Source organism: Calothrix sp. FACHB-168 (genome assembly GCF_963889195.1).
Classification (GTDB): Bacteria; Cyanobacteriota; Cyanobacteriia; order Cyanobacteriales; family Nostocaceae; genus Aulosira; species Aulosira anomala_A.
Genome location: NZ_CAWPNJ010000033.1, coordinates 57,672 through 101,811, shown reverse-complemented (window position 1 = coordinate 101,811; position 44,140 = coordinate 57,672). Strand labels below are relative to the sequence as shown.

28 protein-coding genes (1 of these 28 running past the window's edge) are annotated in these 44,140 nt (G+C 40.4%); 19 read left to right on the top strand and 9 right to left on the bottom strand.

Annotated elements, in window-relative coordinates; all coding sequences use genetic code 11:
* Positions 1 to 16: 16 nt before the first annotated feature.
* The 7 genes from AACW45_RS20855 (at position 17) to AACW45_RS20825 (ending at position 13,766) form a co-directional block, all read left to right on the top strand.
* Positions 17 to 4,339, top strand: coding sequence for a hybrid sensor histidine kinase/response regulator (locus AACW45_RS20855; protein WP_242045725.1), 4,323 nt, complete (start codon positions 17 to 19; stop codon positions 4,337 to 4,339).
* A gap of 558 nt (positions 4,340 to 4,897) precedes the next feature.
* Entirely contained in the window at positions 4,898 to 6,967 is a 2,070-nt protein-coding gene (locus AACW45_RS20850) for a prolyl oligopeptidase family serine peptidase (RefSeq protein WP_190634419.1), read from the top strand.
* A gap of 204 nt (positions 6,968 to 7,171) precedes the next feature.
* Positions 7,172 to 9,385, top strand: a complete 2,214-nt coding sequence (locus AACW45_RS20845) for a phosphoketolase (protein ID WP_190634406.1) — start codon at positions 7,172 to 7,174, stop codon at positions 9,383 to 9,385.
* Positions 9,386 to 9,807: 422 nt separating this feature from the next.
* A complete protein-coding gene (locus AACW45_RS20840) occupies positions 9,808 to 12,042 on the top strand; it encodes a bifunctional serine/threonine protein kinase/MFS transporter (RefSeq protein WP_190634404.1) in 2,235 nt (744 codons plus the stop codon).
* 52 nt (positions 12,043 to 12,094) lie between these two features.
* Positions 12,095 to 12,529 (top strand): type II toxin-antitoxin system VapC family toxin, encoded by a 435-nt coding sequence (locus AACW45_RS20835; RefSeq protein WP_313933792.1) that lies wholly within the window; start codon positions 12,095 to 12,097, stop codon positions 12,527 to 12,529.
* A gap of 94 nt (positions 12,530 to 12,623) precedes the next feature.
* The gene (locus AACW45_RS20830; protein ID WP_190634402.1) at positions 12,624 to 13,016 is read left to right on the top strand and encodes a hypothetical protein; all 393 of its coding nucleotides are present in this window, start codon (positions 12,624 to 12,626) and stop codon (positions 13,014 to 13,016) included.
* A gap of 156 nt (positions 13,017 to 13,172) precedes the next feature.
* Positions 13,173 to 13,766 (top strand): Uma2 family endonuclease, encoded by a 594-nt coding sequence (locus tag AACW45_RS20825; RefSeq protein ID WP_190634400.1) that lies wholly within the window; start codon positions 13,173 to 13,175, stop codon positions 13,764 to 13,766.
* A 1-nt stretch (position 13,767) separates the two neighbouring features.
* Here the strand turns inward: AACW45_RS20825 and AACW45_RS20820 are convergent, their stop codons facing one another.
* Positions 13,768 to 13,908, bottom strand: coding sequence for a hypothetical protein (locus AACW45_RS20820; protein ID WP_190634399.1), 141 nt, complete (start codon positions 13,906 to 13,908; stop codon positions 13,768 to 13,770).
* A 200-nt stretch (positions 13,909 to 14,108) separates the two neighbouring features.
* Here AACW45_RS20820 and AACW45_RS20815 point away from each other — a divergent pair, with 200 nt between their 5' ends.
* The 4 genes from AACW45_RS20815 (at position 14,109) to mltA (ending at position 18,528) form a co-directional block, all read left to right on the top strand.
* Positions 14,109 to 14,699, top strand: coding sequence for a LemA family protein (locus AACW45_RS20815; RefSeq protein WP_199331186.1), 591 nt, complete (start codon positions 14,109 to 14,111; stop codon positions 14,697 to 14,699).
* A gap of 6 nt (positions 14,700 to 14,705) precedes the next feature.
* A complete protein-coding gene (locus AACW45_RS20810) occupies positions 14,706 to 16,613 on the top strand; it encodes a M48 family metallopeptidase (RefSeq protein ID WP_190634397.1) in 1,908 nt (635 codons plus the stop codon).
* A gap of 403 nt (positions 16,614 to 17,016) precedes the next feature.
* Positions 17,017 to 17,271, top strand: a complete 255-nt coding sequence (locus AACW45_RS20805) for a hypothetical protein (protein ID WP_190634395.1) — start codon at positions 17,017 to 17,019, stop codon at positions 17,269 to 17,271.
* A 3-nt stretch (positions 17,272 to 17,274) separates the two neighbouring features.
* Positions 17,275 to 18,528, top strand: coding sequence for a murein transglycosylase A (gene mltA / locus AACW45_RS20800; RefSeq protein ID WP_190634393.1), 1,254 nt, complete (start codon positions 17,275 to 17,277; stop codon positions 18,526 to 18,528).
* Between the two features lie 135 nt (positions 18,529 to 18,663).
* Here mltA and AACW45_RS20795 read toward each other — a convergent pair whose 3' ends face one another.
* The gene (locus AACW45_RS20795) at positions 18,664 to 19,533 is read right to left on the bottom strand and encodes a DUF5895 domain-containing protein (RefSeq protein WP_190634391.1); all 870 of its coding nucleotides are present in this window, start codon (positions 19,531 to 19,533) and stop codon (positions 18,664 to 18,666) included.
* Between the two features lie 354 nt (positions 19,534 to 19,887).
* Here AACW45_RS20795 and AACW45_RS20790 point away from each other — a divergent pair, with 354 nt between their 5' ends.
* The 5 genes from AACW45_RS20790 to AACW45_RS20770 all read left to right on the top strand — a co-directional run bounded on the left by AACW45_RS20790 (position 19,888) and on the right by AACW45_RS20770 (position 26,185).
* Complete coding sequence (locus AACW45_RS20790) at positions 19,888 to 20,370, top strand: nucleotide exchange factor GrpE (protein WP_190634389.1); 483 nt, start codon at positions 19,888 to 19,890, stop codon at positions 20,368 to 20,370.
* 34 nt (positions 20,371 to 20,404) lie between these two features.
* Positions 20,405 to 21,178, top strand: a complete 774-nt coding sequence (locus AACW45_RS20785; RefSeq protein ID WP_190634387.1) for an ABC transporter permease — start codon at positions 20,405 to 20,407, stop codon at positions 21,176 to 21,178.
* A gap of 262 nt (positions 21,179 to 21,440) precedes the next feature.
* Positions 21,441 to 22,334 carry an ABC transporter ATP-binding protein gene (locus AACW45_RS20780; RefSeq protein WP_190634385.1) on the top strand — a complete coding sequence of 298 codons (894 nt, stop codon included), beginning with the start codon at positions 21,441 to 21,443 and terminating at the stop codon, positions 22,332 to 22,334.
* Positions 22,335 to 23,133: 799 nt separating this feature from the next.
* Positions 23,134 to 25,089, top strand: coding sequence for a right-handed parallel beta-helix repeat-containing protein (locus AACW45_RS20775; RefSeq protein WP_190634383.1), 1,956 nt, complete (start codon positions 23,134 to 23,136; stop codon positions 25,087 to 25,089).
* Between the two features lie 412 nt (positions 25,090 to 25,501).
* Positions 25,502 to 26,185: a phosphoribosyltransferase gene (locus AACW45_RS20770; protein WP_190634381.1), complete on the top strand. Its 684-nt coding sequence runs from the start codon at positions 25,502 to 25,504 to the stop codon at positions 26,183 to 26,185.
* A gap of 25 nt (positions 26,186 to 26,210) precedes the next feature.
* Here the strand turns inward: AACW45_RS20770 and msrB are convergent, their stop codons facing one another.
* Complete coding sequence (gene msrB / locus AACW45_RS20765; RefSeq protein ID WP_190634379.1) at positions 26,211 to 26,708, bottom strand: peptide-methionine (R)-S-oxide reductase MsrB; 498 nt, start codon at positions 26,706 to 26,708, stop codon at positions 26,211 to 26,213.
* A 315-nt stretch (positions 26,709 to 27,023) separates the two neighbouring features.
* On the opposite strand from msrB, the gene AACW45_RS20760 reads away from it, so the two are divergent.
* Positions 27,024 to 28,247 carry a serine hydrolase gene (locus AACW45_RS20760; protein WP_190634377.1) on the top strand — a complete coding sequence of 408 codons (1,224 nt, stop codon included), beginning with the start codon at positions 27,024 to 27,026 and terminating at the stop codon, positions 28,245 to 28,247.
* 3 nt (positions 28,248 to 28,250) lie between these two features.
* On the opposite strand, the gene AACW45_RS20755 is transcribed toward AACW45_RS20760, so the two are convergent.
* The 6 genes from AACW45_RS20755 to AACW45_RS20730 all read right to left on the bottom strand — a co-directional run bounded on the left by AACW45_RS20755 (position 28,251) and on the right by AACW45_RS20730 (position 40,193).
* Positions 28,251 to 29,168 (bottom strand): hypothetical protein, encoded by a 918-nt coding sequence (locus tag AACW45_RS20755; protein WP_190634375.1) that lies wholly within the window; start codon positions 29,166 to 29,168, stop codon positions 28,251 to 28,253.
* 31 nt (positions 29,169 to 29,199) lie between these two features.
* Complete coding sequence (locus tag AACW45_RS20750) at positions 29,200 to 30,138, bottom strand: nuclease A inhibitor family protein (RefSeq protein ID WP_190634374.1); 939 nt, start codon at positions 30,136 to 30,138, stop codon at positions 29,200 to 29,202.
* 71 nt (positions 30,139 to 30,209) lie between these two features.
* Positions 30,210 to 30,830, bottom strand: coding sequence for a hypothetical protein (locus tag AACW45_RS20745; protein WP_190634372.1), 621 nt, complete (start codon positions 30,828 to 30,830; stop codon positions 30,210 to 30,212).
* 194 nt (positions 30,831 to 31,024) lie between these two features.
* Positions 31,025 to 35,029 (bottom strand): hypothetical protein, encoded by a 4,005-nt coding sequence (locus AACW45_RS20740; RefSeq protein ID WP_190634370.1) that lies wholly within the window; start codon positions 35,027 to 35,029, stop codon positions 31,025 to 31,027.
* A 141-nt stretch (positions 35,030 to 35,170) separates the two neighbouring features.
* The gene (locus AACW45_RS20735; RefSeq protein WP_190634368.1) at positions 35,171 to 36,115 is read right to left on the bottom strand and encodes a nuclease A inhibitor family protein; all 945 of its coding nucleotides are present in this window, start codon (positions 36,113 to 36,115) and stop codon (positions 35,171 to 35,173) included.
* 13 nt (positions 36,116 to 36,128) lie between these two features.
* Complete coding sequence (locus AACW45_RS20730; RefSeq protein WP_190634366.1) at positions 36,129 to 40,193, bottom strand: hypothetical protein; 4,065 nt, start codon at positions 40,191 to 40,193, stop codon at positions 36,129 to 36,131.
* A gap of 235 nt (positions 40,194 to 40,428) precedes the next feature.
* On the opposite strand from AACW45_RS20730, the gene ptsP reads away from it, so the two are divergent.
* Entirely contained in the window at positions 40,429 to 42,909 is a 2,481-nt protein-coding gene (ptsP, locus tag AACW45_RS20725; protein WP_190634364.1) for a phosphoenolpyruvate--protein phosphotransferase, read from the top strand.
* A gap of 411 nt (positions 42,910 to 43,320) precedes the next feature.
* Positions 43,321 to 44,140, top strand: partial view of a transglycosylase domain-containing protein gene (locus AACW45_RS20720; RefSeq protein ID WP_190634362.1) — the beginning only. The gene runs 1,106 nt beyond the window's last position; the window shows 820 of its 1,926 coding nt (coding positions 1-820); the start codon lies at positions 43,321 to 43,323; its stop codon lies off the right edge, out of view.

The window sequence follows — 44,140 nt, the reverse complement described above, 5'->3', positions numbered from 1 at the left end:
TGCTGAAACTCCAGGATTGAATTTAAATAATCAGGAATCAGTTGCTGATAGTGAACTAGATTTTGGTGGATTAGATGCATTTGATAACCCAGAATTAACTGTTGGCGAACCTCCAGTATTAAATTTGGATAATCAGGAATCAGCAGTTGATAGCGCATTGGATTTTGGTGGATTAGATGCATTTGATAACCCAGAATTAACTATTGCTGAAACTCCAGCTTTAAATTTAGATAATCAGGAATCAGTCGCTGATAGCGAACTAGATTTTGGTGGATTAGATGCATTCGATACCCCAGAATTAACGGTTGGCGAACCTCCAGTATTAAATTTGGATAATCAGGAATCAGCAGTTGATAGCACACTGGATTTTGGTGGATTAGATGCATTTGATACGCCAGAATTAGCTGTTGGGGAAACGCCAGTATTAAATTTAGATAACCAGGAATCAGTTACTGATAGCGAACTTGATTTTGCTGGATTAGATGTATTTGATACTCCAGCAACAACTGCTGAAACTCCAGGATTGAATTTAGATAATCGGGAATCAGCAGTTGATAGCGCACTTGATTTTGGAGAATTAGATGCATTTGATACGCCAGAATTAACTGTTGGTGAACCTCCGGTATTAAATTTAGATAATCAGGAATCAGTCGCTGATAGCGCACTGGATTTTGGAGAATTAGATGCGTTTTCTACTCCAGAATTAGCTGTTGGTGAACCTCCAGTATTAAATTTAGATAACCAGGAATCAGTCACTGATAGCGAACTTGATTTTGGTGTATTAGATGCATTTGATACTCCAGAATTAGCTGTTGGCGAACCTCCAGTATTAAATTTAGATAATCAGGAATCAGTCGCTGATAGCGAACTGGATTTTGGTGGATTAGATGTATTTGATACGCCAGAATTAGCTGTTGGGGAAACCCCAGTATTAAATTTAGATAATCAGGAATCAGTCGCTGATAGCGAACTGGATTTTAGCAGATTAGATGTATTTGATACGCCAGAATTAACTGTTGGCGAACCTCCAGTATTAAATTTAGATAACCAGGAATCAGTCACTGATAGCGAACTAGATTTTGGTGGATTAGATGCATTTGATACGCCAGAATTAACTGTTGGCGAACCTCCAGTATTAAATTTAGATAACCAGGAATCAGCAGTTGATAGCGCAATGGATTTTGGCGAATTAGATTCGTTCGATACTCCAGCAACAACTGCTGAAACTCCAGTATTAAATTTAGATAATCAGGAATCAGTTGCTGATGGCGCACTAGATTTTGGTGGATTAGATGCATTCGATACCCCAGAATTAACTGTTGGCGAACCTCCAGTATTAAATTTAGATAACCAGGAATCAGCAGTTGATAGCGCAATGGATTTTGGCGGATTAGATGCATTTGATACTCCAGAATTAACTGTTGCTGAACCTCCTGCATTGAATTTAAATAATCAGGAATTAGCAGTTGATAGCGCACTGGATTTTGGCGGATTAGATGTATTTGATACTCCAGCAATAACTGCTGAACCTCCAGTATTGAATTTAGATAATCAAGAATCAGCAGTTGATAGCGCACTGGATTTTGGCGGATTAGATGCATTCGATACTCCAGAATTAACTGTTATCGAACCTCCAGTATTGAATTTAGATAATCAAGAATCAGCAGTTGATAGCGCACTGGATTTTGGCGGATTAGATGCATTCGATACTCCAGAATTAACTGTTGACGAAACTTCAGGATTAAATTTAGAGGCTGAATTAGCAGAACATAATCTAGATGTAAATTATGCCGAAATTTCTGATTTACAACAGTTTCCAGCTAACTTAGAGTTAGAGGAAAGTTTGGAGACGGTTGCTGATAATACAGAACTAAGTTTAATTGATGAATTATCAGAAACCGAAAATACTCTACAAGAATTCGCTGGACTAGAAGATTTATTACAAGAAAATACAGCGACTCCAGAAAATTCGATTGAATTAAATTTAGAGGAACAACCTGAAGCGGAAAAAATAGGTGAACAAGATAATCTTGTTGTTGCTAATAATAATTTAGAAGTGGCATCAGAAGTTGGGGCGGTAGATGAATTTGCAGACTTAGAAACATTATTAAAAGAGGAATTTACATCCCCCATACCTGATGAAGATTTTGCAGCGCTAGAAGCATTATTAGATACACCGAAAGATGACAATAATTTGCTGATACCTGCGCCTGTCTATCCACACAAACAGCAACCAGTTACACCAGCTAATTCTAGTAACTCTGTCAGCGTACCAGAAATAGAAGATGAATTTGGTGATTTAGAGAAGTTGTTAGCGGAAGCCGATCAAACAATATCGCACTCACCATCTATCAAACCAAATGCGAACAAAACACCACGCCCATCTACTCGTCGTCCAGCTAGATTTGAAGAAACGATGAAGGTTCCAGTTAAACAACTGGATGATATGAGTAATTTAGTTGGGGAATTGGTAGTAAATCGTAATACTTTAGAGCAGGATCAAGAACGCTTGCGACAATCATTAGATAATTTGCTGATTCAGGTGCAGCAGCTATCTGATGTTGGGGCGAGGATGCAAGAATTGTATGAGCGATCGCTTTTAGAAGCCTCACTGTTAGCTACCCGGAAAAATAAAGAAACTGATGTATCTGCTGGGGATTCCAATTCTGAGAGGGGTTTTAGCGAACTGGAAATGGATCGGTTTACGCCTTTCCATACTTTGTCTCAAGAAATGATTGAAATGATTGTCAGGGTACGTGAGTCAGCGAGTGACATCGACTTTGTGACGGAAGAAACTGAACGAGTAGCAAGACAATTCCGACAAGTCACTACCCAACTCCAAGAGGGATTAACTAGAGCGCGAATGGTGCCATTTTCCCAAGCTATTGACCGCTTGCGGCGTGGTGTGCGGGATAATGCGATTAAATATGGCAAGCAGGTAGAGTTAGTCATTGAAGGTGGAGACACCTTGATTGACAAGATGATTTTGGATCACCTGACAGATCCATTAACTCACATGTTGAATAATGCGATCGCTCACGGGATTGAAACGCCAGAAGTACGACAAGCTGCTGGTAAAAAACCTGTAGGTGAAATTACTATTCGCGCCTTCCACCAAGGTAACCAAACTGTCATTTCTGTGGGTGATGACGGTGCAGGTATCGATACAGAACGCATTAAAGCTAAGGCGCTGAGGTTGGGTATGCTCACGCCTGAAGAAGCAAAAGCCATAACACGCATAGAAATCTACGATTTACTCTTCCAGTCTGGCTTTAGTATTAAAGACAAAGCCGATGAAATTTCTGGGCGCGGTGTGGGTATGGATGTGGTGCGCTCGGAAATTAGCGAAATTCGCGGTGCAGTTAACACCGATTCTACCTTGGGTAAAGGCACAACCTTTACAATTCGGTTACCACTCACCCTGAGTATTTGTAAAGCGCTGTGCTGCGTTTCTGATAGAGCCAGAATTGCTTTCCCGATGGATGGTGTTGAAGATACCTTAGATATCCCCGTTAAAAACATCCAAGAAACTGCTGATGGACAATCATTTATTGCTTGGCGGGATACAATCTTACCATTCCGTCCCCTCAAGGAAATTTTAGCTTTCAACCGTCAACTTAGTCGCGGTAACGTTTACGGCGGTAATCGTGATGATGACATGGTTTCTGTAGTTGTAGTGCGATCGGGAAATAATATGATTGCCCTACAAATCGATCAAGTACTGAGCGAGCAAGAAATTGTAATTAAGCAATTTGAAGGGCCTGCTCCTAAACCCTTGGGTGTAGCTGGTGCTACAGTCTTAGGTGATGGGCGGATTATGCCGATTGCTGACGTACTGGAAATCATCGATATCTTCCAAGGACGGATGTTGAAACAAACTGGTGGTAGTATTTGGCAACAGAAGACTACCCCACCTGTACCAGAAGTCCAAGTGGTGAAAATTGATCCAACTGTGCTGATTGTTGATGACTCAATTACAGTCAGAGAGTTACTTTCCCTCACCTTTAACAAGGCTGGTTACCGAGTAGAACAAGCCCGCGATGGACAAGAAGCTTGGGATAAACTCCGCTCTGGATTACCTTGTGATATCGTCTTCTGTGATATTGAAATGCCACGCTGTGACGGACTGGAGTTACTTTCTCGCATTCAGAAAGATAGCCACCTCAACCAATTACCAATTGCTATGCTGACTTCACGGGGTGCAGATAAACACAGACAAATGGCAATCCAACTCGGTGCTAGCGGTTACTTTACCAAACCTTACCTCGAAGAAGCTCTATTAGAAGCCGCAGTAAGAATGCTTAAGGGAGAAAAGCTAATTCATGGTACTGGTGCGTAAAAGCTAGGGGTTAGGGGCTAGGGGCTAGGGCGTGTTTTCAAACCCCAAACGCCTTCAGGCTGAAGCCTGAGGCTAGACAAACAAAGCCCACCTGCGTGGGCTAAAAACCTTAATTTTTCGTAGTCCGCGCAGGCGGTGAGTCCAGCGCTGCGGGAGGGTTTCCCTCCGCAGGCGACTGGCGAACCCGAAGGGACTTGGTAGAGGTAGCCGCACCCTTGTAGGGTGACGGCGACTTTGAAAACACGCACTAGGAGCTAGGAAAGGGGGATTAATCAGAAATGCCCAATGCCCTATGCCCTATGCCCCATGCCCATTACACAAACCACAATGAATAATTTCATGGTCAAAGTTTCATGGACTCGACTGTTAGCTATATTTTTGGCAACAGTCATCATCTGCCGTTGGGTGCTGCCTGCGGGTGTTGCTAATGCTACAATTTCCAAACAGTTACCTTCACAGGTAGTAGTTGAGAAATTCACAAATGCGGAAAATATAAATAGCTTAAATAGCAGCCAGTTCCGCAAACACTACGCCCAGCAAAGAGTCCCATCAAAAACTATGCTGACTTACCCCCCCAGCCACAAGAGCGATCGCGTCGATAACTACCACGGTACTATAGTGGCAGATCCTTACCGTTGGTTAGAAAATCCTGATTCGCCAGAAACAAAAGCTTGGATTGAGGCGCAAAATCAACTTACTTTTGCTTACCTCAATCAAATTCCGGCTCAGGAAAAAATCAGACAGCGCCTGACTAAGTTGTGGAATTATGAAAGATATAGTATTCCTTTTAAAGAAGGGGAATCTTTGGGTAATAACTCCCAGGAACGCTATTTTTATTTCAAAAATGATGGGCTACAAAATCAAAGCGTTCTCTATACTTTAAAAACTCTGGATGACCAACCTAAAGTTTTACTTGACCCCAATAAATTATCAGAAGATGGTACAGTTGCTCTTTCTGGGTTATCTATTAGTAATAATAGTCAATTTTTAGCTTACAGTTTATCTACTGGTGGTTCTGATTGGCAAGAGTGGAAAGTCCGGGATATTGAAACAGGTGAAGATTTACCAGACCAATTAAAATGGATTAAATTTTCTAGTGCTTCCTGGACAAACGATCATCAAGGCTTTTTCTACAGTCGCTATGATGAACCAAATGAAAAAAGCCAATTAGAAGATGTTAATTATTATCAAAAACTTTATTATCATCGGTTAGGGACGCCACAATCGGCAGATATACTAATTTATCAGCGTCCTGACCAGAAAGAATGGGGTTTCAATGGTTATGTTACGGAAGATGGCAAATATTTAATTATCTCAGTTTGGTTGGGAACTGATTCTAAAAACTTAGTTTTTTATAAAGACTTAACTAATCCTGATGCTGAAGTTGTTGAACTAATTAATCAATTTGAAGCTGATTATAGTTTTATTGATCGTGACGATCATATATTCTATTTCCGCACAGATTTAAAAGCACCGCGTGGTAGATTAATTGCTATTGATATCAACAAACCAGCACCAGAATATTGGCAGGAAATTATCCCCCAAGCAACAGAAACTTTAGAAGATGTGAGCATACTTAATAATCAGTTTGTTGCTGATTATTTAAAAGACGCTCATAGCCAAATTAAAATTTTTGATATCAAAGGTAAATTTGTCCGTGAAGTAGAATTGCCGGGACTGGGTTCAGTCAATGGCTTTGATGGTAAGCGCTATGATACGGAAACTTTTTATAGTTTTACGAGCTTCACGACACCAGGTACTATATATCGCTATGATATGGTAACGGGAAAAAGTGAAGTTTTTCGCCAACCACAGGTAGATTTTAAGCCGGAAGATTACGAGACAAAACAAGTCTTTTACCAAAGTAAAGATGGCACAAAAGTGCCCATGTTTATTACTCACAAAAAAGGTATTAAATTAGATGGGAATAACCCTACCTATCTTTATGCTTATGGTGGTTTTAATGCTTCAATGACACCGAGTTTTTCTGTGAGTCTTTTGGTGTGGATGGAGATGGGTGGTGTTTATGCGATGCCAAATATTCGCGGTGGTGGCGAGTATGGTGAAGAATGGCATCAAGCAGGAATGAAGTTGAAAAAGCAAAATGTGTTTGATGATTTTATTGCGGCAGCTGAATGGTTAATTGCTAATAAATATACTAAATCGGCAAAATTAGCGATCGCAGGTGGTAGTAACGGTGGTTTATTGGTGGGTGCTTGTATGACTCAGCGCCCTGATTTGTTTGGCGCAGCTTTACCAGCAGTCGGCGTGATGGATATGTTGCGCTTCCACAAATTTACCATTGGTTGGGCTTGGACTTCCGAATATGGTTCGCCCGATAACCCAGAGGAATTTAAAGCTTTATATGCTTATTCACCGTTACACAACATTAAACCAGGTACAGCTTACCCCGCAACCTTGATTACTACAGCCGATCATGACGATCGCGTTGTACCTGCTCATAGTTTCAAATTTGCGGCGGCTTTGCAAGCAGCTCAGGCTGGTGATGCGCCAGTACTCATTAGAATTGAGACGAAAGCCGGACATGGCGCAGGGAAACCGACAACAAAGACAATTGAGGAACTAACCGATAAATGGGCGTTTTTGGTGCGAGTTTTAGGGATCTAATTGTACAGACGCGATTAATCGCGTCTCCAATGACTAATAACAGCCCTTGCCAAGGATATTTCCTGACGCCAAACTGCTGAATATTGAACCTGCTTATGTTGAAGTTGCAAAATTGCAATAAACTGTTACAGCTTGAAGTTGTAAAATTTTTGTTAATTTGGACGAGCATCCACAGTTTCTCCTCATCCTTTTAAGGTATTCAGCATGACAGCAACCACGCCTAAGGCATCTTCTTCGCTTCCGAATTTTTGTGAAGGTATTCAATATTTTGGGGAAACCTTACCGGGTTTTGAAACTTATGGTGCCACCCCAGCGATAGAATCGGGCAAAGTAGCGATCGCAGATCCTACCGATGCAGCAGCCGTCTATCAAACTATACTTGCTGCCGATGCTTTGCGTTACCTGACACTACAAGTCACAGGTAGTAAAGCTTCTGGACACCCTGGTGGATTTGCTAGCCAAGCGGAAGCTTATGCGGCTCTGGTCATGTTAGGGTACAAAAACATTATTACGGAAGTCGGTCACCACGCTCCCGGATTTTATAGTGCCATGTTCCTCGATCGCTCTTTAGAGGATATGGGGATTTTTACAGTCCAAGAATTGCGCGATCGCTTCCGGGAAAAGCACGGACTTTTAGGTCATCTTTCCGGTTATATCCCTGGTATTCTCGCACCTGCGGGGCCTTTAGGACAAGGGCAACACTTCGCTATGTCCGCCGCACTGCTGCATAAAGACAAGCTTTTCCCCTTCACCGTTGGCGATGGTGGACTAGGCGAACCATATATCATGAGTTCAATGGCGCACTTCCACACCGCTTATCCCCAAACAACCAACTTCTTACCCGTGCTGGTATGGAACGGTTACAGCCAAGAACATCACAGTATGGTTTCCCTGAAAACCAACGCAGAAATGACAGCATATTGGCAAGGTAACGGTTTTGAGGAAGTAGTTCTAGTTGATGCTAAGGAATTTGACGACCAAAACCAAGCTGGCGATTATGTTGATAGTACCGCCTTTTCTTTAGAGCAGCGTCTAGCCTTCACCAAAGCCGTACTTTTGGGAGTCGATAAAGCCGCCCGTTCCGCTTTAGGTGGTAAACTTACCGTTTTTATCATTAAACAACTCAAAGGTGCCGGAGTTCACGCCAGAGGCGCAAAATCCCATAACCTTTATCCCAAAGATACGTTAGATGCTCCCCATATTGTCAGTGCCTTAAAAGAACGTGCGTTACCTGCTTCAGCTTGGGAATTAGTCAGAACCAACGCCGAACGCGCTGGTGGTGGCCCGGCTGCGAAAACAGTTGTCACAGAATTTGAATTACCATTACCAGATTTAGGTGAATTACCTTTAGAAGAATATGCAGTTAGTGGCGAACCGAAAGTTTCCACAACAGCGATGGGAAGATTAGTAGGAATTGTCGGCAAAAAAGATCCCAATTTCTTAGTAACTAATGCTGATGGAAACGAAGCATCAGGAATTGCCAATATTAACCAAGCATTGAAGATTATTCACCCCACAACCGACGATTTATATAATCAAGCACCAAACGGACAAGTTTACGAACCATTGAGTGAAGATGCTTGTGCAGGTTTAGCTGCTGGATTGTCATTAATGGGTGCAAGAACATTGTGGTGTTCTTACGAATCTTTTGCCATCAACGGATTACCAATTTGGCAAACTGTTACTCAAGCAATGGCAGAATTACGCCGCCAAACTCCCTCAACAATTACATTATTTACTGCCGGTGCATTAGAGCAAGGACGCAACGGTTGGACACACCAACGTCCAGAAATTGAAGCTTATTTTGCATCAATGATGCGCAGTGGTAATGTGTTTCCATTATTCCCACCCGATGCTAACAGTATTCAAGTTTGTTATGACTGGGCATTGCAAACAAAAAATAAGGGAATTGTCATTACTGCAAGTAAATCACCCTTACCAATTCGCACCACATTAGAACAAACTCATCAAGGTTTACGCGATGGTGCAGTACTATTGCATGAAGTTCCTGGAGATAAAAAAGTTGTCTTTGCTGTTATTGGTGATATGACATTAATGCCAGTATTTGAAGCAGCAGCTTTTCTAGAAACTGAAGGTATTGGTGCGAAGATTGTTTCTGTAATTAATCCTCGCCGTTTGTATCGTTCTCATGATACCGCTTGGGATACTTGTTCTGAAGCAGATGGTGGTTTCTTAGATGATGCCAAATTTGCCGAATTATTTGATGGTGATGCGTTAATTGCTGTTACTGGTGGCGCGCCGGCGATGTTAGAACCAGTGCTTTTAAGGAGTAATTCTAGACGCGATACTTTTGCATGGAAGCGTGGGGAAACTACAGCTAGTGCGGGTGAGTTGATGGCGTTTAATGGATTAACTGCGGAAGCGTTGACTAAAAGAGCGATCGCGTTAGTGCATTAAGCTGTTCTATATTAAAGTTATATAGCTGGGATGGGCTGTCCAGCCCACCCCACAACAGTTTTATCTCATCAATACAAGTGGAAGCATCGCCCTCACAACACCATCATTCCACCTCAGAACAGGAACGTTCTCGTTTGCAACAGCAACATTTTCACTGGAAATAGGAACGTTCTCGTTTGCAACAGGAAACTTGGAGTTCAGAACACGGAACTTGGAGATAAAAGCTGAATTAGTAAGGTTAGAAATTTGAATTTTACTGTTCTGATTTCAGAGAACCGTGCAAATCTGCTAAATTGTTACCCACAGTCACAGTATAAGGATGATTTATTCCTAACCTGCGCTCAAAAATATCGAAATTTTTAATATACAAGAGTTCGGCTACACTGATAGACTAACAGATAAAATTTTTCCTTGTAGAAGCCATGAGCCTCTGTGTAAACCCTCAATGCTCAAAACCGCAAAATAATGATAATGAGCTATTTTGTTTGACTTGTGGCTCAGAACTGCTATTGAAAGGACGTTATCGGGTAATGCGTCAGTTAGGCGGTGGTGGCTTTGGCTTGACTTTTGAAGTCAATGAGGTGCGTAGTAATACCGCCAAAGTTCTCAAAGTCCTAATTAACAATCAGCAAAAAGCAGTTGAATTATTTCAGCAAGAAGCAGAAGTTTTAAGTCAACTGGATAATCCTGGTATTCCCCACGTTGAGCGTGATGGGTACTTTGTCTATTTTCCCAGAAACAGCCAAACCCCAGTTCATTGTCTGGTGATGGAAAAAATTGTTGGGATAGACTTAGAAAAGTACATGGCAAATTGTGGTTTACGTCCCATTGATCAAGATTTGGCTCTGCAATGGCTGAAGGAATTAGTCACAATTCTAGATGACGTACACAGTCAAAACTTCTTCCATCGGGATATCAAGCCACCTAATATTATGCTGAGAGCGACTGGTGAATTAACACTGATTGACTTTGGGACAGCACGACAAGTTACAGCAACCATTGTCAATCAGCAAGGTGGTGTCACAATGATATCTTCAGCAGGTTACACACCAGTCGAACAGATGAATAGTCAAGCTGTACCCCAATCTGATTTTTTTGCTCTGGGGCGCACATTTGTATTTTTATTGACAGGGAAATATCCGTTAGATGCAGAGATTTATGATGCTCACAATGATGAGCTAGTTTGGCGTAATCATGCAACCCATATATCGCCACTGTTGGCAGATTTGTTAGATGAGATGATGGCGCATAAACCTAAGCAACGTCCAGCTAATACTCAAATGATTTTGCAAAGGTTGGCGGAGATTGAACAGATTTTGCATCCGCCCAAGGTTAGGAGAACAAATCCACCCGGAGTTGCACCAACTCAACAAGTAAATACACCCCAGCCAGAAGTAAAAACTCCAGCACCAACTCAGCCAGAAGCAAAAACTCCAGCACCAACCCAATCTCAACTCGTTGGATGGGGCTTGTGGTTGCAATGGGTATTAGCAAGTACTGTGGCATTGGTTGTAGGGTTGAGTATGTTTGATGTGTATAAAAATTCTGGTAATTTTTTGACTGGTTTCACGTTTATTTGTTTATCACTCTTGTTTGGCGGTGTGCAATGGTTAATACTGAGGCGGCTATTTTCCTGCAAGTGGTGGGTATTGGTAACAGCTTTAGGTATTATCTTGGGGATTTTTGGTTATTTTGTGGTGAATAATGCATTGTCTCTATGGAATCCTTTTGGATTCACTGTTGGCGGAGGTACTGTGTTTGGTGCTTCACTCGGTATAATGCAATGGTTAGTGCTGAGACAGAGAGTTTCCCGTGCTGGCTGGTGGATTGCGGCAAATACAGTGGGTGGTGCGGTTGTATATTGTAACTACTATCATTACTACAACCGGAATCTATATATTCTTGATTTGATTTTCGCATTCGCAGTTTTTGCCATGATTACTGGGGGTGTGCTGGTTTGGCTGATGAGAGAATCTGCAGTGAATACATCGCAGCCACAGGTGATGATTCCGCCACCAAGTCAACCTGAACTCGTTGGATGGGGCTTTTGGCGACAATGGGTGTTGTTAAATTCTCTAGGGGGGTCTTTGGGATTTACTATAGGTATTCCCATCGCAGCACTCATCTTATATGTAACTACTGGTTATTCAGATGGCGAATATTATTCTCAAAGGGATTTTGTCCAGTTGGGTGTGTTGATTACTTTAGAGTCAGCTTTATTAGGCATTACACAATGGCGATTATTACGGCGTTGGCATTTCTCTCAGGATGCTAGGTGGCTTTTGCTAACTGCTGTAGGAGTGTTTTTTGGGACTCCTCTAGGATTTGCATTTGGATATGGTTTTTACTCTTCTGGACAGGAGTTTGTCTCACCCTTTGCAGGTCTTTTGATGGGTGGAGCTTTTTTAGGTATGCTGCAATGGTTCGTATTGCGGCGTTCATTTTCTCAGACTGGTTGGTGGGTACTAGCCAACGCTCTGGGTATTACTCTTGGAGGTATTGTAAGTGTTTTTGTTGCTGTGGCTCTAAGAACAGATCCAAACGACCATGTAAGCTTAAGTCTTTTTGTAACTACTGCTTTGGGTTTCGCTGTTTTCGGTATGATTACAGGAGGTGCGCTCATTTGGCTGATGAGACAGCCTGCTGCAAAAGCGTAAATTTTTGAAATAGTAATTAAGGCGTAGGTTGGGTTGAGGAACGAAACCCAACATCTCAAAACCTTGTGAATGTTGGTGTCAATGTTGGGTTTCACTTCTTTCAACCCAACCTTGTATTTATTGGATAAAAGATATTAATTCAGTCAGAACTAAGGTTAGCGAAATAGGATGGGAGCAAATTTCTATTTGCAGTATCACCGTTGCTGAGTTGTATTTTGGTGCTTATAATTCTCAACGAGTGGTGGAAAATTTAGCTCGTGTAGAAGAATTTATTCAAAATTTACCCGTTGTACCTTTAAATACTCCTACTCTCAAGAAGTTTGGGGAATTAAAAGCAGAACTCCGCAGATTAGGACAACCAATTACTGAGTTTGATTTATTAATTGCTAGTGTTGCATTAACAGGAAATTATATTTTAGTAACTAATAATACTCGTCATTATAGCCGCATTACCGGATTACAACTTGAAAACTGGACTTTACCCTAACAACATAGAAATGTAGTTGCGACTTCATTTGTTCAGCCTTAAATTCTACTAAAATTTAAGCTGAAATGGTATGAACAAAAATCTTTAACAACTCATGTCGGATAAGAAACTAGAAACTTTAATTAACAAGGCTGTAAAAAAGGCACTTAAAAAAGAAATAGGTAAGCTCACAAAGGAAAATCTACCGATTGTTGCTAATCAAACTAATCCGCCATTAGAGAATTTTGTAGAAACTTTTGATACATGGGAAGAGAAAAGTTCTACAGAAGAAATTATTGATAATATATATCCTGCTCGTTATGTTAGTTTGCCTGCTAAGGAAGATGCAGAACTTGAGCGGAAGTTGCGAGAATTAAAGTTTAAACAAGAACTAAGAAAAGATTGGATATTATTTCTGTTAAAAGATGTAATAGTATATTCTGCTACTGTGATTTTTATATTTACTGCGGCTGGTTTTTATTTAGTCACTTTAATTCAGAGATATTAAATTGCGTATTATATCCTGTACTCTGAGTTATACTTAGGGTAAGTAATCAATCATGAAATATCATTTTCGTAGGGAATGAAAATATCAAGGTTGCCATTTAGGATTATCTTCTTGTTGCAGTAGGGTATGGCTATCTATAGATAAAACCAATAAACTATGACTCCCCAAATTCTAGATAAATTGACTACGCTCCGAGAACAGCGCTTTCTGTTACCTGGCTATTACAGTTGGGAGGAATTTGAGAAGATTGAAGCGTTAACAGCAAATGCGCCAGGTTTACGGATAAATTATCTTGATGGATCTATAGAATTCAGAAATCATAGTGAAAAACATGAGATTATTAAAAGTATTTTAGCTATATTACTAGAATTTTACTTTTTTGAAATAAATATAAATTTTATACCTGTAGGTAGTGCTACCCGTCGAGCAAAGGAAAAGAGTGCTTCTTTTGAACCTGATGAATCTTATTGTATAGGTGAGAAAAAAGAGCATCCTGATTTAGCTATTGAAGTTAATATTACTAGTGGCAGTCTCGATAAACTAGAAAAATATAAGAGATTTAAAATTACTGAAGTCTGGTTTTGGGAAAATAATCAGTTATTTTTGTATGGACTAAATAATGATAACTATGAACAAATTACTCAAAGTAATTTATTACCAGAATTAGATATCAATTTATTAGTACGTTGTGTTTTAATGCCTTCAATTATTGAGGCTAGAACAGAGTTTATTAAAGGAATTCGGCAGTAATTTAGCTATCTTCAAATCTCTGTGTTCTCTGCGCCTCTGTGGTTAGATGAATTATAAACTGCTCCAGAGGCGAGAGGCGCAGAATTATGCGATCGCCTACAGCAACATCAAAAGCGATCGCACTCCAGCCAGTCTTATACACAACATCAATATCAGTAAATATTCGTAACTAATTTTACAGGCGACGAAGCAAACTTGCGGAAAGTAGACTCTTTGATATATCCACAAAAAGTTGACTGGATATGACGGCTACTTTGATGGGTAACTCTGCAAACAACTATTTTTGCTTGCTTGTCAGGGTGTTGGATTTCTTCATTCGCAAGTTTTTTGGAACTTAAAAATATGATGGGGTTTTTAATATTTTTGGTTGTTGTAGTTGCCATTGTGGTTGTAATTATCATCAGTAGCTACAACGATTTAGTCAAGTTTCGCAATCGCTATAAGAATGCTTACGCCCAAATTGATGTGCAATTACAACGGCGCTATGACTTAATTCCCAATTTGGTGGAAACTGCTAAAGGTTACATGAAATATGAGCGCGAAACCCTTGAAGCCGTAATTGCAGCGCGGAATTCTGCGCTTAATGCTAGCAGTCGGGCAATGCAAAATCCAGGCGAGCCGCAAGCGATGCAGCAGTTAGGTAATGCTGAGGCGGCTTTAAGTGGTGCTTTAAGTCGCTTAATGGTACTTTCGGAAGCTTACCCAGAACTCAAAGCCGATCGCGCTATGACTCAGGTTATGGAAGAATTATCTTCGACGGAAAACCGCATTGCTTTTGCGCGTCAGGCTTTTAATGACGCTGTGACACTCTACAACACTAAAAGCGAATCTTTCCCCAGCAATTTAATAGCCAGCAGTTTTAACTTTACTAATGCTGAATTACTCCAAGAAGCGACACCAGAAATGAAAACTGCTCCCCGCGTGTCTTTTTAGGTGTCTATGAATTTCTTTGAACATCAGGATATAGCACGCCAAAACACGCAGAAGTTAATCGGGTTATTTGCTTTATCGATCGCAGTCATGATTGTAGCAATTTATATTGCTATGTTATTTGTGTTGCGCATGGCTCCCAGGATTTGGTGGCATTCTGGCTTATTTTTCTGGGTAGCGACGATTACCATAATTGCGATCGCTCTTGCTAGCACTTATAAAATCTTCTGTCTCCGTGAGGGAGGTAGCATGATTGCGCAGCAGTTGGGGGGAAGACTGCTGATACCAGAAATGGCGGACGAGCAAGGGCGACAATTATTAAATATTGTCGAGGAAATGGCGATCGCATCTGGTATTTCTGTCCCCACAGTATATCTGTTGGAATCAGAATCCGGTATTAACGCCTTTGCTGCCGGGTTTACACCTAACGATGCGGTAATTGGCGTTACCCGTGGCAGTTTGCAACACCTGAACCGAGATGAATTACAAGGAGTCATCGGCCATGAATTCAGCCACATTCTTAACGGAGATATGCGGCTGAATTTGCGCTTAATGGGGCTTTTACACGGGATTTTATTTATTTACTTAGCTGGGGAATTTTTGTGGCGCTGGCGTGTGCGCGGTTCTAGCGAAGAAAAAGGTTTACCCCTGTGGGCGTTTGGTTTAGCATTAATGGCTATTGGCAGTATTGGGTTATTGTGCGGGCGCTTAATTAAAGCTGCTGTCTCCCGTCAGCGAGAATTTTTGGCTGATGCTTCAGCAGTCCAATTTACTCGCAACCCTGTAGGAATTACGGGAGTTTTTGTAAAACTTCAACAGATGGATTCGCGTTTAATTGCTCCCGGAGCCGAAGCCGCCAGCCACATGTTTTTTGGCAATGCCCTCAAGCTGGAATTTTGGGAAGATATGTTTGCTACCCATCCACCCTTAACAGAACGCATCCGCCGAATTGGGAGTTTAAACCCCCAAGATTTAGCCAAAATGCGATCGCCAATGCGTCATCAAAGTCATGGGGATGGGCTAGCAATGGGCTTTGCTGGTGGTGGAAATCATACAGCCATTACACCAGAACAAATAGTTAACCAAGTGGGAAGCGTTGCGCCTGAGCATTTCGCCCACGCACAAGCCTTATTAGCCCAGTTACCAGAAAGCTTACGTATGGGGGTAAAGGAACAGCAAAGCGCAACTGCGATCGCTTTTGCATTAGCTTTAGAACCAGACAACCCCGAAATTCAAGAACGACAAATAACTTGGTTAAAACAAGTCCAACCGCCTGAATTAATCGAGAAAACCCTGGAATTTAGCAGCGAAATCAGCCAATTAGATCCCAGTTTGCGTTTACCTCTGGTCGATTTGATGATACCCACATTCCGGCAAACTTCCGCCAAAGAATGCCAAAGATTGTGTAAATGCGTCCAAGGAATCATTATTGCGAGGGGAAGCTTATCATTATGGAATTTTGTGTTGCAATTAGTCCTGTGGCATCGACTCGAACCTTGTATAAATCCCACAGCACACACAACAGTAGAATTCACATCTATAGACCAAATTTGGTCAGATAGCATACTAGTACTGTCAGCATTAGCCAGAGTCGGACAAACTCAACCCGATGAAATCGCCTATGCTTTCCGTTCTGGGGTTTTTCGCCTTCCCGGAGCCGGACAGCAACAAATACCAGATACACCAGTTAATGGTAGCTTTACTGATATCAAAAAAAGTATCGATCGCCTGCGCCTTGCAACTCCCAAACTCAAGCAAGCCCTCGTCGATGCCTGCGCCCACACCGTTTTACTAGATAATAAAGTGACACCATCAGAAGCAGATTTGCTCAGAGCGATCGCCATGACATTAGACTGTCCCATACCGCCATTTTTAAATTCTCAGCGCGGCTTTAAGGGGGTAGGGGCTAGGGGATGAGGCAAGGGGGACAAGGAATTTTAGATTTTAGATTTGCGATTTTGGATTCCAATCTAAAATCTAAAATCCAAAATCCAAAATTGTTTCCAATGCCCAATTCCCCATGCCCAATGCCCAATTTCTGGGAACCGTATCGGGGTAAGCCACCGTCATAGCCGAAAGTAAACTAATCCGCATCTAAATTGCATAACTACTAATCAGGGCTGTTAACAGTCAACGGTCAACGGTCAACAGTCAACAACCCTCACAATGGATTGTGCAACTTAAAAGCAGAAGTAGAGAGTGTTGAGCGATGAACTCAAAACTCTCCAGAATATCTGTAATGCTACCGTATAGTTCCCCTTCTCATTCTGGGATATGGTGGTTAACAATGGGTTGAATGTGTTTTAAATAATTCAACTTTATGCCGAGAACTCCGAATGAATACTCAGTACACCTCCTACTAGAAAGTGGTCACCGCGAAGAAGTACGTTTTCCGACTATTCAAGAGTTTCAGAAGTGGTATAGTGGCGAATTAGTGCCAAAATCTACTTCTAATGACTTTATTAGCGTGCCGATCAAGAATATTCAAGGGGAGTATATGGTAGTACGCCCAGCTCGGATTATTGCAATCCGAGTAGAACCAATTTTTAGCTCTAGTGTTGAAAGATTCAGCTAAATGATGAAAAAAACCCTTGCCTTGTGTTCCTTAAGTCTAGGACTTGCCTTTGTCAATGCAATTTGGTCAGCTGTAGCTCAGGTTCCTAATTTACCGCCGCCAGTACAACCAACGCCGGTGGTACCTATCCCCGTACCACCCGTACCTGAGGTACAGCCAGCACTTAAACCTGTGGACTTAGGGAGCGGTTGTACCCCAAAGTCTGCTTGTTTGGGTTGGGATGAGCAAATTTGGGGTAGTAGGGGTAAACGCGGCGATCGCCAAGCGCTGTTAAAAGCGATTGATAACAGTCTCAGTTATTTAGAAAGGGATAGGGCGATCGCTATTTATCAACAATATCCAATTCCAGAAATTACATTGGATCGGGTACGTCGCAGCTTATTACGCTTTCGTCAGTTAGTTGTGCAATCTAAGTCGCCGGCACAATTGCAAGCTGCTGTCAAGCGCGAGTTTACTTTTTACCAATCTGTAGGTAATGATGGCAAGGGTACTGTTAAATTTACTGCTTATTATGAGCCTGTTTATACAGCCAGTCGTGTAAGGACTGCTCAATATAAATATCCCCTATATCGCTTACCACCAGATTTCGATAAATGGACTAAACCACATCCAAAACGCATTGAATTAGAAGGAAAAGATGGTTTATTGGGTGATAAAAGCCAGTTACGAGGTTTAGAAATGTTATGGTTTCGCGATCGCCTCGATGCATACATGGTTCACATCCAAGGTTCTGCCCAAATTCAGTTAACTGATGGTAAAAAAACCTCTATTGGTTACGCAGGTGGAACAGATTACCCTTGGACAAGTATCGGTAGAGAACTGGCGAAAGATGGTAAATTACCACTAGATGGATTAACGCTACCAAAATTAGTCAGTTTCTTTAAGCAATCTCCCCAGGAGTTAAGTAATTATTTACCACGCTGGGAACGGTTTATTTTCTTTAAGGAAACTAGCGGTACGCCAGCTACGGGTAGTATTAATGTACCTGTAACACCAGAACGTTCCATTGCTACAGATAAATCTCTCATGCCGCCTGGTGCTTTAGCCTTAGTACATACCTCTCTTCCCTATCCTAATCAGGCGGGTAAGCTAGAGTACCGCCGAGTCAGCCGCTTTGTGTTAGATCAAGACACAGGTAGCGCCATCAAAGGGCCGGGTAGGGTAGATTATTTTATGGGCACCGGTAAACTAGCAGGCGATCGCGCTGGCGTTACAGGCGGCAACGGTTCATTATATTATTTATTACTCAAAGAATAGGGCATTGGGCATTGGGCATGGGGCATTGAAACAATTTTGGATTTTGGATTTTAGATTTTAGATTGGAATCCAAAATCGCAAATCTAAAATCTAAAATTCCTTGTCCCCCTTGTCCTCCTTGTCTTCCTTGTCCCTCTAATAGGGCGGATAACCAAAATCATCCTCATCAGCGTAAATATAGGAACTAGAAACCCCTGCCATTTCGATTTTAGGTGTTTCTATTTTCACGGCTTCCTTACCAAATTCTTTGTAATCTTCAAAAGTCTTACAAATTATCGTAGATTCAGGCGAATCAGAAGCTATGAGATATTGCGTTAATGTGGATACTGTTGGATGTTTAAAATCTACAGTAGAAGCTACTAATACAGTATTAGGTTCAATACCCCTTTCTTCACATTCAATTATTGGTGAAAAAATCCCGTGAGCATGGAATAACTGTCCTTTTGGAGTCACAGGTTGCTTTCTGTATCCTGCATAAGCTCGTTCTAATTCAGACACGAAACCGCTTACAATCTTACCTTGCTGATATTCGCAATAGGTTTTACTAAAACTTGCCCCGGCTGCACCATTTAAAGTTAATTGTAATGGCGTATGATGCAGGAATTTTTTATCTTCTCCAACTATAAAAATTAAATAGCGAGTAAAGGTTTTAAACTTAAGTTTATCGGCTAAAAAAGCATCGTAATTATCTTTAAGCGTACCCAATTTTAACCCAGTTTCTCTATCTTTAACCGATAACGGGCCGCGCCTGACTATTACTAAATTGGGAGTAGGAGTAATATATATAGTTTCTACTCCAGAGCTAAATTCATGCTCTACCTGTTGCCAATTATCATCTGGTTGAAAGCCTACAGCCTGCGCATTATCAAGTTTAATTGCCAAACCGTAAGATTGGATACCATCTGTGCCATACCGAGGATTAATCATCTGACACCAGGGGATGACTTGAGAAGGCGGTGCATTAAATTTTTCGTCTTCAAAGTCGAACTTAGCAGATGCTTTCATCGTTTTGGGCTATCAAAGTGGTTTGCTAAACAAGTGTATCAGTAGTCAACAGTCAGTGGTCAAGAGAGACGAGATTAATCGCGTCTTTCTTGCTCGCGATCTTCTTCAATAGTAATACTTTTGTATCATTATTCGGGAATCTTGGATAGATCTAAATCTAATTTTTACAATGGTTAAGCTTGCAGCGTTGTGTTCTCCTCTAGCTGACTAAGACAGATTTCCCGGAAATGGCGGAAATAATTTAAAATTTTTACAGAAATTCAGTGCATTTACAGACGCGATCGCTCATATCTGAAGCAGAGACCAAATTAATCGCGAATTTAAATTAATCTTAATAAAATTATAACCAAAAACATGATTAAAAAAAAAGAAAGATTGAGATTAAGTGAGGGTGAAAGAAAGCATATTTTACAAGAAATTAGCTCGCTTTTAAAAATACAGTTTAACTTAAAACAAACTATCCAAGAGCAACAACAGCAATTTAATGCAGAAGTTGAAGAATTATTTTTAGAATTAATCGATTTTTTTGATGCGTTAGAATATTTACAAAATTACATGTGCGATAATCTAGCGTATTTAGAGCCAGATGACGATTATTTACTTAAAACAATTGCTGATATTGAAAATCGGCTGCTGCAAATACTAGAAAAGCAAGAAATTCAAATCATAGATTTTCAAGATAATTATCCAGATTTTCGCTATTGTAAAGTTGTTGATATTGAAGTTCGTAATGATTTAGAAAATCAGACAATTACAAGAATTGTTCGCCGGGGGTTTCGTCTAGGTGATAAAATTTTACGCCCTGTGGAGGTAGTTGTCTCCAAAAGAGAAGAATAATGATATTAAATATATTATGTATATAAATATATTTATGAAATATTGCCGGGAAATTATCGCTGTAACTCAGCGTATTTTAATTGAATTATTGCGCCGCAGACGCAGCTTAATTTTTTGGATTATTTTTCCGATTTCGGTGTTAATGCTCAGTGGATTGATTTTAGCAGAACGGGCAGAATTGCCGATAAATACGGCTTTTGAATATGCTGCACCCTCAACTTTGGTAGGGGCAGCAATGTTTTTTAGCTGTTTAGGTGGAACTGTTGCTACGGTAGTTGCAGAAAGAGAACAGCGAACCCTTAAACGCTTATTTCTCTCTCCCTTAAGCGGTATTTCTTATTTTTTAGGAATTTTTCTCGCCCATAGTTGCATTGGGTTAGGACAAGCAGTTTTAATTTATACTATTGCTGCTTTTTGGGGTGCGACTTTTAAGGGATCTATTTTATTAGGATTAATCGTGATTTTCATGACGATTATTGCTTATGTTGGCTTAGGTTTTATTTTAGGTACACAATTAGCAAGGCGGATTGAAGATGTTAATTCACTCATCGCAGCTTTTGGCGTACCTTTGTTAATTCTTGGCGGAGCATTTTTACCTGCTGCGCTTTTTCCGCCAACTTTAATTAATATTGCTAAATATAATCCTATATATCACATGAATGAAGCTATGGTAGCAATTTCTGCTAAGGGCGAAACAATTAGGGATATTAGCTCACACTTTTGGTTTTTACTAATTTTCGCCTTGCTCATGCTCTTCTGTGGATGGCTATCTTATCACCGCATGTTAATTGTAGAAAGGCGATTATAAAAATATATTTTAGAGGATGTTTTAAAAGTCCTATCGTTGGTAGTAAAACGTTTTAGATCCCCCTAAATCCCCCTTTAAAAGGGGAGGCAGTGCGTTGGGCGGGTTTCCCGACTTGAAGCAACTGCCGTGGACTTTGAGAAGTTTCCCCCCTTTTTTAAGGGGGGTAGGGGGGATAAATAAGTGAAAAGGTACAGCCAAAAACTTTTCAAACAACCTCTTAACCAATGCCCAATGCCCCATGCCCCATGCCCATTTATAATCTATGCTGACAATTCAAAACTTAAATAAATCCTATGGTAAAAGACAAGTTCTGAAAAATTTGAACTTGCAAATCAATTCTGGAGAAATTTATGGCTTAATTGGTGCAAATGGCTCTGGTAAAACAACTACGATTAATATTATTTGTAATTTACTGCAAGCTGATGATGGGGAAATTAAAATTAATCAGCAATCGGTTTCCGCAGCGACGAAAAAAATTATCGGTGTAGCACCGCAAGAAAATTTACTTTATAAAAGTCTCTCTTGTGCCGAAAACCTGAAATTTTTTGCGGATATTTATGGATTGAATCGAAAAGAACTTCAGCAACGTATTTTAGATACCTTAGCATCTGTAAATTTATTAGATAGAGCAAAACAACCAGTAGAAACGCTTAGTGGTGGAATGCAAAGACGGTTAAATATTGCAGTAGCTTTAGTACATCAACCACAGTTAGTAATTTTGGATGAACCAACAACCGGGTTAGATATTGAGGCGAGATACGAAATATGGGAGTTAATCCGCCAATTGAAAAATCAAGGAATTACGGTTTTACTGACAACTCACTTATTAGAGGAAGCTGAACGCCTTTGTCAGCGCATTGGCGTTTTAAAACATGGTCAAATATTAGCTGAGGGTAGTTTAGCAGAATTAAGAAAATTAATTCCCGCCGAAGAAATTATATTAGTGCAAACTGAGTCTGAAGAACAAGCGATCGCAAGAGCCAAAGAATATGGTTTTACCCATAGGCGTTATGGTAGTGATTTGGCTTTCTGGTTACCGGAATCTCTGGATTTAAAGGAAATTATCGCCCGGTTTGATGGTATAGCTATTAATTCCATCGCCCGTCAGCCTGTACGTTTAGAGCATATTTACCTGGAATTAATGCAGTACAGCTAACAATATTTATGCCGTAATATCAGATTTTTTGTTGTTTTTGGCTATTTTTATAATTAAACCACATCTATTTTGAGAACCATAGTTTTAAAAGTAGTGGGAGCATCTTGCTCCCTGTTAGTAGTAGCGGGCAAGACTTCGGCGTGAGCGCTCAGTCGAACGCTGCCCGCACTACTCCTGGTTTCAAAATGAACGAGGTTTAATTGTGAATATCAATTCAATTGCAGCAGTATTTTTGATGTGTTAGCATACTTTGAAGCAAAATTAGCAAACACAGCAGTAATTTTTTCGAGAAATATTTCTATAATCCGAGGCTTTCATTAAACAAGAACTTGTTATCAACTTTTGCTTGATTTTGTTTGCAATTACTTATCAATATCAACTTGAGCTAACAAAAAATCAAATATTTTTTTTATAAAGGTTGCATAAAGATGACAAATTGTGTAACATCTGTCTAAAGTAAATTCGTCCGGGCAAAACTACTAGATAAAGTTAAACTTATAACTATAATCTAAGTAAAATTGCTATAGCGAATAAAGTTTGGCTGAAGTTATAACGTTTGCATGAACTGAATGCTGTTGATTTAAATCAATCGAAACAGCGATAAATTGTTGCATCTAAAAAAAAGAGGAATATCCGACTGAATATCGTCACTAATTCCTCAATATCAAATTGAAATCAGAAAAGTCATCACAGCAGGGTGCTCTGAATCCCATCATCTCGACTAGTGGTGAATCACAGAAGTGGTGATTCTAGGCAAAAGTCGGACTGAAAACCTTATTTATTTACGGGAATTCAAAGCATGACAATTATTAACGTAACTACAGCCTCTGATAGCGGTGTCGGTTCTTTGCGCAATGCGATCGCTTCTGCAAAAGCAGGAGATACCATCAAATTTTCCTCTAACCTTGCTAATAAAGTCATTAAACTCACAAGCGGGGAAATTAGCATCACCAAGAATTTGACAATTGATGGTTCGGGAGCAGCAAACTTAAAAATTAGCGGTGACGGTACAAAAAGAGTACTAAATATTGACAGACATGTTGATGCGAAAGTGCAAAACCTGACGATTGCTGACGGTTATACTAATGACGCTGGCGGTGGTATTAAGGTTGGTCAATACGGTTCGCTGATAGTCGAGAACTGTAAATTCAATAATAATCGTGGCGGTAAAGGCGGAGCTATCTTTGTCGGTTACAGCGCTAAAGCTACAGTCATCAACAGCAACTTTGATAAAAATGATGGTACTGTAACCAAATCTGGACATAGCAGTGGCGCAATTTCTACCTTTGGTTCTGGCGATCTGACTGTCAGAGGTTGTGAATTTACTAATAATAAGGGAGTCAATGGCGGTGCAATTTATAGTCTGCTGGGTGGATTGACTGTAGAAAACTCAGTTTTCCGCAATAATAGTTCAGCAGGTGATTTGGGCGGTGGTGCAATCTGTACCGATGGCGCTAATGCAGTAGGATCTGGCTCCTCTGTCGGTGGTGTAATCAGTATCCGTGGTAGTCGATTTGAAAACAATCAAGCCCAAGGAGAAGGCGGCGCACTCTTGCTTTATGGTTACGCAAAAGACCAAATTCTCCTAGAAAATAGCACCGTTGTTGGTAACACAGCTAGCAAGAATGCGAAAGGAATTGCCAGAGGCGGTGGGTTGCGAGGTAATAGCGCACTCACAATTCGCAACGTCACCTTTGCCAATAACACCGCAGAGAAACAAGGAGGTGGTGTGTGGTTAGATGGTGGTTCAGAGAAAAATATTATCAATAGCACCTTTTCCGGCAATAAAACACTCACAGGTGCTGGTGGCGCAATGCTTTTGAATAGCGACAAATCCACCCCTGTGAATATTATTAATTCCACCATCGTGAATAACTATGCCGGACGAGCTTGTGGAGCCGTTTGGATTAACGATCCAGCTGCGCCTGTAACTTTAACCAACTCGATTGTGGCTAATAATAAAGCTGTAGATTTATCGCAACAACAAGTTGGCTATCAACTCCAAGATGGTGGTGGAAACATTGAATTTCCCGCCCCTTCACGAGGTAGAAGAGTTGTAGCCGGTAGTCGGATTGTCGATCCGCTTCTCGGGCCTTTACAAAAAGTTGGTAATTCTTTATTGCATCCTCTGTTAGCTGGTAGCCCCGCCATTAATTCTGGGAAGACTGGTGGTATTATCCCCACAATTGATGCTACAGGAATGGCGCGAGATAGTAAACCAGATGTTGGTGCTTTTGAGATATCTTCTCAAATGAAATTAACAGCTATGAATATAAGTATGTCTGGCCCGAACCTCTTACGCGGTACTAGAGGTAATGACACGATTAATGGCAGTTCTCGCAGCAATATCATTCAAGGTGGTGATGGTCACGATATCCTTACAGGAGGTTCTAGTAACGATATCATTCAAGGTGGCGAAGGTAACGATGTCTTGAGAGGTGGTAAAGGTGTCGATATCTTAAGTGGTGTAGGCGGTAACGACCGATTTGTCTATAACAGTGTTTCCGAAGGAGGCGATAAAATTCAATATTTTGAAGCTGCAAAAGACACAATCGATCTGCGCAAAATTATGAGTGGTGCCAACTTTAATAGTTCTAATCCTTATCAGGCATATATCAGAAAAGAGCAGGTTGGTTCGCATACAGTTGTGAGGATTGATTCCGATGGTAGTCTCAGCGCCAATCAATTTCAAACATTGCTGACGTTGACTAACTTCAACAGTAGTAATCTGACGGAGAAAAATTTCCTGCTTTAGCTTAGGGGTTAGGGGCTAGAAGAGCCTAGGGACTAGGGGCTAGGGGCTAGTGTTTGCAAAGCTCCAAAGCCTTTAGGCTCAATCTTGAGGCTTGACACCGAATTCCTGAGTAAAATGAAATTGAGAGCATTCATTCACTTTCTTTTTTAAGTCATCAGCAAGGTGTCGTTAATACTCACAAGTTTCTCTGTGTGTCATCGGCAAATAGGTACTGGTAATTCAGGTAGTATAATAACAGCCCACAGCAGGAGATATATTTTCAGAATTTGATAGATAATTACCAGAAACATTAGCAGCTTGATTACTAATGGCTATAGCTAGGCAATCGAGCAAAGAGAGTAGAATCGGCAAGCCTTCTGTATGTTCCACAGAATTAAGCGATGCGTCGCTCTCACCTGATGGAGGTAAAATTATGTCTATCAAGTTCCGTACCCGGACTGAGGCTGGTAAGTTGTTAGCCAGAGAACTAACAGCTTATGCTGACTGTAAAGATTTGTTGGTTTTAGGTTTGCCTCGTGGGGGTGTACCGGTAGCCTATGAAGTGGCAAAGGCGTTAGATGCACCATTAGATATTTGTATAGTCAGAAAAATTGGTGTACCTGGTCATCAAGAATTAGCAATGGGTGCTATTACTTCGGGAGGAATTCGCGTTTTAAATTCCGATGTCATTAATTCTTTGGCTATTACTAGTCAGACAATTAACCAAGTAGCAGCTGATGAATGGCAGGAATTGCAGCGCCGCGATCGCGTTTATCGTGGCGATCGCCCTCCGTTAAATGTTAAAAATCGTACCGTTATTTTAGTTGATGACGGTATTGCTACTGGTTCAACTATGCTGGCTGCTATTACTTTATTAAAACAGCAAGAACCTCACCGGATAGTTGTTGCAGTTCCTGTTGCTCCGCCGGATACCTGCGAAAAAATCAGCGAAAAAGTAGACGAAGTTGTGTGCTTAAAGATGCCAGAGCAGATGTATGCAGTTGGCGTCTGGTATGAAGATTTCTCGCAAACTACCGATGAAGAAGTGCGCTATTTAATGTCTAAGCAGTTACAGTTGATAGCTGCTTTGGGTGAACCATCAGCTGCAAACAGCTGATGGTTTTGGCGATTTAAATTATTGCTCAACTAGCAATAAACTTTAAAGCCGCACCATTCATACAGTAGCGCTTACCAGTAGGTGCAGGCCCGTCATTAAAGACATGGCCTAAGTGTCCGCCACAGCGATGACAATGGACTTCTACTCTGGTCATAAAAAATGACTTATCTACCGATGTGGCGATCGCGTCTTCAATCGGTGCGTAAAAACTAGGCCAGCCTGTACCACTATTAAATTTAGTTTCAGAAGTAAATAGGGGTAAATCACAGCCAGCACATACATAAGTCCCTGCTGCATATTGCTTATCTAAAGGACTAGTACCAGCGCGTTCAGTACCGTGTTTACGTAATACATGAAACTGTTCTGGTGTCAAGGTTTTGCGCCATTCTTCTTCTGTTTTAGTGATTTCAAATTCATTTTTTGCAGCTGTCATAACTTCTGATTTCCTGGTGAAATATTTTGATAAAAATGCTGTACCTACAATTACTGTACTAGCTTCTAAAAAATAGCGCCGATTTTTCATTGGTCAGAGACGCGATGAATCGCGTCTGTACAATTGTCAGTTGTTTTCCTCATCTTCCTTATGGGTGGGGATTTTAACTTGCTTATTTGGTATTATGAGCGATCGCTCTGAATTAACCCTGATAGCAAGATGAAAATCTTCTAAGAATTATAAAACTTACGCAACTGGTACAAGGGATAAAGGTTAGGATTGTCAAGAGTCAATAGTCAATAGTCAATAGTCCACAGTTGAGAATTTTTAACCAATGACCAATGACTGATGACTATTGAGAGGCTCAACTAAAATTTAAATTTATACTTGGCTTTCCTTCAGAATATGTTATTTGCAACTGTATTATTAACAGCCAGTTTGCTTTCATCAAATGGTGTATTAATAAAACCCATAGAGCAAAATTCATTACCAATTGTCCAAGTACAATTACCGAAACAATCTGCTATGAATAAAGCGGCGTTAGAAAGACTATTAACTAGTGAAAAAGTGCAAGCTGATTGGTTTAGTTCTGAGTTTTTAGCGCATGTGCCTATCTCTCAGATTGAGCAAATTATCTCTAGTTTAAAACAAGGATTAGGCGATTATCAAAAAGTAGAAGAACAAGGTAAAAATTACAGAGTTGTGTTTGCGCGTGGTTATGTACCGACGCAAATCGGCCTCGATAGCAATGGTAAAATTGCCATGCTATTTTTTCAACCGCCTGTAGCTAACTCCCAAGATTTAAAAGAAGCGATCGCCGAATTGAAAACTTTACCGGGTAAGGTGGGTTTTCTGGTTCTCGAAGGGAAAACAGAACGCGCGGCGTTAAATGCTGATACTCCTCTGGCTGTGGGTTCGGCGTTTAAGTTAGCAGTTCTGCAAGCGCTAAAATCGCAAATTTCTGCCAAAGAGCGATCGTGGGGGGATGTTGTCGAGTTAAAATCAGAATGGAAGAGTCTGCCATCTGGTATTTTACAAACCTGGCCGGATGGTTCATTGTTAACTTTGCAGACATTATCGGCTTTGATGATTTCTCAAAGTGACAATACTGCCACTGATGCTTTAATTAATATCATCGGCAGACCAACAATAGAAAAGATTACACCGCGCAACGTTCCTTTGCTGACTACTCGTGAATTGTTTATCCTCAAAAGTTCTAAGAACCAAGAGTTACTAAAACGCTATCGTAATAGTAATGTAGAGGAAAAACGCGAAATTTTACAATCCCTAGCTCAACAATCCTTACCAGATGTTAGTGAATTTACGGGAAACCCAGTAGCTTTAGATATTGAGTGGTTTTTTACGGCGCGAGAACTTTGTAGTTTGATAGAGCAAGTTGCTGATTTACCGTTAATGAGTATCAATCCTGGGGTAGCGAATGCGGAAGATTGGGAACGAGTAGCTTTTAAAGGTGGTTCAGAATCCGGGGTGCTAAATTTGACAACTTGGCTCAAAGCGAAGAATGGAAAGCAATATTGTGTTGTGGGAACCTGGAATCATGACGCACCTTTAGAACAAAATCGGTTTATGACAATATATAGTAGTGCGATCGCGGGTTTAAAAGACTAACTGCTAAGGATTATATTCAAATTCACTGGTGGAACGAACGCCAATCCAATCACCGGGTGGGGTTTGTCCAACTTCGTAGGTGTAACCCAGATCCCAAAAACTGATATTGTAGAGAGTGCGATCGCGCAAACACTGGTTCATAAATCGGCTGAGTTTGCGGCTATTGTCAGCATCGCTAGCATACTCAACCGTTGGCTTTTCTATTACTACCATTGCTGCGGCTTGCAATGCAAGTTCAATTGCAGATATTTTAGTTTTGGCGTATGCACCTACAAGGTGATGTTCATAAGTATAGTTATATCCGCCGTGATAGTAGCCGTAAATGGTAATTGGTGTGAGATGATCGAGAAATAATTGAACTTCGGTTATTAAACTTTCATCAGTTAAAGTTGCTGATTTTTCACGGAAAATTTTCGTTGTGGGTGGGTTTATTTTACGGCGATTATAGCTGACTTGATCGGGAACAGTAGGCGCAAGACATAACCAGTTATTATTTTTAGTTTCAGCTACTAGTATTGATACAGAAAAATCAGGGTGTCTCCATTCAAAACTTTGATGGTTTGATTTGAGGATAGATAAACTATAAGCTTGTAAATTTTGACAATTGTTAGTCAGGATATGCTGAATTTTTTGATAATATTCTTGGCGTTCAGCAGCAATAGTTTCATTCCAGTTATTGTTTTTGCGTTCGGAACGAGTTGGAGCATACTCACCATATTCTTTTTGATTTGTAGGCGTTCCCCATTCCTCAATATTTTGCCAATGTTCAAAAGCGAGTTCTATGTCGGTTAGGTTGACAAATCTTTGAGAAATCATCAAATTCCATAGGTTAAATTCTCCTTGGTAGATAGTTTCCCAAATAAAAGCATTAGAACAGAGGATTTCTAATGTACCCAGCAATTTTTCTGTTTCAGCGTGCATAGGTTATTTTAGTTAAATGTTAAATTCAAAATTATGGATTATAGACAAATTCACTCTTGATATATACACCTGTCCAATCGCCACTAGTAGTTTCACCAATAAGGTAGATATTTTCCTGAGTCCAAAAACTAAATCTGTACATCATTACTTTTGCAAAATTAGATTTGAGAAATTGATTTAATTTATTGTGTTTTGCATATTCAGCTTCAGAATCGCTATACCAATCGTATAAATCTTCTTGCTTGGAATAGAAATTGTTAAATTGACTAATTTCTAACATTCCTGAAGCTTGGAGAGATTGTGTAATTGCAGCTTCTTTGGTTTCAGCAGCGCTATAGACAATTTGATAATCGTAACTATAGTAATAACCGCCGCCAAAATCTCCGTTTAAATTAATTGTTCCCAGTTCGGAAGTAATTGCTTGCAGTTGCGAGATTAAATTTAGTGTATTTTCTCCTAATACTTGAGTAGGGATAGAGTAATTCACAGGATTGCGAGAAATTAGTCCTTGGGGAATATTAGTTTCTTTATAAAGAGTCTGGAAAACAGCAACCCAATCTCCATCTGCTGTTTTACCAACAATTAAACCAACTAAATCGTCTGAGGGAAAGTAAGAGGAAGTTTTGACAAAAAAAGATTCTAAATCTTGTAAATTATCCCTTATGATTTGATATAAGCTTTTTATTTTATTAGCCCAATCAGTTTGTTCGTTTTCTTTGAAGTCAAAGCTATTAAAATTAGTCGCATAATCCATTGTCCGCCAACTCTTGATTGGATTCTCAATATCTGTAAGTTTTAACCAATTTTGAGAAAGGCTAAGATTGAGAATATTAAATTCACCTTTTTCGGTTGCATCCCAAACAAATGGGTAAATATATCCGCCATCTTCATGTCCGGGTAAATGAAAGCCAGATTTAGAATCAAGAATTACTTGAATTGTTGCAAGAATTTGTTCTGTTTTTGGTTGCATAATTTCAGAGATTAAATGTTAAGTATATTGAAGGTGTGTTATCAAAGTGAAACACACCTAAAATTGCTGATTTAGGAAGATGCTGTAAGTAAAGCAGGTTGAAAGGGTTGTAATAAAATTCCCAAAATTTTATTCACATCATTAATGTAGTATTCAACTGCATCAATGTATGCTGTTAGTCCTTCCAAGATTAAAAATCGCCAGTTCGTACCACTAGTGACAACTCCATAAATTGTCTTGACTTCTTGTTGATTCTTTTGATTGAATAATTGGGCTGCTACCATAGTGGCTATACATTGTCCTAAGCCACTTTTAATATTTTCATTTTTGGCTTCAACAACAGTTATCACAGGCGCTTTTATGTAAAACTGTTCTTCAGAACCACAGAGGATGAAATCACAAAATCCATTCAATCCTTTACTAGCATCCACATCAAAATCTGTGCCAGAAAACAGCGAAATTTGATAATTTAACTGTCGCCTAACTTCTGTGAGGATTGGCATAATCAGTAATTCTGAACGAGCTTTTTCAGTGTTAATTGCAGTTGCTAGTTGAGTATATTCTTCTAAAAGAGTTGTTAAGGTGCTGGAAGGTTGAACGGGTGACACATCTTTGAATAAATTACGCTTTTCATCAATTACAAGTTGAAAAGCTTCTCGAACTTTAGCAAGTGTAAAATCACTGTATGGCATCTGCAACATCCTCAATTATTCACAACTAAATTTGGAATGTTTCCAAATATATAAGTTTATGCAAATTCGGGATTGTAACCTAACCGAGAGATTGAATAAACGAACCGCGAAGATAGGAAGAACACAAAGGTAAGAGGGTTAAAAAGAGTTTTTGCATCAGTCTTATCTATTTTTGCTTGTATTGGGATGCTCTCCTAAACTTTAGCTGCTACACGAACAATGCGATTACTATCTTGCGCAAGTTGTTGGCGTAATTCTGCTGGAGTTGCGGGGTTATCTGCAACTGCGTAGCGTTCTAGCCAAGATTGAGATTGTGCTGCTTGTGTTAATATTTCTGGGGGTGTTAGGGGATGGAGTAAGGTTACTAAGCGAACAAAGGCGTTTTCGGAATTCGCGTATTCTGCAAGTATGGTTGTAATGTCATCACTGCTGGGGTTGTAAATGCGGTTGATTCCGCGCAAGGTGGTACTCGTGGCTTGCTGGGTGTTGGGTTGGATAACAAAATCGCGCAGCGTTTGTTTAATAGCCGCAGGGGTATGAGGATGAAGTGCAACAGCACGACGAACTTCGATTTTTTCATCAGTTGCTAGTTGTGTCAGGATTGTTTCTGGTGAATGTGGATTATTAGCAATGACTACACGAACAAATGCTTCTTCATCTTGTGCTAATTGTTCTAAAATCTGTACAGGTAAATTCTGATGATTCGCAACATTTGCACGGACAACTTGATCTGTATCGCTGGCTAATATTTCCAGAATATTCACAGGAGTATTTGAGTTAGCAGCAACTAACTGACGTACTTTAACTTCTGCATGGTTAGCAAGCTGTAGCCAAATTTCTGGTGTAATGTGGGGATGATTGGCGATCGCACTACAAATATTAGGATGAGAATTTTGCGCCAGTCTGGTTAAAAATTCAGCGCTGAGGCTGTGATTGCGTGCTAGGGTAGTTAACACAGACTCATTTGACATCGCCATGAGTCTTTCAATAATTGTTGGTGGGAGATTTGCTTGCGCTGCTATTCCCTGATAAACCTGTTGTAGGTTACTTTCCATCAAGAATTCTAACAGGTTGGGGGGAATTTCCCGGCGATCGCAAATTGCATAACAAATTTGTTCGTAGTCTTGATTTTTTGTATCTGTAAACCTTAATAGCAGTCTTTCGAGGAATTGGGGGGGAGTGTCAGCACGACGCGCGATCGCCCACAAAACGGGGCTATAATCATCATTAATTAAGGGTTCTAAGGCAAAAATCGGGGTATTGGGATGATGCGCTACAGCCGAACGAATCCATGATGTTTTGTAGTTAGCTAATTTTACCAATATCTCTGCTGGCATTTCGGAATTTCGCGGCTTGAGTAGTTCATCTAAAGCTTTATCTCGAAATCGGAAGTCCATTTTTAAAGTATTTTCTACAGCTTTTGCTAAAGCTTTAGCAGGTGTTTTCCCATTCCAAGGATTAACAACGCCTTTCTCTACCCCCAAAAATTCTAAAATATCCACAGGTGTATTTGGGTTACGCGCCAATGCTTCCCACACTTCTTTATTAGAGTCATTAGCCAGCTTTCTCAATAATTCCTCTGGAGTGTCAGTATTAGCAGCAACCTGCGCTCTAATTTGTGCTGATTCATCATTAGCTAAATGTTGCAGTACTTCTACAGCAGTTGGTTTATGCAGTCGCTTCCTAGCTAAACCTGCGCGAACATTTAAACTAGAGTCTTGTGTCAACTCTAATAAATTGCTGAGTGGTAAATTAGCATTTTCTGAGACTACAGAACGCACAGTTTCATCTGCATCTTTTGCGAGTTGTTGTAATACTTGAATTGGAGTTTTATGACTACGTGCGGCGGTAATTTTAGAATTGCGATCGCCTTTTTCTAAAACCTGCGCTAAAGCATAAGGACTATCAGCACGACGCGCCATTAATTGATGCGCTTCTGTAATTTCTTGTTCTTCCGCGATCGCTAATAATATCCGATGGCGTTCTCTTGCAGACAAATGAGGATTTTTGATGATATTTCCTCGAATATTGGCAACATTATTACTTGTCTTTTCTAAAGGTTGTTTAGCAAGTTGCAGTAAAATATTAATCGGCGTACCGGGATTTTCAGCTACCCAATTTCGCGTAGCACTATTAGTATCTTGAGCTAATTCTGCTAATGCACTAGCAGGTGCATTGGGATTGCGAGAAACTGCTTGACGACCGACACCAGGACGAGTCATTAATTGGTTTATAATTTCTGTTGGAGTATTAGGATTTCTAGCGATTGTTTCTTGAATATCGTTCCAATTTGTCGAGAGAAGTTGCTGAAAATACTCTTTGCGTTCGGCTTCGGGAACTTGAGGATTATAAGCTAAAGCCATCCGCATATCGCAATCATTTTCGTAAGAATTTAATTTTTCTAAAGGACGAGTGAGTTGCTTTTGCAATTTTTCTCGTAAAGGTACTGGTAGACTAGGATTACCTACTAAGGCTACAGCAACAGTGCGATCGTCTTTTACCACATCTACCAGCGTATCGGGAATTTCTAATATATTATTGATAATTTTTTGTCGTTCTGACTCTGATATAGTTGGCAGAAATTGTTTCCATTCCTCGTTTACCTGTTCGTAAAAACTTTTATCTTGGCGGTATCTTCCTTGTAAATCGCCAACATAAGTATAATTTTCTAGTAATGTTGTCCATTGATAACTTTCAATTAAATTAAACCATTCCTCAACATCAATTGATATTTGATAGGGAGCCAGAATTTTTCTGATTGCATCCATACAAAAATCAGCTACAGATTCTCTGTTATCTGCTTCTGGATTTCTAGTTAAAAGGCGGCGGAGTTTGAAGCGGAATTTATTTTGAGGTGATTCCTGTTCAACTATCTGTTCTAAAATCGCCACAGGTGTTTGCAAATCTGCGGCGATTAGCTTGAGAACATCCCTTTCTCCAGCTTTAACTAAATCCTCTAGTAGCTCAATTTTTTTCGCTGGATCAATCAGAGAATTTTGGGCAATTGCCAGCTTAATATATGGATGGGGATATTGAATTAAATGTTCTAAAATTTCTAGCGAAACTTGGGGATGTTTGGCAACATCAACCAAAAACCTCATATCATCTCTAATCCATTGCTCAAAAACTTCTGGTAATGGTAGATGCGTATGCTTTGCTCGTTTCGCTACTCTTAAAGCTTCTAAATCAACATTCGCTAATTCAGCTAAAATCCATGTAGGTGTATGCGGTTGTTGTAAAAATAAATAATTATCTCTTACCCCTTCATTAAATAATCTTTCTAAAATACTAGTCGGTAAATTTTCTCTTCTTTTTAAAAGTTGCTGCTGAGTGGGAAATAATTGATGTAATATCTCTTCCGTTGCATTGAGATGTTCGGCTACAGTTGCTTCGATTGTTTGATTTTGATATTGCGCTAATACAGCTAACACAGGTGCGGGTGTTTCTGGATTCTTCGCCACTGCTAACTGAATTTTATATACCCTATCTCCAGCCAACTGCATGAAAGTTTCTGCTGTCGCACAAGGATTTTGCGCCACCGCCAAGCGAATCCAAGCCCAACGGCTTTGTGCTAACATTGCTAATTGTTCTGCATCGGTATTCCAGTCAGATGCAACGGTATATTGTCCTTCCACTAGTTCAATTAATGATGGTGGACAACTGGGGTTAAACTTTACTGCTAACCTAATAGGTAATTCTAAATCCCCTGCTAGTTGTTCTAATACTGCTAAGGGTGTTTCTGGTGATTCTGCAACTTGTAAGCGTGGTTCTAAAGTTGGTTCTTGCGCCAAGCGTTCGAGTAATTGTAAGCGATATTTTAAGGGTATATGGGGATTACGCAACCCAGGAATGAGCTTTTCTGCGGGAACCCATTCGCTGAAAAAGCATGGCGGTACAGTTCCCAATTTGAGCAATTCTACAGCTAATCGGTCATTTTGCCCTAGTTCCTGTTGTTGCAGTATTTCATCTACCGCCTTTTGCCAATTTTCTGTGATTTCTCCCGCATAATTTACGTGTAAACTAGCGGCTTGTGATACTTGCTTATCAGTGCTATTAACTAGGATTTCTAAGAGCGATCGCGGTGTTTCAATGTAGTTTGCAACAGCTAATTGCAATTCTGTTGGCTGCTGTAATAACTGTTCTGGTGTATCTAAAAATGCTTGTAAATCGGCGGCGCTAACTAGCTGAAGAGGTTGCATGATAATCACACCCAACTTAATAGTACATATATACTATAAAAAATGACTGTCAGTAAACTACAGTCACACTTTTTATGCATATCTTCATAATTCCCAAAATTATCGTCTCAGGAACAGAATTTGACTTCGCGTAAAAATCAGTTAAGGGTTATAATCAAATTTACTTTCAATATAGATTCCTGCTAAATCTTCAGCCTTTGTTGTTCCAAGAATATATATACATTCAAGGTTCCAAAAACTACATCTCAACATCTGAATATCAGAAAGTTTTTGAGTGAGAAATTGATTTATCTTGTCATATTGTGGGTAAAATTCAGCAATTTCATTTTCATCCCAATTCCCAGATAAAGCTTCTACGTCAAATTTGTGAAATTTACCAATATCAAGCATTCCAGCTTGTTGGAGAGCGATTAATATTGCTTGTTCTCTAGAGTCGCTTATTGCTTGAACTAAATAATGTGGAAATCTATAATCATAGCCGCCACCGTAGTAACCATAAATAGTAATCGGTTCTAATTTATTGATGATTTGCTGAAATTTATCTTTCAATTTAGCTGTATTTTCATCTAAAGATGGCTGCATGGTTAAATCAGGTAAATTAGAATATTTGATTTCTCCTTGCAATTTAGTTTCTCTCGCAACAGTTTGAGAAAAACAAAACCAATTATTTTCTTGGTCTTGACCTAACACAACATAAAATGAATACATAGGAATGCGGCTAAATTTGAAAACCTCGATATTCTGAAGGTTTTCTGAAATAGCATCAGCTAATTCCTCATATATTTCTGCTCTTGCATCAGCTAATTCCGGAGCGATAACATCTTCGTAGTCATCAGGATAATCATCTGGGTTTAAATAACCGCGCCGTTCTAATGCTTGCCAATTTTTGATAGCAACATCAATATCGGTGAGAGTTATCCATTTGCGATCGCGTCCCAAATTGAGTAAACTAAAATCGCCTTTTTCCTGGATATCCCAAACGAAAGGTTCTAAAGAAGAATGGTGATTATTGTGCAGACGAAACTCAAGGCGTTTATCAATTAATACTTCAAGAGTACCTAAGATTTTTGCGGTTTCTAAGTTCATATTTATCTTTGATTTATAAATTTGCGATCGCAACTGCTTTGACAATGCGATTACTATCGTGAGTTAGCTGCTGACGTAGTTCTTCTGGTGTTGCGGGGTTATCTGCAACTGCATAGCGTTCTAGCCAATATTCAGATTGTGCTGCTTGTGTCAAGAGTTCCGCCGGAGTTTGCGGGTGGAGTAGAGTTACTAAGCGGACAAAAGCGTTTTCGGAAGTTGCATATTCTGCAAGTATGCTTGTTATATCATCGCTGCTGGGGTTGTAAATACGGCTAAGTCCGCGTAAGGTGGGACTGATAGTTTGCTTGCTGGGTTGAAAAACTAAATCGCGCAGCGTTTGTTTGATAGCCGCAGGGGTGTGAGGATTTTGAGCCACTGCACGGCGAACTTCGACTTTTTCATCAGTTGCTAATTGTGCAAGAATTGTTTCAGAAAGACGAGGATTACTAGCCGCAGCAGTTCTGACACTGGGGTTTTCGTCGCTGGCTAAAAGTTCTAAAACAGGAATTGGTGTATTAGAGTTAGTCGCTACTTTAATTTTTACCTCGCTTTGCTCATCCCGCGCCAATAATTCCAAAACGTTTACAGGTGCGTTGTTTGCAGCTGCAACTGCTTCCCGCACCGATATTGCTGTATCTTCAGATAGGCACAACCATAAAGCCTCTGTTAAATTGGGATGGCGAACTAAACAAACTCGCACCTCTACGCTAGGGTCTTGAGTGAGAATGGCAAGCAGTTGTGGTGTTAAGCTGGGATTATATGCAAGCGATCGCACGATCTCATCATTCGTTGTAGGTGGAAAGAATGCTTGCGGATCTGGTGTTGCACCTAAAAACTCTCTTCTTGCCAAAATTTCTAATGCTTCAATGGGTGTGCGCGGATTTCCAGCTATGCAACGCAGCACATCATTATGATTACCGGGAAATGCACTCTTGAGCATATCCACGGTTTGATTTGGAGTATTTCCTGAATTTTGGGTACTTTGAACAATTTGGGAAAGTGCGCGAGGCGGTGTATTAGGATTGCGTGCAACGTCCAATCGCGTTGTAAAATCTGGATGGCTGGCGAGTACTTCCAATGTTTCCGGGAATGTATTGGGATTACTGGCGACAGCGCGAACTGTAGCGACATAGGAATCTCTCGCTAACTGTCTTAAAACTGTGGCTGGGGTGTTGGGGTGCGACGCGACGCGATAACGCACCGAACTATCGGTGTGAGTTGCTAACTGTGCCAAAGTTTCCGCCGGCATTTGCGAACCTTTGACAGGATGTTTAATAAAATCAGCGAGATTTTTCCCACTCATGCTTTTAACTGCTTGAGCAAGTACAATTCCTGGTGTATTGGGATTGCGTTGATTTACGAGATTTTCTTCTAATCCCAAACGAGTCAGAATTGTTACGGGAGTGTTAGGGTTAGCAATTAGTTTTGTTTTGACTTCACGACTAGTATCGTTGGCTAACTGCACCAATATTTCTACTGGTGTATCGGGATGTTCTGCAACTTTGGCTCTGATTATTGGTGATTCATCCTGTGCCAATATTTCTAATAATTGAATAGGGGTAGGTATTTTACTATGTAATGGTTTATAGGCAAGATTTGAACGTACATGAAAGCTTGGATCTTTTGTAAATTCTAATAATTTATTTAAAGGTAAATTGGCATTTTTAGAAACAGCTTGCCGGATAGCTTCATCTGCATCTTTTGCTAGTTGTTGTAATACTGGGATAGGGGTTTGATTGCTACGTGCGGCGGTAAGTTTAGAATTGCGATCGCCTTTTTCTAAAATCTGCGCTAACGCATAAGGACTATCAGCACGACGCGCCATCAATTGATGAGCTTTGGTAATTTCTTCCGCTTTTGCTTTCTCTAGTAATAATCGATAACGTTCTAAAACAGGTAAGTTAGGATGAGCAATCACTAAGTCAAACATAGTGGTACTACTATAAACTGTTTTCTCAACTTTTTCATTGAGAAAACGCAGTAATAAATCAGCAGGAGTATTGGGATTTTCTGCTAAAGTACGCCATAAATACTCTTTGCGTTCATCAGCGATGCGTCTCAGTAGGTATTCAGGTGTAGCGAGATGTCTAGCTAATTGCTCGCGGAAATTATTGCTTGTTGCCATTAATTGTTGTAAATATTCATTCCGCTCTGCTTCAAGTACAGTGGGATTAAGAGCTAGTGCCATCCGCAGTTTAGCATCTTTTAAATAGCGTCCCAATTCGTCAGGACTTTTTTGGGATTGTTGCCACAATCGCTCTCTTAAAGTTGCTGGTGTAGAGGGATTACCTAATAATGCTGCCACAACTTCTAAATTACTGCGATCGCTGTTGTACGAGCTATTCAATAAATGCAATATTCCATCTAGCATCTGATAATTTTCTGCTGCTTGAGAATCGCTAGGTACTGATTTTTTTCCTGAGCGATCGCGTCTTTCTGCTGTAAATCTCCCTTCCCATTTAATTGATGATTTCTGGCTAGCTAAGTATGCCAGTGTTTGCCTCTCTGATTCATTCAACGACTCGACTAAATTATCCCATTCTTTTAATATAGAGTTGCGAAATTCTTCCCCCTGCTGCAGCCAAAAAATAATTAATTCTGGTGACTGGCGGTTATCGATAAATTCTTTGATTCGGTTAAGTAATGATGGTGTAGCATCTGGGGCAATTTGCTGCAACATCTCTATCATTATATTGAGGGAAGATGATGCACCCCCTAGCTGTTCTAAAATTGCCACCGGAGTTTGGGGATTACTTCCCAATTGCAGCCGAATATTTAAATTTGAGCCTACTGCTAATTGCTGTAATAGCATATCTCGCAAGGCTTCAGGGGTTTGGGAATTTTGCGCAACAGCCAGATGTATATATGGATTAGGATATTGTGCCAAATGCTGTAATATTTCCCCTGAAACTTGGGGATGTTTGGCAACATTAGCTAAAAATATTGTCTGATCTTGAATCCATGTTTCTAAAGTTTTGATAATCGGTGAAGAATTACTTCTAGTAAGTATCTCTGCTCTCAATACTTCTAAATCAACATTCGCTAACTCAGCTAAAATCCAAGTAGGTGTATTTGGTTGATTTAAATACAAATACCGCAGTTCAGAATTTTTCCAAATAGGTTTATCTGTTGCTGCTTCATTAAAAAATCTTTCTAAAATACTAGTTGGTAAATTTTCCCTTCTTTTTAAAAGCTGCTGCTGAGTGGGAAATAATTGATGCAATATCTCTTCGGTAGCATTGAGATGTTCGGCTACAGTTGCTTGGATTGTTTTATCTTGATGTTGCGCTAATACAGCTAACACATCTGCGGGTGTTTCTGGATTCTTCGCCACTGCTAACTGAATTTTATATACCCTATCTCCAGCCAGCTGCATGAAAGTTTCTGCTGTCGCACAAGGATTTTGCGCCACCGCCAAGCGAATCCAAGCCCAACGGCTTTGTGCTAACATTGCTAATTGTTCTGCATCGGTATTCCAGTCAGATGCAACGGTATATTGTCCTTCCACTAGTTCAATTAATGATGGTGGACAACTGGGGTTAAACTTTACTGCTAACCTAATAGGTAATTCTAAATCCCCTGCTAGTTGTTCTAATACTGCTAAGGGTGTTTCTGGTGATTCTGCAACTTGTAAGCGTGGTTCTAAAGTCGGTTCCTGCGCCAAGCGTTCGAGTAATTGTAAGCGATACTTTAACGGTATATGGGGATTACGCAACGCAGGAATGAGCTTTTCTGCGGGAACCCATTCGCTGAAAAAGCATGGCGGTACAGTTCCCAATTTGAGCAATTCTACAGCTAATCGGTCATTTTGCCCTAGTTCCTGTTGTTGCAGGATGGTATCTACCGCCTTTTGCCAATTTTCTGTGATTTCTCCCGCATAATTTACGTGTAAACTAGCGGCTTGTGATACTTGCTTATCAGTGCTATTAACTAAGACTTCTAAGAGCGATCGCGGTGTTTCAATGTAGTTAGCAAAAGCTAATTGCAATTCTGTTGGCTGCTGTAACAACTGTTCTGGTGTATCCAAAAATGCTTGTAAATCGGCGGCGCTAACTGGCTGAAGAGGTTGCATCACCATAAAACCTAATTATTTAGTACATTTGTACCATAAAAATGACTGTAGGTAAACTATACTTACAGTTTTTATGCCTATGTTCATAATTCCCAGAACTGTCACATCAACAACAGAATTCGACTTTGGCATATTAAAGTTGCGATTTGAAAATCAACGCTGATTTTCTGAGGAGAAAATGGAAGAATGTAAAGGTTAACTGGCTCAGGAAAAGTCTCTCAAGAGAGTTGATGGTGTTGTTGTGATTGGAATAGTCATTGTTTCTCACAGTAAACAACTCGCGCTTGGTGTACAGGAACTAGCAGCGCAAATGGTTCAGGGTAAAGTCCCGTTAGCGATCGCAGCTGGAATTGACGATCCAGATAATCCTTTGGGTACAGATCCCATGCAAGTGTATCAGGCGATCGCTTCTATCTTCAACGATGATGGTGTTTTAGTGTTAATGGATTTGGGTAGCGCTGTGATGAGTGCAGAAATGGCGCTAGATTTCCTCAACCCACAACAACGGGAAAAAGTCCATTTATGTGCAGCACCTATAGTTGAAGGTGCGATCGCAGCTGTAGTTGCCGCCGCCGCAGGTCATAATATTCAGCAGGTGATAACTGAAGCACAGTCAGCTTTAGTAGCAAAACATACTTTGCTCGGCATAGATAGCAGCCCCGCATCGGTTATTTCTACATCTCACGCAGAATTCCCAACAAAAGAAATTCGCCTCACAGTTAACAATCGCTTGGGTTTACACGCCCGCCCAGCAGCGCAATTTGTGACTACAGCCGCTCAATTTCAAGCGCAAATTAAGGTAAGGAATGTTACTAGAGGTACAGATGCCGTTAGAGGTGACAGTATCAACCAAGTAGCAACTTTAGGCGTGCGTCAAGGACATGAATTAGTAATTACGGCTACTGGTATCGATGCTGATGCTGCCTTAGCCGCTTTGGAAGTATTAATTAATAATAACTTTGGCGAAGATGATAGTACATTTACGCCGCCAGTAATTGAGGAAATAGAAGTTAGCCCCGCTTCTGCTGGCGAACTATCGGGAATTCCGGCTTCACCAGGAGTTGCGATCGCGCCTGTCGTCCATTATCAATTACCTGCCATCACTGCTACACAATATCACGTAGAAGATACAGAATTAGAGTGGCAAAGGTTACAAATAGCCATCGCCACCGCCCAGCAGCAAATTCAAACATTATTTTCTCAAGCTTCCCTGCAAATTGGTGATACAGAAGCGGCGATTTTTGTCGCCCATCTATTATTTTTAGAAGATCCGGTACTTTTAGAAGCAGTGCGATCGCGTATTTATGACCATCTTCTCAACGCCGAAGCTGCTTGGCAAGCTGTTGTTGATGAAGTCGCTTCTAGCTACCATCAACTAGAAGATGCTTATTTACAGGAACGAGTGGAAGATGTGGTTGATGTCGGACAAAGGGTACTGCGCTTACTCACCGGTGCATCAGCCAGTGGTTTAGAATTGACGGAACCAGCGATTTTAGTCGCCAGCGATTTAACACCTTCAGACACTATTGGCTTAGATCCCAGCAAAGTATTAGGGATTTGTACCACATCAGGTAGTGCCACATCTCACAGTGCAATTATTGCTCGCACATTAGGTATTCCGGCGGTTTTGGGCGTAGATGCAGGCATATTGTATCTAGAAGATGGCACAATTATGGCCCTTGATGGCGGTAGTGGTAAAGCGTGGGTAGAGCCAGAAGCAGATATTTTGAGTATATTAGAAGCGAAGCGAGAAGCTTGGCAAACTGCACAACAGGAAGCGCTAGCCAAAGCACATCAACCAGCAATTACGCGCGATGGTAAGCAAGTCAGTGTCTTTGCTAACATCGGTAGCATAGCTGATGTTCAAGTGGCTTTAGCTAGCGGTGCTGAAGGAGTAGGACTACTGCGTACAGAGTTCCTGTATTTAGGTAGGACAAGTGCTCCCACGGAAGAGGAGCAATTAGCAGTATACCAAGCCATCGCCCAAGTTTTAGATCAACAGCCATTAATTATTCGGACTTTAGATGTAGGTGGGGACAAACCACTGCCTTACATTAAAGGCGTACCGGAGACAAACCCCTTTTTAGGTTGTCGGGGAATTCGCTTTTGTTTGGAACATCCCGACATATTGACAACTCAATTGCGGGCAATTTTACGGGCTAGTACAGGACACAATATTAAAATTATGCTGCCGATGATTGCCAGTATCACCGAAGTTAGGGCAGCTAAGGAAATTTTAAATGAAGTGCAACGGGAACTCAGACAAGCAGCGATTCCCTTTGATGCCAACATTCAATTAGGTATCATGATTGAAGTCCCCGCAGCCGTAGCGATCGCAGATCAATTAGCAGCTGAGGTAGACTTTTTTAGTATCGGCACCAACGACTTAAGTCAGTATGTCATGGCAGGCGATCGCAATAACCCCCGCGTCGCCAATTTAACCGATGCATTGCATCCTGCGGTATTGCGAATGATTCAGCGCACAGTCAAAGTCGCTCATGACGCCGGAATTTGGGTAGGATTATGTGGTGAACTTGCAGCCGAACCCGCCGCCACAGCGATTTTATTGGGATTAGGATTAGATGAATTAAGCGTCAATCCCCAAGCCATCCCTATTTTAAAACAAGCGATCGCCCAATTAAGTATAAGTCAAAGTCAGGCGATCGCCGCTTCCGCATTACAACTAGATTCCGCCGAACAAGTCAGACAACTTACGGCTTAACTGTTGATGATTAACCAATGTAGGGGCGGGTTCACCAATATTTTCAATGTTCAGCGATCATTCTCAATCAACCCGCCCCTACTGACTGTAATGATTGTGGGAATTTTGAACTAAGATAATTATGTCTTTTAGCAGAAGATTTGTAATTACATCTTTGCTAAACTCTACACAAAGATAGATTTTACCAATTTAAAAAAATAATGAGACAGATGTATCTGTAGGGGCGGGGTTTCCCCGCCCTTTACTTCACGAAAATCCATAATCTCACACTCATTAATTAAATCGGTATTATTTAAATATCAGATGAAAATTGATTAGCCCTAGCAACTACCAACAACATAGTTGCTAACATTTAATGCTTAATTTTTCCTAAAATTTGATTTAATTTATAAGTGCGGGGGTACAAATGCCGTGTCTTCGTCAAATACTGTTTTAGACAAACAACCACAAACTCAAACTTCACCTAATATTGAGTTTTTAAAAGAAGTAGGTCAAGTAGCTGGTATAACTCTTTTATCAATAACAATGCTAGCTAGTTCGGTGCTAGCAGGTGGATTAGTCGGTTTAGCTGTAAGTTTTCGCAATTTACCAGATGTGCGACAACTCAGAAGTTTTTCACCAGCAGAAACAACTTATATTTATGATATTCAAGGTAAATTATTAACAGCCATACATGGAGAAGCTAACAGAAAAATTGTCCCGCTAAATCAAATTTCTCCCAACTTAAAACGCGCCGTCTTAGCTAGCGAGGACAGCCATTTCTATCGTCATCATGGGATTAACCTTGGTGCTGTTGGGCGTGCAGCAATAGTTAACTTTACCGCCGGTGGCGTGCGTGAAGGTGGTTCGACAATCACCATGCAATTGGTGAAAAATATATTCCTGACTAAAAAACGCGCCTTTACTCGCAAAATTGCCGAAGCAGTATTAGCAGTTCGCCTAGAGCAAATTATTAGTAAAGAACAAATTTTAGAAATGTACCTCAATCAAGTTTATTGGGGACATAATAATTACGGCGTCCAAACCGCAGCCCGCACTTATTTTAATAAATCAGCCGCATATTTGACATTGGGTGAATCGGCAATGATGGCAGGTTTAATTCAAGCGCCGGAACAATTCAGCCCCTTTGTGAATATGAAACTGGCGAAACAAAAACAAAAAGAAGTGCTGGGGCGAATGTTAGATTTAAAATGGATTAGCCAGCAAGAATATAATCAAGCTCTGCAACAAC

Coding starts and splice junctions, on each gene's coding strand:
- AACW45_RS20850 (WP_190634419.1), top strand. CDS start 4,898: ATGCTGACTTACCCCCCCAGCCACAAGAGCGATCGCGTCGATAACTAC.
- AACW45_RS20845 (WP_190634406.1), top strand. CDS start 7,172: ATGACAGCAACCACGCCTAAGGCATCTTCTTCGCTTCCGAATTTTTGT.
- AACW45_RS20840 (WP_190634404.1), top strand. CDS start 9,808: ATGAGCCTCTGTGTAAACCCTCAATGCTCAAAACCGCAAAATAATGAT.
- AACW45_RS20830 (WP_190634402.1), top strand. CDS start 12,624: ATGTCGGATAAGAAACTAGAAACTTTAATTAACAAGGCTGTAAAAAAG.
- AACW45_RS20825 (WP_190634400.1), top strand. CDS start 13,173: ATGACTCCCCAAATTCTAGATAAATTGACTACGCTCCGAGAACAGCGC.
- AACW45_RS20815 (WP_199331186.1), top strand. CDS start 14,109: ATGATGGGGTTTTTAATATTTTTGGTTGTTGTAGTTGCCATTGTGGTT.
- AACW45_RS20810 (WP_190634397.1), top strand. CDS start 14,706: ATGAATTTCTTTGAACATCAGGATATAGCACGCCAAAACACGCAGAAG.
- AACW45_RS20805 (WP_190634395.1), top strand. CDS start 17,017: ATGCCGAGAACTCCGAATGAATACTCAGTACACCTCCTACTAGAAAGT.
- mltA (WP_190634393.1), top strand. CDS start 17,275: ATGAAAAAAACCCTTGCCTTGTGTTCCTTAAGTCTAGGACTTGCCTTT.
- AACW45_RS20795 (WP_190634391.1), bottom strand. CDS start 19,533: ATGAAAGCATCTGCTAAGTTCGACTTTGAAGACGAAAAATTTAATGCA.
- AACW45_RS20790 (WP_190634389.1), top strand. CDS start 19,888: ATGATTAAAAAAAAAGAAAGATTGAGATTAAGTGAGGGTGAAAGAAAG.
- AACW45_RS20785 (WP_190634387.1), top strand. CDS start 20,405: ATGAAATATTGCCGGGAAATTATCGCTGTAACTCAGCGTATTTTAATT.
- AACW45_RS20780 (WP_190634385.1), top strand. CDS start 21,441: ATGCTGACAATTCAAAACTTAAATAAATCCTATGGTAAAAGACAAGTT.
- AACW45_RS20775 (WP_190634383.1), top strand. CDS start 23,134: ATGACAATTATTAACGTAACTACAGCCTCTGATAGCGGTGTCGGTTCT.
- AACW45_RS20770 (WP_190634381.1), top strand. CDS start 25,502: ATGTCTATCAAGTTCCGTACCCGGACTGAGGCTGGTAAGTTGTTAGCC.
- msrB (WP_190634379.1), bottom strand. CDS start 26,708: ATGAAAAATCGGCGCTATTTTTTAGAAGCTAGTACAGTAATTGTAGGT.
- AACW45_RS20760 (WP_190634377.1), top strand. CDS start 27,024: ATGTTATTTGCAACTGTATTATTAACAGCCAGTTTGCTTTCATCAAAT.
- AACW45_RS20755 (WP_190634375.1), bottom strand. CDS start 29,168: ATGCACGCTGAAACAGAAAAATTGCTGGGTACATTAGAAATCCTCTGT.
- AACW45_RS20750 (WP_190634374.1), bottom strand. CDS start 30,138: ATGCAACCAAAAACAGAACAAATTCTTGCAACAATTCAAGTAATTCTT.
- AACW45_RS20745 (WP_190634372.1), bottom strand. CDS start 30,830: ATGCCATACAGTGATTTTACACTTGCTAAAGTTCGAGAAGCTTTTCAA.
- AACW45_RS20740 (WP_190634370.1), bottom strand. CDS start 35,029: ATGCAACCTCTTCAGCTAGTTAGCGCCGCCGATTTACAAGCATTTTTA.
- AACW45_RS20735 (WP_190634368.1), bottom strand. CDS start 36,115: ATGAACTTAGAAACCGCAAAAATCTTAGGTACTCTTGAAGTATTAATT.
- AACW45_RS20730 (WP_190634366.1), bottom strand. CDS start 40,193: ATGGTGATGCAACCTCTTCAGCCAGTTAGCGCCGCCGATTTACAAGCA.